Origin of the sequence: Anoxybacteroides voinovskiense (assembly GCF_014196205.1) — a bacterium.
Classification (GTDB): Bacteria; Bacillota; Bacilli; order Bacillales; family Anoxybacillaceae; genus Anoxybacteroides; species Anoxybacteroides voinovskiense.
Genome location: NZ_JACIDE010000011.1, coordinates 1 through 57,671, shown reverse-complemented (window position 1 = coordinate 57,671; position 57,671 = coordinate 1). Strand labels below are relative to the sequence as shown.

Sequence of the window (57,671 nt, the reverse complement as noted above, 5' to 3'; positions counted from 1 at the left end):
GTGTTCGTCGCGGCCTGTTAAACGCAAATAGTCAAGCGCCTCTGCATCTACCGGGAAGAAGCCGCACGTTGCCCCGTACTCTGGCGCCATGTTTGCGACCGTCGCACGATCTGCGAGCGGAAGTGTAGCAACACCTGGTCCGAAAAATTCAACGAATTTGCCGACAACGCCTTTTTTCCGAAGCACTTGCGTTACTTTTAGCGCAAGGTCTGTCGCAGTTGTGCCGTTTGGCAATTTGCCTGTTAAGCGAACGCCGACAACTTCTGGCACTGGGAAGTAAGAAGGTTGTCCAAGCATTCCCGCTTCTGCTTCAATTCCACCAACGCCCCAACCAAGTACGCCGATACCGTTAATCATCGTTGTATGGGAGTCTGTACCGACGAGCGTGTCTGGGAACGCTTCATATTCGCCGTTCTCTCCTTCTACCGCATGCACAACGTTTGCTAAATATTCTAAGTTCACTTGGTGAACGATTCCTGTTGCTGGCGGAACTGCGCGGTAGTTGTTAAACGCTTTTTGCGCCCATTTCAAAAACTTGTAGCGCTCTGCGTTGCGCTCAAATTCTAAGTTCATGTTGTACTCAAGCGCATCGTCTGTTCCTGCTTTATCGACTTGCACCGAGTGGTCAATGACAAGGTCAACCGGAATTTCTGGATTGATTTCGTACGGATCTCCGCCGATATCCGCCATTGCTTTACGCATCGAAGCTAAGTCAACGACTGCAGGCACACCTGTAAAGTCTTGTAAAATGACACGGGACGGCTTAAATGGAACATCGATGTCTTTTACTTCCGGTGTTCCCCATTTTGCCAAGTTTTCGACATGCTCTTTCGTAATGACGCGGCCGTCTACTTGGCGAAGAACGGACTCCAACAACACTTTAATCGAATAAGGCAGACGAGAAACGTTGCCGACTCCCGCTTCTTCAAGCGCTTGCAAACGGTAGTAGTTGTATTTTTTCCCGTTTACGTCAAATGAAGCGCGGGCGTTAAATACATCTTGCTTTGCCATATGTATACCCCCTCAGTTCATACTATACTACTTTTCCGCCCATTCGTCGAAAAAATAGTACGAATTCTCCCAAAACCCGTAAAATTGGTACGCTTTTATCTTATTATAAGCCACTATGAATTGTAAATAATTATTCCCTCGTTTCTTACGCAAAAGAATAAATTTTCCTTGCTGCCGCAAACTACTAGCGGGGGTGAAACAAATGGGAAAACGAAAAGCAAACCACGTCATTCCAGGGATGAACGCAGCAAGCGCTCAAGGAATGGGGGCCGGCTATAACGAAGAGTTTGCAAACGAACCGTTAACAGAGGCGCAGCGGCAAAATAACAAAAAAAGAAAAAAGAATCAATAATGCTCCTCCAAATTGTCTTAACCGACCGTGTGAAAAGGGAATGTCAAGTGACATTCCCTTTTCATTGCAGCCCATTCACTTCATTGACAATCCCTTGCAAATCTTGGCGGAATTGCTCAAGCCGTATACGTTGCGTTTCGGAGGCGACTTCCATCGCGTTGTTAATTTGTTCAAACGCTTCGTTTACTTCTTGTTTTAAATGCTTTAGCTGGCTTCCATAATCCGCTTGATCGCGCACTAAATGATCGTACCATTCCTTCGCTTCCATCGTCCCTTTTTCCGCTGCTTGGAACGCTTCTTGTTTATCTTTATGATACGGCATATTCTTTCCCTCCTTCTGCTTTCGTATTTCTTATCGTGTCAAATCGCTAGAAATTTATACGATGAATAAAGAAAAAGCGATGTTGCCATTCTAATAACAGAAGGAGGCGGAGACGATGACAAACAAAAACACAAGCAAAGATATGCGAAAAAACGCACCGAAAGAAAGTGGTCAACCAGAGCCGCTAGACGGATCGAAAAAAGTGAAAAACCATAACCACACCCGGCAAAAGCACAATTCAAGCCATGATATGTAAAAAAGAGGATGACTCCATCCTCTTTTTTATCTAGCAAACACATGGTGACCAATTCGGATTGTCACAGGTCTTGACAACATCCATTTGTCTTTCGTCACCGCTGGATTGTAAAAATATAACGAGTGACGTTGATCCGTCGGAAAGAGCGCTAACGCCCGATCGACCGCTGCATAGTCTTGTTTTGTTGGTTGAATGCTTGCTAATTTCCCTGTTCGCACAGGAACAAAGGCATAGCCAGCGTTTGTTTTTTGATAGATAACACCTTTAATTGTATTTGGAAAGGCAGGGTTTTTGACACGATTCAAAATTACAAGCGCAACTTCTACTTTTCCTGCGAACGGTTCGCTAAACCCCGTTTCCGCCTGAACAATTTGCGCTAAAAGCTTCCGTTCTTCGGCAGTAATGCTTACTTTCGAATTTGTTTTTCCTACTGTTGTTTTCGCCGTTACAGGTACTTTTAACGTTTCGCCGACAACAAGTCGGTCGTTCGCTCGTTTGTTTAACGTTTTTAAAGCGGTGATTGTCGTTTTATATTTTTGGGCAATTTTATAAAAAGAGTCTCCTTGCTGCACCTTGTAATATGTATACGAGGTTGCTGCACTGCCCTCATGTGTAGTAAACGTTACGACCATACAGCAAACTACTGCGAGTGTTGCAAAAAATTTTTTTACCATTGGTTCCTCCTCATAGTTGCTTTTTGGCTCCCGTTCGCATTTACTAGATTAGCATGTTTCGAGAAGTGAATCACTGGTTTTCATTCCCTTTCAGAGAAAATAACTTTTCGCCATCCATTGATATATAAGGCTTCTGCGCTTTTCTTTACAGTTATATTACAGTTTCGTAACAGACGGAAAAAAACCGTGATTCTTGCCAAAACTCGCGATTTTCGCGATAATGAGTCATAGAATGGACTCATAGAGGTGGGAAGATGTTAACAGGTTGGTTTCTTTGGTTTATTTTGTTTTGGGTTGTCTTTTTGTTCGTCACGATGTCGATTGGCGGCTTTTTTATGTTCCGAAAGTTTTTAAAGCGGCTACCGAAAGCGGATGGAAAATCAGAGCTTGATTGGCAAGAATATTACATTACACAAACGCGGCATTTATGGGGAGCGGAGGAAAAGGCGCTACTTGAAGAGTTAGTCAAGCCGGTGCCAGAATTATTTCGCGATGTCGCCCGGCAAAAAATCGCCGGAAAAATTGGCGAACTTGCGCTGAACGAGCAAGCGACAGCGATTACGAAAGATTTGGTCATCCGCGGCTATATTATCGCAACCCCAAAACGCGACCATAAATTTTTAGTCAAAGCATTGAACGAACAACAAATTGATCTTACGCCATATAAACATTTATTAAGCTAAAACAAAAAGATGGGAAACCCCATCTTTTTGTTATGTTAGCCGAATGGTCGGGTCATATTTCAATTGTCTTTCTAAACGCTTATACGAAACGTACATCGCAGCACGCCACGGAACGATCATCGCAAACGCCAATAAATAAAACATTCCGCTGAGCTGATGATAATCAATCGTTCTCCCTAAATATGATTTTAATGCTAAGCGAATGATAATAAGCCCTACTAAAATCCAAACGAATGCTTTCGAGCGCTTTAAATAGATATGGTTATCACGAATTTCAAATTTCGATGTTTTAATGAGAAAAATCGAGAAAAAAGCGCCGAGCACAATCGCTTCTAGAAGCTCTGCCCGCGTCACACGAAAGAGCGGGTCTAAAAACATGAGTGAGCCAGTGCTCATAAAAAGCGGTGGCAAAATAATTTTTTTCGCATTCGTCGGCTTTTTTGCTGCTTTCATACGTACAAATAAAATAAGAAAAGCCATTATTACTGCTATAACCGAACTTACAATTGCCAACGGTAATCATCCTTTGCTGCTAAATTTTGTAGTCTTATTATATAGGAACCGTCTTCTCTATTTCTACATTAATGCTCGAGAAAGCGCTTCGATTACGCGGCTTTCTTCAAACGGTTTGACAATAAAATCAGCGGCGCCTGCTTCGATCGCTTCGACAACCATTTTTTGCTGTCCCATTGCAGAACACATAATAATTTTCGCGTGCGGATCGAGCTTTTTAATCGCCTTCACCGCTTCGATGCCGTTCATCACTGGCATTGTAATATCTAATGTCACGACGTCCGGTTGCAACGACCGGTACAGTTCCACCGCCTCTTTCCCATTCTCCCCTTCTCCAACAATTTCATGATTGGCTTTTTTTAAAATGTTCGATAACGTCATTCGCATAAATTTAGCATCATCAACAATCAACACTTTTGCCATACTCATCCCCCTATTACATCCAATCCGCATAACGGGTTAACAGTCCTAAGCAACAATGTAGCGAATCTAATAGAATTTTTCAACTTAAATATAGTGACAATAAATGATCCATTTTGACAATTAAAATCCGCTGAATCCACCAAAAATGCTTGTTGCATAGACAATAATTTTCGTCATCCAATCAAAGAAAAGAACAACCCCCATCACAATCATCACATATCCGCCAATTTTGGTGATTTTCACATGATGGCGGCGAATCCATTGCATTTTTCCTAAGAAAAAAGACAAAATGAAAAATGGAACAGCAAATCCGAGCGAATATGCTGCCATATATAGCATTCCGGACCCTGGATTTGTCGCAGCTAGCGCAATGACCGATACTAAAATCGGCCCAGTACACGGAGTCCACCCTGCCGCAAACGCCATCCCAATCAAAATAGAACCAATATACCCTGACGGACGGCTACGAAACGACACGCGGTGATCTTTCATTAAAAAGCTAGGTTTAAATACCCCGACAATGACAAAACCGAAAAAAATGATAAGAATTGCACCGATTTGTCGAATAAAATTTTGATATTGTTTAAACCATTCGCCGATGAGCGATGTACCGAAACCAATCGAAATAAAAATAAGCGAAAAGCCAAGCAAAAAAAAGAGCGTATGTAATAAGCTGCGCTTTTGCAGCATCGCCTGCTCTGACTGTAACTCGCCGACCGATACCCCGGTAATGTACGATAAAAACGCGGGGTAAAGCGGCAAACAGCACGGGGAAATAAACGATAAAAAGCCGGCGCCAAACGCTAAAAACAGATTGATGTCTGCCATCCATTCCAACTCCTAATTCCGTTTTTTTTTATTTTATCAAAAAAGGAGTTTTCTTGTTAGTTTTTGCGTTGTAAATGAGAAAAAATTAATTTTTCCCTTTTGAATTTATTACCAAAATCGTATATAATACGTGCATAACGTATATTACTGTCAACCGATACCGACTTCTATAGAGAAAGGATTTGTTTTCCGTGTCAAAACAAGAAATGCTCCAGCTCATCGAAAAAAAGCGAAGTGAATTAATGGAAGTCGTCGCAAAAAGCGGGCTGAACGCCGCGATTACGATTCAATTAAGCCAAGAGCTCGATTTGCTGTTAAATCAATATAACGAATATATGAAAAAGGCGAAACGCCTCTCCTCACACCAGTAGAAGCGAGGCGCTCCTTTAGACGCAATTTTCGACATCGAGTTGCCCGTTTTGCAACATGTACATGCTATAATACAGCCCTCTTTGTGCTAATAGTTGTTGATGGGTTCCTCTTTCGACAATTTCCCCGCGATGAAGTACGAGTATTTGATTGGCATCTTGAATGGTAGACAAGCGGTGGGCGATAGCAATTGTTGTCCTCCCTTTCCGCATGTTGTTCAACGCCTGTTGAATCGCCTCTTCTGTTTCTGTATCAATATGCGCAGTCGCTTCATCTAACACTAATATTTTCGGATTGCACGCTAACGTGCGGGCAAAGGCAATCAGTTGGCGCTGACCGCTCGAAAATGCGGCGCCACGTTCGACGACGAGATGGTCATATTGTTTCGGCAATTTCTCGATCATTTCATGCGCCTGCACGAGGCGTGCAGCTTCTACGATTTGTTCGTCCGTCAACTGCTTATACATGCGAATATTGTCGCGAATCGTTCCGTAAAACAAAAACGGGTCTTGTAACACTAAACCGATGTTTTTCCGCAGTTCTGCGTTGGAATAGTCGCGAATCGAAATTCCATCGATGAGAATGTCGCCGCGGTCAAATTCATAAAACCGCATAAGCAAATTGACAATGGAACTTTTCCCGCTTCCTGTATGCCCAACGAGCGCCACTGTTTCTCCTGGCTGAACGGTAAACGAAATGTTTTTGAGCACGTCTTGTTTTCCATCGTACGAGAAACTCACGTTACGAAACTCAATTTTTCCTTTGGCAATCGCTGCGGAAGACGCTTCTGCTTTCGGCGCCAATTCGGTCAGATCAAGAAACGCAAACAGACGTGATCCAGAGATAATCGCTTGCTGGTAAAACGAAAGGCGCATCATCATTTGATTAATCGGCTCAAAAAGGCGCTCTAAATAATTGACGAAGGCATAAAGCACCCCGACTTTCACCGGGCTTTCTAGCGCGGACAATCCAAAAAAGCTAAGGACAACCATAATGGCCACCACATACACAACATCGATCGCTGGGCGCAGCAACAGTCCATCCAACTTCATGTTTTTCACCCCTGCCCGGTAGTGAAGGTCATTAATTTTGGCAAATTCTTTCCGCAGCCGTTCTTCTTGCCGAAAAACTTGAATAATTGCCATCCCTTGTAGCGATTCGTTCAGTTTGGCGTTTAGCTCGCTTAGTCGTTCACGCATATCTTTATAAAATATCGAGCTATAATGACGATACGTTTGAATGAGCCACCAAATGACCGGCAACAGAAAAAGGCAATAAAAGGCAAGCTTCACATCTAAGAAAAACATCGCCACAAAAATGCCGCACACAAATACCCCATTTTGCACAAAGCTTGCAAGCACTTCCACAAACATCTCTTTAATCGCTTCCGTGTCATTTGTGACGCGCGACACGATGCTTCCGCCTGGCGTTTTGTCAAAGTAACGCATACTAAGCGCATGCATTTTCGTAAATACATCGATGCGTAGTTGTTGAATGACGCGTAACGCAATTTCTTGAAACTTGACAAGCTGAAAATACGTGACAACCGCTTTTATCATAATTGTTCCGATGTAAATTGTAGCGATGACAATCAGTGGGCGAATGGCAAGGTGGCGCGGGATTAAATAGTCATCAATAAACACTTTGACGAGATACGGTCCGACAAGTTCAAGAGCCGTCGCCGTGATTAACAAGAAAAAAGCAAGTGTGACCGTACGCTTCTCGTTTTTCATATAGGAAAGCAACCGCCGTAATATTTGGCGCTGTTCTTTCGCTGTTAATGGCTGTTCCATTTTCCCCCTCCTTGCTCGACTAGCGATTCTAGCTGCTGGCGTTCGTACATGTCGCGATACCAGCCCTTTTCCTTCATTAACGTTTCATGCGTTCCTGTTTGGATGATTTTCCCGTTATCTAATACGATAATCAAATCGGCATGCTGGATGGCGCTTAACCGATGGGACGTAATGATTGTCGTTTTTCCTTTTCGTTTTTCTTTTAATGATGTTAAAATTTGTTCTTCCGTCTTCGCATCGACAGCCGAAAGCGAATCATCTAATAGTAATACTTCCGGATCTAGCAAAAGCGCGCGGGCAATGGAAATGCGCTGCTTTTGTCCGCCCGAAAGCGAAACGCCACGTTCGCCAACGATCGTATCATACTCGTCTGCAAACTGAGCGATATCGTCATGAATGTGGGCGAGTTTTGCAGCATTCATCACTTCATCGTCCGATGCATTTGGCATCGAAAAGGCAATGTTTTCTTTGACGGTAGCGGAAAATAAAAAATGATCTTGCGGTACGTAGCCGATGGCCGCACGTAGCGCGGAAAGCGCATAATCGCTAATTTCATGCTCCCCAAATCGAATGCTGCCGTTGTATTCGCTATACTCCCGCACGAATAGCTTTAATAACGTCGTCTTTCCAGCCCCCGTCTTTCCGACAATACCTAGCGTTTCTCCACGTTTTAACGTAAACTGAATATGTTGCAGGGCGAAAGCAGCATCATTCGGATACGTAAATCGCTCTACCGCGTACGTAATATCGCCGCTTGGTGTGGTCTCGATTGCTTGCTCGGATTCTTTCACTCTTTGTTCTTCTAGCAATTGACGCACACGATCGTACGAAGCGCGCCCTCGTTCGACGATGTTAAACAGCCAGCCAAACGCAAGCATCGGCCAAATGAGCAACCCTAAATACGTCGTAAACGAGACGAGTTCGCCAATCGTCAGTTCTCCAGTTAACACCATTTTCGCACCAAAGGTGATCGCTAAGAAAAACGACACACCAACAACGAGAGAAATCGTCGGATCAAAGAGGGCATCTACTTTCGCCACCGCGATATTTTCTTTTACTACTTCCGCCGATTTTTTTCGAAATGATTCCATATCTTCTTTCTCATAGCCAAACGCCTTGATTACTTTAATGCCGCTCACGCTTTCTTGCACTTTATCATTTAACGAAGAAAACGCTTCTTGTGCTTTTAAAAACCGTTGGTGCACCATCGTTCCGTAACGGCTTGTCGCAAACGCCATCACCGGCATTGGAAGCAAGCTAATCAAGGTCAATTTCCAGCTAATCGTCGTCGCCATCGTCGCTAAGACGAAGCCGCCGAGTGAGAGGGAGTCGACAAGCGTTAGCACTCCTGTGCCTGCCGTTTGTTGAATCGCCTGCAAATCATTCGTGGCATGTGCCATTAAATCACCGATTCGTTTTCGTTGGTAAAACGATGGGGGCATTTTCGTAAAATGGGTATACAATTCATTGCGAAGTTGCCTAGAAAGCTTTGCTGCCGCACCAAAAATGCAAACGCGCCAAAAATAGCGAAGCACATACAATAATATGGCAACAACAAGTAGCACCACCAACCATGTTCCAAGAACACCAATCGTAACATTTCCATTTTTTATACGATCGACCATAAGACCAATGACTTTCGGCGGGACTAACTCTAATAAAGCAACAATCATTAATAAACAGATGCCTGTGATATATGCTTTTTTCTCTTGGCGGAAAAACCAAAACAAATCGAGAAAAACCTTCATTCTCTCTCCCCTTCTGTCCAAACTCCAATATAGGTAACACGTTACATAATTATAGCAAAAATATACATTTTTTTAAAAAAAAAACAAAAAGACACTCCGCAGAGTGCCTGTCCATCGTTTATTTGAGCTGATTGTTCATCGCTTTCATCATTTGATTGATTTTCTTTTGGGATGGCGTCATTCCCATTTGCATCATCATCATGCGAATCATTTGTTCGTTAATTGGCGGGTTTTTCTTTAAATAGTTCATCATCGTTTTACGGGCAATGAAAAATCCTAGCGCTACTCCAGCGGCAAGCGCTAGAATGCCAACGAGAATCGTTGTCCACATACTACTTTTCCTCCTTCATGTTGTCTATCTAACAGTGTACTAAACAATGCGCTATTATACAATATTTCCCCGTAAAAATCTTTTATTTACGCAAATTTTCTTTCGTCCGCCACTGGTAGAAGCCATTGATAATGATGAAAATAAAGATCTACCGCGAAAAAGAATGGTGAGATATGGGAAAACGTTTGGAAAATTCGTTCGGTTAACGATGGATAGTCACAAACAAGTAACAGCCGGCGCTTTTGTACGATAATAAGCGCTTCTTCGTTCTTTTCGCGCAGCACAAACATATTTCGCTCTAGATTTTTTTCAACTGTTCCGACAAAATGCTCTTTCAGCCCGAGCTCTAGCCGTGAAAACGAAAGTCTCTCTGTAATAAACTCAATTTGCTTGCGACAAATGCTTTTTAACATTGGCTGATATTGATATTCCCGCAACAATTGTACAATTTTCTCCGCTTGATCGTAATAGCTATACGCTACGTCGTCATGAAATAAATAAATCCAATAACGCGCCACCATTCGTCCCCCATTCCCCTTTTTCTCTATTATAGAAAAAGAGAAAAGAAAAAGATGTCTATTGATGAAGAAAAAAACCTCTAGTTTTGTCGAAAAAAGAAAAGCGGAGAACGATCCTTGGCGAAGCCAAGGAAACATCCGACGGAAGCGCATGCTTTCGACGAGACGTGCCTCGCACGTCGACGGAGAAAGCAAACGCGGAGGAGGATGTTAGTTCGCAGCTAGACAAAGAAAAGCGGAGGCGACTGCCCAGCTGCGACGGGGCGAATGTTCTTCCCCCGGAGAGGTGCTCGCCACCTCGAGGGGGAAGGTTATTTGACCCCCGAGCAGCTAGGAGCCGCAGCTAGACATGAAAAGCGGAGAACGATCCTTGGCGAAGCCAAGGAAGCATCCGACAGGCGCGCACGCTTTCGACGAAACGTGCCACGCACGTCGACGGAGAAAGCACACGCGACCGAGGATGCTAGTTCGCAGCTAGACACGAAAAGCGGAAGCGACTGTCCAGCTCTCGAAGCCAAGCGATAAGAAAAACTGGGCATAGCCCGATCCTTTTTTGTTTAGTGAATATCCGATAACTTGTACTCTATGCCATGTACCCCTTTATAATACTCAGGGTACATTTCTCCTCCACAATGTTCACAGGAAAACATAGGGGAAGTGGTTGGGTCACCGTTATCCATTAAATCGAAGTCCCTAACTACACATAAAGGAATTTCTTCTTTTTCATGACACACTAAACAAACATAGCTGACGCCCTGTTTCTTGGACTGGTTTCGATTGACTTTTTTCTTCTTTTTCTTTCCTTTTTTGCGGTGTTTTGATACCGGTGAGATCGTTCATCACCCTCTCTAAATAAGCCTTTGTTGTTCGACATATCCTAACGCTTGGCGATTATCCAATACCTCTCCCTCGCTTCCGTTGATTTGACAACAGCATAACAAACCTTCGCTTATTCATAGTCATTCTTTCCTGTTCGAAATTTAAAAAAGATAACAAAAAATGCGCAAATACACACCTCTCGCTGCCCTGTAGACAAATACGATGTTTACTGATGATTGTTAAGAAAAGAAAACAAGCCTACAAACAAAAAAATTCCCCCTAGCGTTTTATAAGTGCTTATATATTCTTTTAACATTTGCAAATATTCTTGAGAATCCACAGATCCCCCCATGGATCGAACCCACGATGAAGCAAAACGACTCCCTAATTCAGGACTATTTAACATTAACCACAATCCGATGAGAGAAAGAACGAGTGAAACAAACTTCATTTTGTTTGGGCTTTTTAAAATATTCATTTTGCATCCCCCTTTTTAACTATCCGTTATGCTTAAACGAAACACAAAAACAGAAGCAAGTTCCATCAGGAAACTTGCTTCAATATTTCTATAAATAACAGAACACAGAACATTACTCATAGTAATAAAAACATACCCCTACAGGCTTAGCAGCATATCCATACCCTACTTTAGAATCCCATCCAATAAGTGGGTCGTACCAAACTTCAAAGTTATAAACTTTGTAATACGGTCTAGCTATTATGGTATAGGTTTTTCCTGCTGGAACTTGAATTTGATAAGTGTCTGTAACTTCATAAGATTTTGTTACGTTAAATCCCAACGCTGCCGAAACTGTTTCAGCGCTTATATTTGTGTTCGATGACCATGTGGCAGAAACCCCTTGTTTTATAGACATGGTAGCTGTTGATGGTCCTTTAAAAGTAGATTGTCTTATTACTTCTGTTCCGCATGCTTCACTAGTAGTAATGTTTTTTAGATAATAACCCGTTCCTAATTGCGGAGTCACCACAGAACGATCCCCTGGAAGGGATGATTCTTGTGCTTGAGTGTATGCGATTGAAACCCCAACTAGTTTTTTCCCTTTTGGTCCAGGAACAGAAGTTTCTAATCTTTTAAGAAATTCTAGGTCTGTTATTTCAACCACCTTGTTCCCGCTTTGAGATACGACCACACTCGATTCTTTCGCTCTATCTAAAAACCCATTTAATGTCACATTCGTCTTGCTACTGAGTGAACATCCTGCATTTGAAGTCCCTTCTTCGGCAGAAGCGATGATACTGCCACCCAGCAACAGACCAAAAACTAACGAAAAAGAAAGGATTGATTTGAGAAGATCTTTTATCATTATAACCTCTCTCCAATTACAAAAATTATGTCCTCCAAAAGCAGCCAAGCAACGCGATCTGCCCACTATCTCTAAGCGCGAAACATTTTGACGGCAACTATTCGCCCCCTTTTTTTAACCTTTATTTTACAATTAGATTATATTTCGCCTTTACTAAAATTGTCAATAAAAATTTGAATTGTTTGTTTTTTTGTGTCACATAAGGTAAGATTTTTAAGCTTTATCGAGTTGTTTTTTTTAGATCCTTTGCCTAATCACCGTCGAATAGTTCTTTTGTTTGTTTTGCTTGAATATCAAGTGTATTGGTGTGCTTAATGCAAAATAAAAGTAGCGCATTGTGCAAGATAAAAGTTTAATAGTTTGCAAAATAAAAAATCATTGTCAGCACTCCTCTCCCACCACTAACCTTCTAATTGGACAAAAAGTACAGTTAGAAGGGGAAGAAAGGATACTTACAATGATTCAACAACATCATATCAAAGTAAGAGTCAAATTCTCCCCACCTAGTTTTGCCCCTATATCCATGCCATAATTTCTTTAGAAATCTTAATTAAAGGAGTTTTGGTATGGATAAAAACGAATTGTGACAGGAGTGGGAACAGCGCATTGCCTCCTACCGAGCAAGTGGGCTTACACAAGCCACATGGTGTGAAAGGAATGGGGGAAAGATCCATCAGCTGAAGTACTGGACCAAACGAATCGAAGGTTCCAACGCTACACCCCCCTCTACAAAATGGGCTTCCGTTGTCATGGTAGATCCGTCGAGCAACAACAATGATGGCTCTATTCAAGTGAAGATCGATGAATGTTCGATCGAGGTAAAGCAAGGGTTTCATCCTTTGCTTCTTGCCGATGTAGTGAAGGTGTTGAAAACGTTAGGTCATACGTTTATTAGCACAGATGTTAAAACAAGAAGAAGATCTGAGTACTGCGACAGAAGCTTTAACGCAAACGCTACAAAATGGGTGCCATGATCCTGACAGCATTCTTACGACTTGGTATCGTCTAACGGGACAAATCCCGTAACCAGTTGAGATTGGGTCAGCCCCAATCTCAACAGTCTGAAAGCCGCCCATTTTAGGGCAGCTTTTCGCTTATTTATTCAATAGCGCTTTGACGCGTTGGACGACGTTGTCAACGGTAAAGCCGTATTCTTCCATAATTTTTTCGCCTGGTGCAGAGGCACCGAAGCGGTCGATGGCTAAAATGTCGCCTTCATCGCCTGTATAGCGCTCCCAGCCGAGCGATGCAGCCATTTCGATCGCTAAACGTTTTTTCACATGCGGCGGCAACACTTGCTCTTTGTAATCTTGCGGCTGCTGTTCGAACCGATCCCACGATGGCATGCTGACGACAGAAACGTGAATGCCTTCGTTTGCTAACGCTTTTTGCGCTTCAACCGCAAGGCTTACTTCTGAACCGGATGCCAAAAGCAATGCTTCTGGGGTTCCTTCTGCTTCCGATACAACATACGCCCCTTTTTTCACTCCTTCATAAGCGCGCTCCGCTGTTGTCGCAAGCGTTGGCAAGTTTTGTCTTGTCAACACAAGCGCCGTCGGACGGTCAGTCGATTCGACCGCTAAGCGCCATGCTGCCGCTGTTTCGTTACCATCTGCCGGACGAATCACTGATAAGTTCGGCATTGCACGCAACGATGGCAATTGCTCAATCGGCTCATGCGTTGGTCCGTCTTCGCCAACTGCGATGCTGTCATGCGTCAGTACATACGTTACTGGCAAGCCCATTAACGCCGCTAACCGAATGGCTGGACGCAAATAGTCGGAAAAGACAAAGAACGTACCACCAAATACTTTCACACCACCATGAAGCGCCATACCGTTCATTGCCGCGCCCATCGCAAACTCGCGCACACCAAACCAAATGTTGCGGCCTTCGTAGCTTTCTGGCATAAAATTGCCTGCTCCTTTAATGAGCGTTTTGTTAGAGCCGGCAAGGTCAGCAGAACCGCCGATGAAATACGGTACGGCTTTCGCAATGGCGTTGAGCACTTCACCTGAAGAAGCACGCGTCGCTAAACTTTTTCCTTCTGGATACACTGGGATATTTGCTTCCCATCCTTCTGGGAGCTTTCCTTCGATTGCAAGCTCTAGCTGGTGAGCAAGCTCCGGATAGGCTTGTTTATAAGCGGCAAACAACTCGTTCCATTCCGCTTCTTTTTTCGCGCCAGCTTCTTGCACGACTTGACGGAAATGGGCATATACTTCTTCCGGTACGTAAAAATCTTCCTCAAACGTCCATTTGTACGCTTCTTTTGTTCGCTTTAGCTCGTCTGCCCCAAGCGGCGCCCCGTGAACGTCAGAAGTCCCTGCTTTGCTCGGTGAACCGTAGCCAATCGTCGTTTTTACTTCGATTAATGTTGGGCGCTCTAAGTCTTTTTGTGCTTCCGCAATCGCTGCGGCAATTTCCTCGATATTATTTCCGTCTTCCACACGCAAATATTGCCAGCCGTACGCTTGGAAACGTTGACCGACGTTTTCCGAAAACGAAAGATGTAATTCCCCATCAAGGGAAATGTCATTTGAATCATATAACACAATTAAGCGACCAAGCTTTAAATGCCCTGCTAACGACGCTGCTTCCGAAGCGACTCCTTCCATTAAATCGCCATCGCCGCAAATGGCATATGTGTAGTGGTTCACGATTTCAAAGTTCTCTTTGTTATATGTAGCAGCTAAATGACGCTCTGCCATCGCCATTCCGACTGCCATCGCGATTCCTTGACCAAGCGGACCTGTCGTCGCTTCTACTCCTGGTGTATGACCGTATTCAGGGTGACCAGGTGTTTTGCTTCCCCATTGACGGAACTGCTTAATGTCTTCCATGGACACCTCATACCCGCTTAAATGGAGCAAGCTGTATAAAAGCATCGAACCGTGTCCTGCCGACAAAACAAAACGGTCGCGGTTAAACCATGCTGGATTGTTCGGGTTATGGTTCATAAATTTTGTCCAAAGCGTATACGCCATCGGTGCTGCCCCCATCGGCATGCCAGGATGGCCGGAATTCGCTTTTTCAATGGCATCAATCGACAACGTTCGAATCGTCGTAATTGCCAATTGGTCAATCGTCTGTGACATATGTATCCATCCTTTCGTTTCATTCTATCATCTCTATCATATAGAAAGTGAGGAAAAAAGTACAACTTTTCTTTCAAAAAAAGAAAGCATCCGCTTATTAGAATGCTTTCTTTTTGTCACAATTATTAATGTAGCCGATTTTTTTTGCTTTCTTTTAGTTTTTTAGGCGTCACATCGTTTCCGTTTGCGTCGATCACCGTTACGGAATGAAGCGTATCGACCATCGCTTGGCGAAAGGCACGGACGTATTCCGTGCGGAGCTTTGTCTGTTCGGCTCGTTCAGCTTCCGTTAACCCTATCGTTTTTGCTTTTTTCGCCAATTCGTTGATGCGAGCAATTTTTTCTGCTGGTAACATCTTTCCACCTAATTTCTTCTCAAGTTTTACGCCTTTATGTTACTAGAGAAGCAGGAAATTAGCAACCTACTCGCCTTGACGGACGTATTCTTGGTAGCGGCGATGGACGGTCGCTTTCGATACATCGTAACCAAACCCACGGAGCGTAGCAGCGATTTCCGCAAATGTCAGTCCGTTATGGCGAAGGCGAACGATTTCTTCGACCGGAAGTTCTATTCGCTCCCGTCCGGCATGCTCGCCGACGTTTTTTAAATTTCGTTCCGGCCGATAGCCGCGTTCGACTGCTTTTTGCATGCCGCGCTTAATTTTTAAGTTATGTATTTTCCGCTGGTATTCTTCGACGATGCTTAAAATGTTTAATACCATCGAATCGGCTTCCGACAGCTGCATTTCGCCGTTATGGGTGACGGTATATACCTTTGCCCCTTCTTTTTGAATGCAATGCAATAAAGCAATTCGTGCGTTTCCTCGCCCGAGCCGCGTTTCATCTTGAATTAAAACGGCATCGATTTTTTCTTCTTTTAACGCATCCAACAACTCGAGCACCCCTTCGCGCTCGATGTCGTAGCCGCTTGCCTGCTCCATAATCGTCTTCACGACACAAAACCCGTATTGTTGAGCGAGGTGTTCAAGCTCTTCTCGCTGCCGCTCTAGCGACGTTTCCTGTTCTTCTTTTGTCGTGCTCACGCGGCAATAAATAATTGCGTTCATCCCACCATCTCCATCGCTATTTATTCATAGCAAGCATATCGTCCGCCTCTGATTTTAACACAGGGATGACGAGCTTTTCACCTGCGACGATTTTTTCGTTTGGCAAATGGTTGACGTCCATGACCCAATCAATAAATTCGTTTGTAGAAAGATGGTGCGAAGTATCGTATTTATTCGCCAAGTCCCAAAGCGTATCGCCAGGCGCTACTGTAATTTCGACATATTTTTCTTTTTCGACTGGGTCGCTTGCATATACAAACCCTGCCAGTAGTAAAAACGATAAACAAGAAAATACAAGGTAATGAACAAGTTTCATCCAACATCCCCCTCGATCAGAATGTTTGTTCGCTTTTTGTTTTTTATTATAGACAGAACATTTGTTTGTGTCAACCCGTTTTTCGAACTTATGTTTGTATTTCGTTGTTTCCCATGCTATAATGAGGAAAACGATGCGTAAGAGGTGTGTACTATGTCCAAACTTTCCAAACGCCAACAGCAAATTTTAGAGTTCATCAAAGCGGAAGTGAAGTCAAAAGGATATCCTCCATCCGTCCGCGAAATTGGCGAAGCAGTCGGACTTGCCTCTAGCTCCACGGTGCACGGACATTTAGCGCGACTAGAAAGCAAAGGATACATTCGTCGCGACCCGACGAAACCGCGTGCGATTGAAATTTTAGATCCGGAGTTCGTTTCTTTCGCTCAACCGAGCCACGTCGTTAACGTTCCAATCATCGGGAAAGTGACCGCTGGACAGCCGATTACAGCGGTAGAAAACGTCGAAGACTATTTCCCGCTTCCAGAACGATTTGCCCCGTCTGGGGAACAAGTGTTTATGCTTGAAGTGATGGGCGATAGCATGATTGAAGCGGGCATATTGGACGGGGACTATGTTATTGTGCGCCAACAGCCATTTGCTAATAACGGAGATATTGTCGTCGCAATGACGGAAGAAAATGAGGCAACCGTGAAGCGTTTTTTTAAAGAGCAAGGGCATTTCCGCTTGCAGCCGGAAAATCCACATATGGAGCCAATTATTGTACAAGATGTTACGATTCTTGGAAAGGTCATCGGCGTTTATCGTATGATCCATTAAGAAAAGCGCAAAGCGCCCGCCTATCGGCGAAGATCGCACAAGCCCCACCGAGGAGGCTCAGCCAAAGCAAAGCTTTGGCTTGCGTGGGATATTTCAAGGAAGCGAACTCAATATGTCGCCGCCGAAAGAAGAGGCGGAGCGCATCACACCGATGGCGCTTGGAGCTAGACAACGCTCCGCCTAATCGTAAAATTTTATACTTTCTTACCTTATAAAAAAGCTATCTCGCTAGCGAGATAGCTTTTTTGTTTTAATATAACGACATGTATTGATCGCGTTCCCATTGATGAACAGCGGTGCGGAACATATCCCATTCGATTTCTTTCGCTTCGATGAAATGTTCAAATAAGTGTTTGCCTAATGCGTTCACGATGACTTCGTCTGATTTTAAGTTTTCAAGCGCTTCTGCCAATGTCGATGGCAAATCAACGATGCCTTCTTCTAGGCGCTCTTCTTTTGTCATCACGTAAATGTTACGGTCGACTGGCGCTGGCGGCGTCATTTTATTTTTAATGCCGTCCAATCCTGCCGCAAGCAAGACAGCCATTGCTAAATATGGGTTCGCTGCTGGGTCGACGCTGCGCACTTCGATTCGCGTACTCATGCCGCGCGATGCTGGAATGCGGATGAGTGGACTGCGGTTTCGCGCTGACCAAGCGACATAACAAGGCGCTTCGTATCCTGGAACAAGGCGCTTATATGAGTTGACTGTCGGGTTTGTTACTGCCGTAAAGTTTGGCGCATGTTTTAACACGCCGGCAATAAATTGGCGAGCAACGTCGCTTAATTGCAAATCACCGTTTGGATCAAAGAAGGCATTTTCGTTGTTTCTAAAGAGCGACAAGTTGCAGTGCATTCCGGAACCGTTGACACCGAATAGCGGTTTTGGCATAAAGGTCGCATGCAAGCCGTGTTTGCGCGCAACGGTTTTGACGACAAGTTTAAACGTTTGAATGTCGTCACACGCTTTTACCGCGTTTGCATATTTAAAGTCGATTTCATGCTGGCCTGGTGCGACTTCATGGTGGGATGCTTCGATTTCAAACCCCATTTCTTCTAGCTCTAGAACGATGTCGCGGCGGCAGTTTTCCCCTAAATCGGTCGGCGCTAAGTCGAAATAACCGCCGTTGTCATTTAACTCAAGCGTCGGATTGCCTTTTTCATCTAGCTTAAATAAGAAAAATTCTGGCTCTGGCCCAAGGTTAAACGCCGTAAAGCCAAGCGTTTCCATTTCTTTAAGCATCCGCTTTAAGTTGTAGCGCGGGCAGCCTTCAAATGGCGTACCGTCCGGATTGTAAATGTCACAAATAAAGCGGGCTACTTTCCCTTTTTCTGCTGTCCACGGGAAAATAACGAACGTGTCTAAGTCTGGATATAAATACATATCCGACTCTTCGATGCGGACAAACCCTTCGATGGAAGAGCCGTCAAACATAATTTTGTTGTCTAGCGCTTTTTCCAGTTGGCTAATTGGAATTTCAACGTTTTTAATCGTGCCAAGAATATCCGTAAATTGCAGGCGGATGTACTTGACGTTCTCTTCCTTGACAATGCGGACAATATCCTCTCTCGTATACTTCGCCATTAAAAACCCTCCCAATTTGTTAAAAAGTTTTATATGAAAAACATAGCGAACTTAGTGGAAAAACCGGGCGATGTCGCCTTGGCGAAGCGAAGCGCGATTGAAGCGACCTGCTTGTATCAACTCCGCTCGCAACAATTTTCGCAACTCTTCGTCCGATAGTTGTTGTTTGACAACTTTTTCGACTTTCTCTGTCGGTTCTTGTTGGAATGCTTGACGAGAGGCGAAAATTTGTTTGATGCCGGCCAAGTTAACCCCTTGATCAATTAAATCTTTAATTTCTAGAAGGCGATCGACGTCGTTAAACGAAAAGAGGCGGCGATTGCCTTCTGTTCGTGCAGGAGATACAAGGCCGTGTTCTTCATAGTAGCGGATTTGACGAGCAGACAACTCAGTGAGCTGCATGACAATGCCAATCGGAAACAACGGCATTGAACGGCGGATGTTGCTACTCATGTCAAATTCCTCCTTATTATTCGAGTACTTTTATTTTATTATTTGTTAGATAATATGTCAATAAAACGTTATAATTCCTCACAAAGAAATCAGTTGCTTTTCAATGAGCTTGTCAATGGCGGTGCAAATCGCAATTTTGACGTGGGAATACGTCAATCCTCCTTGCACGTACGCGACATACGGTGGACGAATCGGTCCATCCGCCGATAGCTCGATGCTCGCCCCTTGCACAAACGTCCCTGCTGCCATAATGACGTCATCTTCATAGCCTGGCATGTAGTTCGGGTATGGGGTAAAGTGCGCATTGACCGGTGAAGCAAATTGAATTGCTTGGCAAAACGCAATCATTTGTTCCGCATCGTCAAACTGCACCGATTGAATTAAATCCGTGCGCACTGCATCCCACGACGGAAAGGTGTTCATGCCGAGCCGTTCGAGCATTGCCGCGGTAAATACCGCCCCTTTTAACGCTTGTCCGACGATATGTGGGGCAAGGAAAAAGCCTTGGTACATTTCTTGTAAACTGTATAAAGAGGCACCTGCTTCTGCCCCAATTCCCGGCGATGTCATCCGGTACGCACACATTTCGATATATTCGCGTTTGCCAACGAGATATCCTCCTGTTTTCGCTAATCCGCCACCTGGATTTTTAATAAGCGAACCAGCAATTAAATCAGCGCCAACATGGCACGGCTCTTGCTCTTCGACAAATTCCCCGTAACAGTTATCGACAAACACGACGATGTCTTGTTTGATCGCTTTGACAAAATCAATCATTTCTTTGATTTCCGCAATCGTAAACGACGGGCGCGGGTCGTACCCTTTCGAGCGTTGAATGCCGATCATTTTCGTCCGTTCGTTAATCGCTTGTTTGACCGCGGCAAAATCGACTTTTCCTTCTGGGGTGAGCGGTACGCTCTGATAGCCGATATGAAACTCTTTTAACGAGCCAACTCCTTTGCCGCGAATGCCGACAATTTCCTCGAGCGTATCGTACGGCTTGCCAGTAATATATAATAGCTCATCTCCTGGACGTAAAATGCCGAATAAGGCAATGGTAATCGCGTGCGTGCCAGAAATAATTTGCGGGCGAACGAGCGCTGCTTCACCGCCGAATACGTCCGCATACACTTTTTCGAGCGTATCACGTCCGATGTCATCGTAGCCATATCCTGTCGATGGAATAAAATGCGCATCGCTCACTTGATGGCGACGAAAACTTTGTAATACGCGATATTGATTGTAATCCATGCGCTCGTCAATCGCGCGGTGAATCGGAGCAATTTGTGCTTCGGTTTCTTTGACGAGCATCGCAATTTTCTCTCCATGTGTTAAATGCTGAAACATAACAAAACCCTTTCTATTTGTTGTATGTTCTTAGTTGTAACAAAAGTGGATGCTCTGGCAATAGGTAGCCGCCACATTCATACGTGCCGCTTTGTTCATTGAAATACATTTCCCGTACAATCGTTTCCGCTTTTAGCTGCGCGAGCAATTTTCCTGCAGACGCTGGAATCGCCACATCGTAACGTTCCATCGCTTCTGTCATTTTTTCTTCAATAAAGTTGCGCAAGTTTTGGACGTCTTGTTCATGAAACGCACTCACTAACATATAATCGGTCTTCGGGCTTGGCACAAAGGTTGGAAGGGCGATGTCACGCTTGTTATAAACGGTCGCAATCGGAATGGACGTCGCCTCCAACTCCTCAAGCAAGCGGTAAACGGTTTGTTCATGTTGAATATAGTCCGGATTTGACGAATCGACAATATGTAAAATAAAATCGGCTTCTTTCACTTCTTCTAACGTCGAACGAAACGCGGCGACTAGCGTTGTCGGCAAGTCTTGAATAAAGCCGACCGTATCCGTCAAAAGCGCGGTATAGCCGCTTGGCAGCACAAGCTTTCTTGTGAGCGGGTCTAAGGTGGCAAACAATAAATTTTCTTCAAACGCATCCGCGTTCGTGAGCCGGTTAAAAAGCGTTGATTTGCCAGCGTTTGTGTAGCCAACTAGCGCGATTTGAAACGCCGCATTTTTCTTTCGCCGCTCGCGATACCGTTCGCGATGTTCGACGACCGCTTTGAGCTGCGCTTTAATTTCGTCAATGCGGCGGCGAATATGACGGCGGTCTGTTTCTAGCTTCGTTTCCCCCGGTCCTCTCGTTCCAATTCCACCGCCTAATCGCGAAAGTTCTGCGCCTTGTCCACTTAAGCGCGGCAAGATGTATTGTAACTGGGCAAGCTCGACTTGCAATTTTCCTTCTTTTGAGCGGGCGCGGCTTGCAAAAATGTCTAAAATAAGCTGCGTCCGGTCAATGACGCGCACGTTTAATAACTTTGTCAAGTTGCGGTTTTGGCTTGGCGACAGTTCGTCATTAAAAATGACGACGTCTGGTTCAAACTGTTCAACAAGCCGAACAAGCTCTTCCACTTTCCCTTTGCCGATATATGTCGCCGGATGAATCGTGTCCCGTTTTTGCGTAAGACTTATGACTACCTCCCCATTTGCCGTATGAACGAGCGAAGCAAGCTCTTCTAGCGAATACGAAAACCGCTCATCGTCGACATGTGGCAATTGGCAGCCGACCGTGATAACTTTTTCTTTCAAATGTTCACCTTCTTTCGTTGTCGCGACATACGTCTTTCTTCATCATACCAAATCTTTCTTCCAATCGCTATCTTTCCAAAATAATTGATTTTCCCGCCCATTCCTCCTAAAATGGTTACGATACAGACGAAAGAAAGGGTTTTGCGGATGACATGGGAAGTATTAAGCGTTATCGGTACGATTGCGTTTGCGATTAGCGGCGCGATTGTAGCAATGGAAGAAGAATACGATATTCTTGGCGTTTATATTTTAGGGATTGTTACGGCGTTTGGCGGGGGAGCGGTGCGCAATTTATTGATTGGTGTCCCTGTTTCGGCGCTATGGGGACAAGGAATGTTATTTCACGTGGCACTATTAGCAATGACGATCGTTTATTTGTTTCCGCAAAAAATGCTGCGACATTGGCAGCGATGGGGGAATTTTTTTGATGCGCTTGGGCTTTCCGCCTTCGCCATTCAAGGGGCGTTATATGCCGTCCATATGAACCATCCGCTCAGTGCGGCGATTGTAGCAGCCGTTTTGACCGGAAGCGGTGGCGGCATTATTCGCGACGTGTTAGCAGGAAGAAAACCGCTCGTGTTGCGCGAGGAAATTTACGCCGCTTGGGCGATTTTAGCCGGCATCGCCGTCGGAGCTGGCATCGCCGACTCCCCGGTTGGATTGTACGGATTGTTTGTCATCGTTGCGGCATTGCGCATTTTATCATATACGTACAACTGGAAATTGCCGAATAAATCATTGAAGGCGGGAAACTGAAACAGAGGGTGTCTCCAAAATAACGGGACACCCTTTCTTATTATCGTATATACGCACGAAACACCTTCACAAAACTATATCATCCCTCACGATCCTTCCCACCGCTCGACAATAGTCGCAGTTGACATGCCGTGTCCGATGCAAATCGTTAATAAGCCGTAGCGCCCCTTTCGTCGTTCGAGTTCGTGAACGAGCGATGTCATCAGTTTCACACCCGTTGCCCCAAGCGGATGACCTAAGGCAATGGCGCCGCCGTTGACGTTCACTTTCGAAAGCGGTGCACCGATTTCTTTTTGCCAGGCGAGAACGACAGGCGCGAACGCTTCGTTAATTTCCACAAGGTCGATATCGTCAATCGTGAGGTTCGCTTGTTGCAATACTTTTTTCGTCGCCGGAATAACGCCGTCCAACATGTATGTCGGGTCGGAGCCGACGACCGTTTGGGCGACGATTTTTGCTTTCGGCTTCAAGCCGAGGCGAAGCGCTGTTTCGCGCTCCATCAGTAGCGCCGCCGCTGCGCCATCGCTCATTTGGCTCGCATTGCCGGCAGTAATTTTTCCGTTTTGTTTAAAGACCGGCTTCAACGCTGCCAACGCTTCAAGCGATGTATCTTGGCGCGGTCCTTCGTCGGCTGTTATGATGATATCGTTGCCGTCTTTATCAAGCCCGTTGACGGGTATGATTTCTTCGGTGAAACGACCTTCCGCTTGCGCCCGAAGCGCCCGTTGATGGCTTTCATACGCATATTCGTCTAACTGTTCTCTTGTCAATCCGTATTTTTCGGCAATCAGTTCCGCAGAAACGCCTTGGTGAACGAATTCGTACTTTTCATGGAGCGACGGTGGAATCGTTCGCTCGTTTCCGTCGCTTAAAATCGGCACTTTCGTCATGCTTTCGACACCAGCCGCAATCGTAATATTCATATCGCCTGATTTAATTTCTTGGGCAGCGAAATGAATTGCTTGTTGGCCCGAACCGCACATCCGGTTGATTTGCACCGCCGGTACTTCCACCGGGAAGCCTGCCTCTAATGCCGCTAACCGGCCAATATTATAGCCTTGTTCGCCAATCGGTGTCACGCATCCCATGACAATATCTTCGACTAGCTGTTTTTCAATCCCCGCTCGTCTCACGACTTCATCGAGCGCCACAGCTGCTAAGTGAACAGGATGTTTATCGCGAAACACCCCGTTTCGCTTGCCAACAGGAGTGCGTACCGCTTCGACAATCACCACTTCTCGCATTTCTTCCCCTTCTTTCATTGATATGTGTAAAATCCTTTGCCTGTTTTTCGGCCGAGATGCCCTGCTTCAACAAGTTTACGAAGTGTTTGTGGCGGGCGGAACCGGTCGCCATATGCTTCTGTCATATTTTCACTGACAAATAGCATCGTATCTAACCCGACTAAATCGGCAAGCTCAAGCGGTCCCATCGGGTAATTCAGCCCGAGGCGAATCGCTTTGTCAATATGTTCAGCGGAGGCAACTCCTTCTTCATACATGCGAATGCATTCAATCATATGTGCCGCGATCGCTCTTGTTGTCACAAATCCTTGCATATCTTTTACGATGACCGTTTCTTTGCCGATAGATTCCGACAGTTGTTGAATTGCTTCAATCGTTTGTTCCGATGTTTCTACTCCTTTTACGATTTCAATGAGCTTCATGACTGGCGCCGGATTAAACCAATGCATGCCGACGACTTGGCTCGGACGTTTGGTCGCTGCGGCAATTGCGGTGACGCTTAATTCCGACGTATTTGTCGCTAAAATTGCTTCTTGTTTCGCATAACGGTCAAGCTGTTCAAACACTTGTTTTTTGAGCGGCAAATGTTCTGGCACTGCTTCGATGACAACGTCCGCTTCTTTTACTGCTTCTTGCAAGTTCGTTTCGGTTTGAATGCGAGCAAGAATAGCCGTTGCCTCTTGTTCTTGTAATTTGCCAGCCTTTACAAAACGAGCAAGGCTTTTTTGAATCGACTGCATTCCTTTTTCAAGCGCCGCTTCGGAAATATCGTATAAATAAACCGTTTTTCCGCCCATCGCTAGCGATTGGGCAATGCCGCTTCCCATCAATCCAGCACCGATGACTGCAATGATTTGCATCGTTACTCCTCCTATTGAACATTCGTAAAATAATCGCGCAATTGTTCACGTAATTTCATTTTTAAAAATTTTCCTACACTTGTTTTCGGAATTTCGTTCATAAAGACGATCTCATCCGGCAACCACCATTTCGCAAATTGCGGACGTAAAAAGTCGTATAGTTCCTCTTTTGTCACATGTTTTCCTTCCTTCACTACAACGCAAGCGATCGGTCGCTCTTGCCACTCTGGGTGTGGCACAGCAACAACCGCTGCTTCAAACACCGCTTCATGCGCCATCAGCGCATTTTCTAAATCGACAGACGAAATCCATTCGCCGCCGCTTTTAATGACGTCTTTTGTCCGGTCGACAATTTTAATAAATCCTTCCTCATCGACGGTGACGACATCGCCTGTATATAGCCACCCATCGCGAAACGCGTCTTTGCTTCGTTCATCGTTGTAGTATTCGTCGGCAATCCACGGACCGCGCAAGCATAGTTCGCCCATTTCTGCTCCATTCCATGCTACTTCGCCGTCTTTGCCAATCACTTTCATTTCTACCCCAGGGACAAGAAATCCTTGCTTCGCACGGATGTCCAATTTTTCTTCGTTCGATACGTGCTGCTGGTAGCTTTTTAGACGCGACAAGACGACAAGCGGACTCGTTTCCGTCATGCCGTATGCGTGCACGAACGGGATGCCGTATTTTTCTTCAAAGGCGCGAATCATTCCTTTCGGCGCTGCTGAACCGCCACATAAAATGCGCGTTACGCTGCGCAAATCATATGAACCTTTCTCCAGCTCGTTCAATAAGCCAAGCCAAACGGTCGGCACACCAGCGGCAAGCGTCACTTTCTCTTGCTCCATCAGTTCGGCTAATATTTTCGGTGTAAATGCCGCTCCCGGCATGACAAGCGTCGTCCCAAACCAAACGGCGGCAAACGGCAAGCCCCACGCATTCGCATGAAACATCGGCACGACTGGCAGTGCCACATCCGATTCCGATAGTGCCGCACTATCAGCAAGCCCTAGCGCCATGCTATGGAGAACGATGCCGCGATGGGAGTATAATACGCCCTTCGGATTCCCAGTTGTCGCGGACGTATAGCACATGCCAGCAGGATGATGTTCGTCGATATCTTTGACAAATGAAATCGGTTCGGCTTGTTGTAACAATTCCTCATAATGATAAACGGGCGCAAGCGTCGTCTCCGGAAGCGTCGGTTCATCGGTCATAATGATAAACGCCTCGACGTTTATTTCGTCTTTTACCCGTTCAATGAGCGGCAATAAGTCGTCGTCAATCAATAACACGCGGTCGTTGGCGTGGTTAATAATATACGCGATATGTTGCGGCGACAGGCGAATGTTAATCGTATGCAACACTGCCCCGATGCCTGGAATGGCAAAATACGCTTCTAGATGGCGATGATGGTTCCACGCAAATGTACCGACGCGGTCTCCTGTATTGACGCCAAGCGTTCGTAATGCGCTAGCAAGCTTTCTCGTCCGTTCGCCAATTTCTTTATACGTATGGCGGACAAGCCCTTTCTTCATCCGCGAAACGACTTGTTTTTTCGGAAAAAACATTTCTGCCCGTTCAAGCATTGTCGCAATATTTAATGGAACGTTCATCATTTGCACTCACTCCCCCATGTTCATTTAGCTTTGGTGCTCGTGTACGTTTTGTAAAAAAATGTTCGTCATAGCGGGTCGCTACTTCGATTCGGTCATTTTCGATATGAATCATGTTTCGGTACGTATCGCTTGCAAACCACGTTTTCGCTTCATCCGTTTCTAATACCGGCGTTAAGCAACAATCGACTTGTTGCGAAAAAGCGATCCATTGTTGGAACGTTTTCGCGCGAAACAACTGCTTTATTTCTAGAAAGAGAGGATTGTCATCACAAGCTGCCGATAGATGTCCTTCGTACCATTCGGATTTGCCAACTGCGTCGCAAAAATTGCGCCAAAAATGCCCTTCCAGCGCGGCAAGCGCCATATACCGCCCGTCTTTCGTTTCATACAAATGATACGACACCACCGTGCCAGCTAATATTGGAATGCCATTTTTTTGTCCGGTATCGTGCTCTAATACAAAATGGTTCGTCATCATCGAAAGCAAGCTATCAACAAGCGCAACGTCTATATAACGTCCTTTCCCCGTCCGTTCGCGCGCATACAAGGCAGCGGTAATTTGTTCGACGACATGCATGCTGCCGATGAGATCGGCGAACGTCATCGTCGGATGAATCGGACGGCCGTCCGCTTTCAGCTGGGCTAAAACACCGGAAAGCGCCATATAATTTAAGTCATGGCTTCCGAACGACGCATATCGGCTATGTTGACCGTAGCCACTAATCGAGCAATACACAATCGATGGGTTGAGAGCCACTGCTTCTTCATAGCCAAGTCCAAGCTTTTTCATGACACCGGGGCGGAAACTTTCAATGATGACATCGGCTTGGCGGATGAGGTGTTGCGCCGTTTGAACATCTCGGGTATTTTTCAAATCTAGCGCGATGCTTTTTTTGTTTTTATTGTTCGCATCAAAAAGGGAGTCAGTAGCTAGCCCCCGCATCCGGTCACCTGTTTTCGGCTCGATTTTAATCACTTCCGCCCCTAAATCTGCTAAACGAAGGCTCGCAAACGGCCCGGGGAGATAATGGGAAAAATCAATCACTTTGATTCCATCCAGCAACAAAATCCCCCCTACAATCCAAGATGTTTGGCAATGATCATTTTCATCACTTCATTCGTGCCTGCGTAAATAGCGCTGACAGGAATGTCGCGGTAACGTCTAGCAATTTCGTACTCTTCCATATAGCCATACCCACCGTGAAGCTGCATTCCTTCCGCAGCGACACGCTTTGCCATTTCCGTCATCCACCATTTCGCCATTGATACGTTTGCCACGACGTCTTTGCCTGCGATATGTTGTTCGATGACATCATCAAGAAACGCACGCCCGATCGCAATTTCCGTCGCCATTTCTGCGAGCCGGAATTGGACGGTTTGAAATTGGCTAATCGTTTTCCCAAACGCCGTACGCTCTTTCACATACCGTTTCGTTAAGTCAAACATCACTTCTGCCGCTGTTTGCGCAGCAATCGCAACGATGAGCCGCTCTTGCTGCAATTTTTCCATTAAATAGTAAAAACCTTTTCCTTCTTCTCCAAGCAAGTTTTCCGCTGGAACTTTTGCATCGCTAAAAAATAGCTCGGCTGTATCTTGGGCATGCAATCCCACCTTTTCTAGCTTCCGGCCGCGTGTAAATCCTGGCGTTCCTCTTTCGACGACAAGGAGGCTCATGCCTTTATGCGGTGGATTCGCACTCGGGTTCGTTTTGCAAACGACGATGACTAAATCCGCATGAATGCCGTTTGTAATAAACGTTTTTTGCCCGTTGACAATATAATGGTCGCCTTGTTTCACCGCCGTTGTTTGGATACTTGCTAAATCAGAACCTGCTCCTGGTTCGGTCATCGCAATGGCGGTGACGATTTCACCAGACACACATTTTGGCAACCATTTTTTCTTCTGCTCTTCTGTTCCATATGAGGAGATATATGGAACGACGATATCGTTATGCAAGCCGATGCCGACAAGGCTTGATCCTACTTTTTCTAATTCTTCGTTGATGACGACTGAGTAGCCAAAATCGGCACCAAATCCACCGTATGTTTCGTCTACCCACGGACAAAGAAACCCGTTCTCTCCCATTTTCCGCCAAAATTCCCGTGGAATGATTCCTTGTTTTTCCCACTCGTCATAAAGCGGATATGCTTCTTTTTGCAAAAACTTTCGGAACGCCTCACGAAAGATATGATGCTCTTTCTGCAAATACGTCGCTGCCATTTTCCCACCGTCCTATGATTGTGCCATTTTTTTCATTTGTTCGCGCAATAAAAACTTTTGAATTTTTCCGCTCGCATTGCGTGGCAGTGCCTCGACAAAATAGTACGCACGCGGTCGTTTGTACGGGGCGAGTTTGTCGCTTTGTTTGCAAAACGCCTCTAATTGTTCTGCGGTAAGCTGTTGGTCTTTTTTGACGATGAAAGCAACGACTTTTTCTCCCCATAGCGCATCCGGCTCGCCAAGCACCGCAACATCAAGTACTCCTTCATGTTCATAAAGCACGTCTTCTACTTCGCGCGGATAGACGTTTTCGCCGCCGCTAATAATCATGTCATCGACACGGTCGGCAACGTATAAATAACCGTCTTCATCCATGTAGCCTAAATCGCCAGAATGATACCAGCCTTTATACATCGCTTTTTCCGTCGCATCTTCACGGTTGTAGTAGCCAACCATCATGCATGGACCTTTGACGATAATTTCGCCAACTTGTCCCGGCGGCAAGATGTCGTCTGGATCGGATGGGCCGTCTTCGCGCGGTTTGACGATGCGAATTTCGTGGTTTAAGCATGCGCGTCCGGCAGATCCCGCTTTCGTTAACTGCTCATCTTCGTATAAGAACGTTACCGCTGGACCCATTTCTGTCATACCGTACGCTTGGATTAAATCAATGCCTAACCGCTCTTTGCATTCTTTTACAAGCACTGGCGCCATCGGAGCGGCTCCATACAAACCGATGCGAAGCGACGATAAATCATAATCGGACAATTTTTCTTGCAACAGCATATTCCACATGGTTGGTGCAGCAAATAACACGGTAATTCGTTCTTGTTCGATGACGCTTAATACTTGGTTCGGGTCGAAATGATGAACGATGACGTTCGTTGCGCCAGCATGGACGCGTGGAAGGAAGCAACAATGCAATTCCGCGCAATGAAACATCGGTGCGGTGACAAGCCCCCGCTCTGTTTCGCGAATGCGCATCACCGAATTGCAAATTAAACTTTGTTCAATCATGTCGCGGTGTCGATGCATCACTCCTTTTGGCCGTCCTGTCGTGCCGCTTGTATACATAATCGCATACAAATCATTTTCGGAAACGTCGATAGCTGGAAGTTCGTCGCTTGCACGCTGGATTTGTTCGTGATAAGAAACAGCGTACGTTGGCGATTGTCCGTCAATCATCCAAAAAGAAATGTGTGGAAATTCATGATGAATGGCTGTGATTTGTGGTTCGACTGCTTGTTCAAATAACACGATTTTTGGGGTAGCATCCGTTAAAATGTAAGCGATTTCTTTTGGCCGCAAACGAAAATTAATCGGATTGAAGACAGCGCCGATTTTCGCGCACGCAAAAAAAGCGGTCGCAAGCTCTGCCGTATTAAATAACACGGTCGATACACGATCTCCTTTTCGCACCCCTGCTGTTAAGAAAGCGTTTGCAAGTTTGTCCACTTCTTTTGCCCATTGTTCGTACGTATAGCGAAGTCCTGTACGAACATCAACGAGCGCTTCTTTTTTCGGGAACTTTCTTACTGTCTGTGCGAACACTTCACCAATCGTTAAATACAAAACAAACCCCTCCTTTAATATTTTATCTCAATAATTCTAAAAATAATGTATATTCTGACCTTTCTCTTTACATTCTTCATGAGTTTGCAAAAATCCTTCTTTTATCAAGAAAAAAAGAAAGGGAGTATTCCCTTCCTTTACGAACCAATGACTAAATCGCGGTCGCGAATGAGCGTTAATTCTTTTTTATCATAACGTCCTTCATGTAAAAGGCGAACGGCTTGTTTGCGAATCGCCTGTTCAATGACGTTGCGAATATAGCGGCCGTTGCTAAATTTTTTTTCTCGTTTTTCGAGCAATTCTTCGAGATGATAATACAGCTTTCGCTCCGCCTCTTTCGTCAGTTCGTATTCCCGCTCGCGCACCATTTGTTTGGCGATATTCACTAATTCATCGACGGTATAATCGGGAAATTCAATCATGAGTGGAAAGCGTGACGGCAGCCCTGGATTTAACGACAAAAAGTAGTCCATTTCTGCTGGATACCCTGCTAAAATGACGACTAAATCGTCGCAATAGTCTTCCATCCCTTTCACTAACGTGTCGATTGCTTCTTTGCCAAAATCTTTTTCTCCCCCGCGCGCTAAAGAGTATGCTTCGTCAATAAATAAAATCCCGCCGCGCGCCTTTTTAATTAAGTCGCGCGTTTTATTCGCCGTATGGCCGATGTATTCGCCGACTAAGTCCGCCCGTTCTGCTTCAATAAAATGACCTTTCGATAAGACATTCATTTGAACAAATAATTTCCCTAATAAGCGAGCAACCGTTGTTTTTCCCGTTCCAGGATTGCCTTTAAAAATCATATGAAGCGCTTGTTTGTTCGATTTCAAGCCATTTTCTTTTCGCATTTTGTCAATGTAGAGCCACGCATAAATTTCTTTGACAATTTTTTTTACGTTTTCTAGCCCGATTAATTGGTCGAGCTCTTTTTGAATGTCGCGCAAAATGCTATGCTGTTCAAAATTAATGCCGTCGCTTCGTTCTTCTTTGATTACATGATTCATCGTTTTGGCGTTTAACACGATGTTAATTTGTCCTTTTGCTTTGTTCATCGTTACTTCCGACAACGATTGTCACCTCACTTTCGGTCGCCTCGCCTTTTCAGTATACGTTTCGCTAGGCAAAATTGTGACAAATGCCTATACCTATATGTATTCACGCTACTCCGTTACGATGAAGCAACAAAAACATCACCCGCTCTAAAAGAGCGGGTGAACGTTTATTGCATCTCTAACTGAACGTTTTTTTCCGGCGCAAACGTGGAAATCGCGTGCTTATAAATGAGTTGTTGCTTTCCTTGCACTTCTAAAAGCACGGTGAAATTGTCAAACCCTTTGATTAAGCCACGAAGCTGAAAGCCGTTGAGCAAAAATACCGTTACTTGTGTGCCGTCTTTGCGCAATTGATTTAAAAATTGGTCTTGAATGTTGATTGATGTTTTCATGAACAGGCCTCCTCTTTTTCTCTCTACCTATGTTTATATATTCGTCTTTCGGTACAGCTTTCCTTCTATGTATTGTAAAATTTCATCTCGCGTCTCCATAAACTTTGTTGGATCGGTCATATCAAACCAACAAACAGGCAATTTGTTGCGAAACCACGTCAATTGCCGCTTAGCGTAGCGGCGCGAGTTTTGTTTCAGCTGCTCGATCGCTTCTTCAAGCGATATCGTTCCAGCGAAATACGCATATAACTCTTTATAGCCGATCGCTTGAATCGACTGGCAGTCGCTTAACCCCCGGTCATAGAGCGCTTTCACTTCATCAAGCAGCCCATTGGCTATCATCTGTTCGACCCGCTCATTAATGCGGCGATATAGCTGCTCTCGCTCCATTGTCAAGCCGATAATGGCGACATCATATAGAAGTTCCGGCGTTTGCGTCTTCTGCCATTCGCTCATCGTCTTTCCTGTGCAATGATAAATTTCAAGCGCGCGGATAACACGACGAACATTGCGTGGATGAATGCGTGCGGCACTTTCTTCATCCACTGCTTTCAACATGTTAAACAACGCCATCTCCCCGTGTTCTTCTACGAGCTTGCGCAACTTTTGGCGGTATCCTTCATCGGAAGGAGCGTCAGTAAACTGATAGTCGTAAAGAACGGACTGAATATAAAGCCCCGTTCCTCCGACGATCATCGGCAGCTTCCCACGCCTTGTAATCTCACGAATCAACGGGCGGACGAGCTGTTGAAATTCAGCGACCGAAAAAGAATCTTCTGGGTCTTTAATATCAATTAAATGGTGCGGAATTCCTTGCATCTCGGCAGGCATAATTTTCGCTGTCCCAATGTCCATCCCTCGATAAATTTGCATGGAATCGCCGCTAATAATTTCCGCATCAAGGCGCTTCGCTAGTTCGATGCTCATCTTCGTTTTCCCGACCGCCGTCGGTCCGATGAGCACGACAAGCTTCTCCTTCATCCCTACCACTTCTTTCTCTATCGTGTCACACTGATTTAGTATACCCAAGTAAAGGCGATTTTATCATAATTTTTCCGAAGAAAAAAGTCTTTAAACACGTATCTGCCGTTCATTCGGCAGATACGGTCTTTGTACGCACCTGAAAAGTGTGTGCGAGCTGTTGCAGCTCTTCTGCCATTGTTGCTAATGCGACCGAACATACGACTCACTAACAGACGATGTTTCCAAAATAAAAAAGGACGTTATAAATGCGACGATACTTCCTGCTAACCCGAATAAAAACAAATGATGAATGCCTGTCATCACATCAGATGCTTTCGTTAAAAATGCTCCCATAATCGTGACACCGACCGCAGTGCCCACATTGCGGCAAAACATAAAAAACGACGTGGCAATTCCTTTTTCATGTGCAGCTGCTAATTGTTGCGAGCCGATTACACCAACGGTCGATGTTAATCCAAATGACAATCCTTGAATGAGCATGGCGATAAATGTGTAAAAAAAGCTACTTTCTTGCTCCAAAAGAGCAAGCAGCACGCCGCATAAAACGAGCAATATGTTCCCAGCAATCATCAATCGGCGATAGCCGTACTTTAAAATCCATTTTCCTGCCGGAACAGCGACAACCATCCAGCCGATCGACATGCCGAGAAGGACGACCCCGCTGACAAGCACCGATTTATGGGAAACTTGCTGTAAAAAAAGCGGAATGTAGCTTGCGGTGCCAAATAGCGCCATACAGCTAATAAAGCCGTTAATATTCATCCATTTTAACGTCTGATGGTGCACTAACGATAGCGGAACGAGCGGAGACGGTTGTTTTTTTTCATACATGTAAAATACAACGAGAAGCAAAGCACCGATGACCGCGTATATCCCTTGATAGCTTTCCACCACTGTCACAAGCAAAAGCAAGCTAATCGCCGCCGCAAACAATAACGCCCCGAGATAATCAACTGCGGCACGTTTCGGCTCATACACTTCTTTGTACGGCAAAAGCGTCCATAACGCCAATAAACAAAGCGGGATATTGACATAAAAAATCCAGCGCCATGATAAATAATCAACAAACAGCGATCCTAGTAGCGGGGCAAGTACTGCGGCAATGCCCCACATCGCGGTAAAAAACGCTTGAATTTTCCCGCGTTTTTCAATCGGAAATAAGTCGCCAGCAATAATCGCCGGAAACGGCATCATAAAGCCTGCCCCAACCCCTTGCACTGCACGAAATAACACGAGCTGCACCATTTGTTGCGACATGCCACACAACAGTGAGCCGACCATAAACAGCAAAATTCCAACACTAAACACTTTCTTTCGTCCAAATAAATCGGACAATCGTCCGGCAATTGGCGATAAAACGGTCGTTGTAATCATGTACGAAGCGAACGACCATGCATAAAGCGAAAAACCTCCTAATTCTTTCGCAATAATCGGCATCGTCGTATTCATAATCGTCGTGTCCATCGACGCGACAAGCATCGCCACGACGATGCTCACCATAACCGACAGTTTGTTCCCCACGCTTCCAACCCCCTCGATAATCATTGAATACTTTATTTTACACGATGATGTTGTTTTTCTCCAAAAGAAAAGCCCTTCATCGAAAGGGCTGTCATCTACATTACCCGCTTAAACATTTTTTCTAATTCATACGTCGAAAAATGAATAATAATTGGACGTCCGTGCGGGCAAGTGAACGGGTCAGTTGCTTTGCGAAGCGTTTCTAGTAACGCAAACATATCTTCTTGGCGCAAATGGTGGTTTGCTTTAATCGATTGTTTGCAGCTCATAACGATCGCGGCTTTTTCCCGCAATTGTGAGATATCAATTTTTTTCATCGTTAGCACTTGTTCGATCATTTCTTCAATAATCGCCGCTTCTTCCCCTTTCGGAAACCACGCAGGATGTTCGCGCACAATAAACGTATGCTGACCAAACGGTTCTAAAAACACTCCGCATTTCGCTAATTGTTCCCTATGTGCCTCAATAAGTAAATATTCGTTTTTTGGATACTGAAACGTCAGTGGAACAAGCAGCTGCTGCACGTCGTTCGTGACGTCGGCAACTTTTTCGCGGAAATATTCATATTTAATCCGTTCTTGGGCCGCGTGTTGATCGATAATATATAGTCCGTTTTCGTTTTGGGCTAAAATGTACGTGCCGTGTAACTGCCCGATCGGATAAAGCGGCGGGATTCGCTCTTTTTTCGGTTCGCTTTCTTCCACCACCTGCTCCTCATTTACAGCCACTACTTCGTCCATTAGTGGCGTGCATAATTTTTTTTCATTTGTTTCGCATAATTTTTTCGCATTCGTTCCTTCGTTCGTTGGCGGCTCTTTCTGTAGTTCTCGCTCGTTGTCCCCGCTGATGGGCGTCGGCGGTGCTTGTCGTATCACAACTGGTTCTTTTACGACATGTTCAAACGAAAACGCGCGCTGCTCCGCTTTCGGGGCTTCCGACCGCTTCGCTGTCACTTCCGGAATTAACGTTTTCGCCTGCAACGCTTGGCGGATTGCCGATTCCACCAATTGATTCAATTCTGCTTCTTTGCTAAAACGTACTTCTAATTTTGCGGGATGAACGTTTACATCGACTAACACCGGATCCATCTCGATTGCAAGGAGAACAATCGGGTAGCGTCCAATTGGCAACAACGTATGATACCCAGCCTCCACTGCTTTCAGTAGCGGCATGTTGCGCACGTAACGACCGTTGACAATTGTCGAAATGTAGCTGCGCGAGGCGCGCGTCACCTCTGGCAACGAAATGTACCCTTTAATTGTAAAATCAAGCGATTGCGCTTCGATTGGAACCATTTTTTTCGCGACTTCGATCCCGTAAATCGCGGCTACTACTTGGCGCACGTCGCCGTTTCCGTTTGTCGCAAGCAACGTTTTGCCGTGATGACGCAAACGGAACGAAATAGAAGGATGGGCTAACGCTAACCGATTGACCACATCGGTGACGTGACCAAGTTCCGTATGAACGGTTTTCATATATTTTAATCTTGCCGGTGTATTGAAAAAAAGATGAGCGACCGTTATTTCTGTTCCTTTTCGACTGCTTGTCCGCTCGTGTTTGACGAGTTGGCCACCTTTTAACAAAACAAGCGTCCCTGGGCCGTTGCCTGTGCTCGTTTTCATTTCCACTTCGGCAACAGAAGCGATACTCGGCAGCGCCTCGCCGCGAAAACCGAGCGTACGAATGCGAAATAAATCGTGTTCGTCTTTAATTTTGCTCGTCGCATGCCGCTCAAACGCGAGCAGGCAATCTTCTTCTTCCATCCCATCGCCATTATCAATGATGCGAATTTTTGCTAATCCTGCTTCTTCCAATTCGATTTCAATGACTGTACTATTGGCGTCAATCGCGTTTTCGACAAGCTCTTTGACGACCGAGGCGGGACGCTCGACGACTTCCCCCGCGGCGATTTTATTCGATAGATGGTCATCGAGTTTACGAATTTTCCCCACCATCCAGCCTCCCTTACTTCAGCAATTTTTGAATTTCATATAATTGATTTAATGCTTGCAATGGTGTCATTTCTAATAAATTTAGTGACTTTAACGCGTGGAGCGCCTGTTTTTCTTTTTTCGAAAGCGGTAGTTCTTTCGGCTTTTCCTCTTCGACAAACATGCTTAGTTGTTCAAACGTCGCTTTCTGAAGAGAAGCTTCGCTATATACCGGCTGTTCAAGTTCAGCTAAAATTTCTTTCGCCCGCGCGATTAATTCAGGCGGCAACTCCGCCAGTTGGGCGACGTGAATGCCATAGCTTTCATCCGCTGGACCGTCTTCAATTTTGTGCAGAAAGACGACTTTCCCATTTTCTTCAACTGCGCTCACATGCACGTTTTTCAATTTCGGAAGCGACTGTTCCAGCACTGTTAGTTCGTGGTAATGCGTGCTAAAAAGCGTTTTTGCGCCAATTTTATGATGAACGTATTCAATCATCGCTTGCGCTAGTGCCATCCCGTCGTACGTCGATGTGCCACGCCCGATTTCATCAAATAAAATGAGGCTGCGAGGGGTGGCGTGAACGATGGCGTTCCGCGCTTCTAACATTTCGACCATAAACGTGCTTTGCCCGGATACTAAATCGTCGGCAGCGCCGATACGGGTAAACACTTGGTCAAAAATCGGCAATACCGCTTCATCGGCTGGAACGAAACAACCGATTTGCGCTAAAATGGCAGTTAAGGCAATTTGACGCATGTACGTGCTTTTTCCTGACATATTTGGTCCTGTAATAAGCAATATCTCCCGTTCGGCATTCATCAAGCAGTCGTTTGGGACATATACTTGTGCCCCGAGCACTTTTTCGACGACCGGATGGCGTCCGTTTTTCACGACTAACTCCCGATGATCGGAAAAACGTGGTTTTGTATAGCGGTTTTCTTCGCTTACGGTCGCAAAACATTGCAATACGTCTAGTTCACTAATAATTTTCGCTAATTGTTGCAAGCGCGGAATGAATTGTTTTACTTGTTCGCGAATGGACACAAACAGCTCATATTCCAATTCCATGCTTTTTTCTTCCGCTTCTAAAATAAGCGCTTCCTTTTCTTTTAACTCTTGCGTGACAAACCGCTCGGCGTTCGCGAGCGTCTGCTTGCGTTCGTATCGTCCTTCCGGCAATAAATGCAAATTCGCTTTCGTCACTTCGATGTAGTAACCGAACACGCGGTTATACCCGATTTTTAATGACTTAATGCCCGTTAGCTCCCGTTCTTTCTGTTCGAGTTGAGCAATCCATGTTTTGCCGTTTCGGCTCGCATCGCGGAATCGATCGAGCATGTCGTCGTATCCGTCTTTAATAATGCCTCCTTCTTTCACTGAAAGTGGCGGATTGTCGTCAATCGCGCTTTCTAACAGCTCGACAAGCTCGTTGCACGGGTCGATTGCTTGGGCAAGCTGTTTCGCATCGTCTAGTTTTCCTACCACTTCCCGAATCAACGGCACTTGTTGAAGCGATTTTTTCAGCTGAATTAAGTCGCGGGCGTTAACGTTGCCGAATGCAACACGACCAGCTAACCGCTCTAAATCATAGACGTGGCGAAGCAAATCGCGCAATTCTTGCCGCTCAAAGTAATGCATAAGTAACGTCTCGACTAGTTGTAACCGTCGCTCGATTTTCTCACGTTGCAATAGCGGTCGGTCAATCCATTGTTTGAGCAATCGCCCGCCCATCGCAGTCATCGTTTCATCGAGCAGCCATAAAAGCGACCCTTTCCGGCCTTTTGACCGAATCGTTTCTGTTAGTTCTAGGTTTCGCTTCGAATAGACGTCTAGTTTCATATATTGATGTATTTCGTACATTTGTACCGGCTGCAAATGATCAAGGCTTCGTTTTTGCGTTTTTACTAAATAGTGAAATAAGCGAGCAAACGTTACTTTCGCTTTTTCGTCTACTAACGAACGAGCGATGTCTGGCGGGAAATTCGTTGTCGTATCGTCTTCATGAGAAATCGTAAAATCAGACCGTTCCTTCACTTTTTGACGTAGCTCTTCCGCAAAATGAGAAGCAACGACAACTTCACGCGCCCCTGTTGCATATAATTCATTCCATACTTCTTCCATCGATGGAAGGAGCGTCAGACGGCTTTCCCCGGTAGACAAATCGGCATAAGCAAAGCCATACGTGCCGTCCGTAAACGGGGTGATGGTAGCTAAATAGTTGTTTTCTTTATCGGAAAGTTGCTTCCCTTCCATTACCGTTCCCGGGGTAATGAGTTGAACGACTTCGCGTCGCACGACCCCTTTGGCGGTTTTCGGGTCCTCCACTTGCTCGCAAATGGCGACTTTATATCCTTTTTGAATGAGTTGTTCAATATATCCTTGCGCAGAATGGTACGGAACGCCGCACATCGGAATGCGTTCGTCCGTGCCTCCATCGCGGCTTGTTAGCGTAATCTCTAATTCATGTGCAGCTTTAATGGCATCATCAAAAAACATTTCATAAAAATCGCCGAGGCGAAAAAATAAAAAGGCATCTTGATATTGTGCCTTAATGTCTAAATATTGTTGAATCATTGGCGTATACGTAGCCATATTTCCCTCCAACCATTGCTTTTTTATGCCTTTTTATTATAGCAAGGGATAAAAGAAAAAACTAGGAAAGAAACTTCCTAGTTATCGTCATCGCCAAGTAATTCTGAAGTTAAGTTTTCTAATTCTTCGTCGACATCGTAGTCAAAATCGTCTTCGTCATGCCCGTCCGGATGGATCGATACCCATACTTTCGTTTCGCCGATGACTTCAGCAGCAAATTCTTTTTCCACTTCCACATTAATTTTATTGCCGTTTGACGCAATCGTACATTCGAGGCAATTCGGCTGTTGGATGACACGAACGATAATGTCATGGTCATCACTGACGACGTTCTCATCGTCGCGATATTTTAACCGCACAACCGCCGTGTACGAAACGGTTTCACTCACGACTTCTGTTTTCGTATTGTTATGATACGAATACCAGACGTTCACGTCGTAATGTCCGTGAATTTCAATCGTACGGCCTCTTTTTTTCGCATCATAGCGATGGTTAATAATCCAGCAACCTAAAATGCTAGACGGACGATTCGGCGCGGTAATGGTATGGGTAGACTGCACAAACTTGCGCCCTTTCGCCACCACAGCTTTTGTAATAATCTCTCTGTATCCAGACATACGAGCAAACCCTCCTCCATGAAATCTTCATTTCATCCTATGCATCACTGCGCCTAATGTGCACATAAGTGTAGAAATAAATCCGTATAGTTCATTGTATGCCGGTCTGCCCAAATATGTACTTATTTTTTTACGAAAAGCGGAGGCGACTGCACAGCTCTCGAAGCCAAGCGTTCTTCCGACGAGAAGCGCTTTTTGCTTCGGCGGAGGAAGGTTGCTTGGCACAAGAGAGCTAGGAGCCGAAGCTAGACCATACGAAAAGCGGAGAACGGTCCTTGGCGAGAGCCAAGGAAACATCCGACGGAAGCGAAAGCTTTCGACGAGACGTGCCTCGCACGTCGGACGGAGAAAGCAAACGCGGAGGAGGATGTTAGTTCGCAGCTAGACCATACGAAAAGCGGAGGCGACTAGGGAGCTAAGAAAAAAGACGCCCGAAAAGGCGTCTTTTAGTGGCAGCCGCAACCGTCCCCGCAGCCATGGCTACTTTTTATTTGTGCGCCCGTTTCGCCGCGCAACAAATCGCCACCTGTTGATGTAATGATTTCATCGGTCACTGTTTTTGAAATGGTGGAAGCGACTAATTGCAATAAATCGTTCACTTCCGTTTGCGACTGTTGAAACTCATCGACAATCGGAATTTGCGACAACTGTTCGTAAATCGCATCAATTTCCGCCTCAACTTTTTTCAACGCTTCCTGTTTGCCGTAATGCTGCAAATTGACCGCTTGTTTTTGCAATGACTTAATTTGTTGAATCATTGCGCGCACTTTTTCGTTTTGGTTAATTTTTTCTTCCGCGCGTTTGAAAAAATCCACTTCTTCCGTTTCAGCAATCATTTTCGCCAATTCTTTCGCCTGTGCTAAAATTTCATCCCTTGTGTACTTTGCCACTTTAGTTCACCTCGACCGCTTCTTCTACCATTTCTCCGTTCAATGTCCATGTTTTCGCTTCTGTAATACGCACCTTCACTAGTTTGCCGATCGCGGATTTCGGACCGATAAAGTTGACGAGCTTGTTTTTGCGCGTATAGCCAGCAAGGACATCCGGATTGTTTTTGCTTTCGCCTTCTACTAATACTTCGACAATTTGCCCTTCATATTCCTTCAGTTTTTTCGCAGAAATTTCATTAACTAATGCATTGAGCCGCTGCAAACGTTCTTTTTTCACTTCCATCGGCACGTTGTCTTCCATTTTCGCTGCCGGTGTGCCTTCGCGAGGGGAGTAAATGAACGTAAACGCTGAATCGAACTCGACTTCGCGATAAAGTGACAACGTTTCTTCAAATTGCTCATCCGTTTCGTTCGGGAAGCCGACGATAATGTCTGTTGTGAGCGCCACTCCTGGAATGGCCGCTTTAATTTTGCGGACAAGCTCTAAATATTGCTCCCGCGTATATTTGCGCGCCATCATTTTCAACACTTCGCTGCTTCCAGACTGAACTGGCAAATGAATGTGTTCCACTAAGTTGCCACCTTTGGCAAGCACTTCGATTAAGCGGTCATCGAAATCGCGCGGATGGCTTGTCGTAAAGCGAATACGTGGAATGTCAATTTTGCGAAGTTCGTCCATTAAATCGCCAAGTCCATAGGTCATGTCGGTAAAATCTTTTCCGTATGCGTTTACGTTTTGTCCGAGAAGCGTAATTTCTTGGTAGCCTTGTGCTGCTAAATGACGCACTTCTTGAATGATGTCTTCCGGACGACGGCTCCGCTCTTTTCCGCGCGTATACGGCACGATACAGTACGTACAAAACTTGTCGCAGCCGTACATAATATTGACCCATGCTTTAATGTTGCCTTTGCGCACTTTCGGTAAGTTTTCGATGACGTCGCCTTCTTTTGACCACACCTCAACAACCATTTCTTTCGACATATACGCCTCTTTTAAAATGTACGGCAAGCGGTGAATGTTGTGTGTGCCAAAAATCATATCGACGTATTGGTATTGCTTCAAAATTTTATTGACGACCGATTCTTCTTGCGACATACAGCCGCATACGCCAAGCAACAAGTCTGGGTTGTTTTGTTTCAATGGCTTTAAATGCCCGATTTCGCCGAATACTTTATTTTCCGCATTTTCGCGAATAGCACATGTGTTCAATAAAATGACGTTCGCCTGTTCCGGACGATCCGTCGGTTCGTATCCAAGCGCCATAAAAATACCTGCCATCACTTCCGTGTCATGTTCGTTCATTTGGCAACCGTATGTGCGAATATAAAATTTTCGTCCATTTCCCATGCCACGAAACTCTTCTGGAATGGCAAAATCTTTATGGTATTTGACTTCTTCTTTGCCGCGTTTTTTCGCGTCTTTTAAGCTTGGGGGAATAAATACCGTCGAAAAATACTTCTCATAATCTTTACTTGTTTTTTTCGTATCCAAAGCGGATTTTTTGTCCGTTGGATAGTCTGTTTGGATTTGTCCTGTTTGCTCTAGTCGTTGTTTTTCGTTCATAATGATCTCCTTTCTTTCAAACAATTGCACACTATCATAGTATATAATTTGTCTGTCTATGAAACAATAGTGTTCACGAAATTGTTCAAGTGAGCACTTGAACAATTCATCATAACAAAAAACTCCTAACCGAGCAATGCTCAGCTAGGAGTGAACTTTTTCCAATTACATAAATTCAGCCACAAGTTGATCGAATTTTTCTTTGCTTAACTGCAAATCTGCATCGACAAGCGGTGTTTCGCTGTACCCATGAGCGAGATCTTGGTACGATTTTTGTTCTTTGTTTTGATAAATAAGCCCCGTAACGAGCCCTTTATGTTTCATCAATGTTTGCATTGCCATATCGCGATTCGATGGATCGTACCCTTCAATCGCATTCAAGCTCACTAAGTTTTCTTTGAACCAGTCGTACGTATTTACTTTGTTGTACGTGACGCATGGGCTGAATACGTTGATTAGCGAAAAGCCTTTATGTTTAATCCCTTCTTCGATGAGCTGTGTTAATTCTTTTAAGTCGCTCGAGAAGCTTTGCGCCACAAATGTTGCGCCTGCACTAAGCGCCATTTCCATAATGGAAAGCGCTGGTTCTACTGAACCTTGTGGCGTACTTTTTGTTTTAAATCCAACTTCGCTTCGCGGCGATGTTTGTCCTTTTGTTAAGCCGTAAATGTGGTTGTCCATGACGATGTACGTAATGTCGATGTTGCGGCGAATCGCATGAATCGTATGTCCCGTCCCGATCGCAAATCCGTCGCCGTCACCACCAGCTGCTATGACCGTTAAATCGCGGTTCGCCATTTTTACTCCTTGCGCAATCGGCAATGCTCGGCCATGAATGCCGTGGAATCCGTAGGAATGAATGTATCCAGAAATCCGCCCCGAGCAACCGATACCAGAAACGATCGCTAACTGATGCGGCTCTAAGCCAACGTTAGCCGCTGCCCGCTGAATCGCCGCTTGAACAGAGAAGTCACCGCACCCTGGACACCAGTTCGGTTTCACGTCATTACGAAAATCCTTAAACGTCGCCATGATTATAACAACTCCTTGCATTTTGTATAAACTTCATTTGGCAAGAACGGGTTGCCGTCGTATTTTAAGATGCTTCTCACTTTGTCTGCATGTCCGACATTCATTTTTAACAAGCTTGCCAATTGACCTGTTGCGTTTTGTTCGACAACGATGATTTTTTTCGCCGTTTGGACAAGCGGCAACATTTCCTCTGTCGGGAACGGGTGAACGAGGCGAATGTGCGCGTGATTCACTTTTAATCCATCTAATTCAAGGCGCTCCATCGCTTCTTCAATCGCCCCGCGCGTCGAGTTAAAACCGACGAGCAATACGTCTGCCTCTTCATGCTTGACTTGTTTATGAACCGGTGTATTAAATTTCAAATGTTTCAATTTCCGTAAACGTTTATCCATTTGCGCGATGCGGTTTGCGGCAGATTCAGATGGCCGTCCTGTTTCCGCGTGCTCCACCCCTGTGACGTGGTGAATGCCGTTTGGCGTTCCTGGGAGCACACGCGGCGAAATTCCATCTTCTGTCACTTCGTAACGTTTAAAGTTCTCTTTGTCTGGAAGTGCTGGAAGTTCGCCTGTTACTAATTTGCCGCGACGAATTTCAATTTTATCGTATTCCAACGGTTCGACCGTTTGTTTTCCAAGCGAAAGCTGTAAGTCAGACAAGACGATGACAGGGCATTGATATTCTTCTGCTAAGTTAAACGCTTCAACTGTATCATAAAACGCTTCTTGCACTGTGCTTGGCGCAATCACAATTTTCGGGATTTCGCCGTGCGTGCCGTAAATCATCGCCATCAAGTCAGATTGTTCTTGCTTTGTTGGCAATCCTGTACTTGGACCACCGCGTTGTGTATTAACGATGACTACTGGCGTTTCTGTCATCCCCGCAAGGCCGATTGCTTCCATCATGAGAGAAAGCCCTGGTCCAGCGGACGCTGTTAACGTGCGCACCCCTGCATAGTTTGCGCCGATTGCCATCGTACAAGCAGCAATTTCGTCTTCTGTTTGAATGACAGCACCGCCTAATGACGGAAGTTTTTTAATTAAATATTCCATAATTTCCGATGCTGGCGTAATCGGATAAGCAGCCATGAAACGTGCGCCACCTGCAAGCGCACCAAGCGCGATTGCATCGTTTCCGATCATGAACATCCGCTTTTTCCCGTCGGCTTTTTCCAGCTTCATCGTTTGGATGCTATCGCCAAGCTGTTCTTTCATAAACTGAGCGCCTGCTCGAAGCGCTTCCATGTTTTTCTCAACAACCTGTTGCCCTTTGCGACCGAAAATTTCCTCCACCACTTCTTGATAAACATCGATATCAAGGTCAAGCACGGCGCTAGAAGCACCAACAGCCACCATGTTTTTCATAAGCGACGTTCCTAAATTTGTTGCAATATCCGTAAATGGAACCGCATACAAAGTAACATTTGAACCTTCCGGAATCGTCGGGTTAAACTTCGCATCTGCAAGCACGATTCCGCCATCGCGAAGTTCGTGAAAGTTGAAGTCGATCGTTTCTTGGTCGAATGCTACTAATATATCAAGATCATCCGCTACCGAACGAACTTGCGTTGTGCTGACACGAATTTTGTTGTTCGTATGTCCACCTTTAATCCGGGAAGAAAAATGGCGGTATCCATACAAATAATACCCTAAGCGGTTCAAAGCAATGGAGAATATTTCCCCGGTACTTTCGATACCTTCCCCTTGTTGTCCTCCAACTTTCCATGAAAGTTGACTAATCATTTCTTACACCCCTTTAAATTCCATCGATTATCGCGTATCGTTTACGATTATAAGTGTAACATTTTTCCGACAAAATCACTACAATTTCACCTTGTGATTTGTGCAAAAATTTTAGCATATGGGAATATACTAAACGATTCCATTCTAGACCTATCGGAAAAAAAATGCAACCCTTTCTGTCAAAAATCGTTCATATTTATTGCGGCAAATGGTCATAAAAATTGCGAAAGAGAAAACGGTCGACCGTTCTCGCGGCGTACCGTTTTTGTAGCTCGTTGACAAGCGTTTCATAGCCGCGAGTGTTTTCTAGCCCGAGCGTCGTTTCATCGATGCCATCAAAATCAGAACCAAATCCAACGTGCTGTTCTCCGCCGAGCGAACAAACGTGGTCTAAATGGCGAAGCACATCGGCAATAGATGCTTGTTTTGTCGTTAAAAAATATGGGACGAATGTAATCCCGATCATGCCGTTTTTTTCGATTAACGCGCGAATTTGTTCGTCGCGCAAGTTGCGCGGATGCGGGCATAGCGCGTAGGCATTAGAATGCGAAGCAATTGGGAATTCAGCGATTTCGACCGCTTCCCAAAACGCTTTTTCCGATAAATGAGAAACGTCTGTCCATCGCTTCGCCTCGTTTAATTGCGCAATCACTTGTTTTCCGAAACGGGTTAATCCTGCCCCACGCTCTTCCCATGCTCCGTCCGCGACAGCGTTCGCCCAATTCCATGTCAATCCGACCGACATGACTCCAAGCCGAAGCAATGTTTTTAATTTGACCATGTTCGTTCCAATTGCTTCGCATCCTTCTAACGTGAGCATCGCCCCGATTTCATCGTCTGCTAATGCGTCAATGTCCGACTTCGTTTGGACAAATTTAATCGCAGGGAAGCGCCCAATAATATGTTCGAAAAATAAGTCAACCATTTCAAGCGCCACCGTAAACCGCGCTTCTTCTGGGATATATTCTGGGATATAAATGGCGAAACATTGCACTTTGCTTTTTGTTTTTGCTAGCGACTGGAACGTCACATGAAGCTCTTGGCTATCTGCAAACGAAAGGGAACGATTTTTCCATAGTTTCATTAATGCGTCACAATGTGCGTCAAAAATCATGCTGAACACCTCTATATTTAAAATAAAATAACCTGTTTGAAAAGACAAACAGGTTATGCTATCGCGAGTGTTGATTATCCATTATTTTACTAAAAAACACAGGATTATATGGCTGAACACAAGCTTTTCTGCCTCTCCCCTCGAACAAGAACGCCGGCGGGCAAATGTTATTTGCCCGCGAAGCGTTCATTGTTCGAGGAGGGCATGCGTACAGCATGCCCAGTCGGCAAGCGAACCGCTTGCCGACTACGGCAGAAAAGCTAGGAATAGAGCGATGCCAACTGGTTTTTAATGGTTAATCAACACGCCTGTTATGCTATCAGTGAATGAATTAGCGAGGCTCGACAATCAATTTAATGGCTGTCCGCTCTTCGCCATCGATAATGATATCTGTAAATGCAGGAATACAAATAAGGTCTACTCCGCTCGGTGCCACAAATCCTCGTGCGATCGCTACGGCCTTAACGGCTTGGTTTAATGCACCTGCGCCAATCGCTTGGATTTCGGCAGCTCCGCGTTCGCGCAATACCCCAGCAAGTGCACCAGCTACAGAGTTCGGGTTCGACTTTGCTGAAACTTTTAATATTTCCATTCCTGGTTCCTCCTTAATTTCTGCAATGATGAGTTCAATGTTACTATATTCACTGTTTTGTCAAGTATTCCTGCTAAGCGAGAAAATATTTTTCAAAAATTCTTAAAAAGTGAACTATTCAAAATAAGGATGGTCATCGTTAATAAGAATTCGCTCAATCTTTTTTGCTTTCCCTGTTTTTGCATCTATTTCAAGCAAAACGGCGCTTAGTTGGCTTCTTCCTTCTGTCACCTCAAAACGAACAGGAAGCGATGTTAAAAATTTCCGCAGTACCGCTTCGCGATCGACGCCTAAAATGCCGTCATACGGGCCGGTCATGCCGACATCTGTCATGTATGCTGTGCCTTTCGGTAAAATGCGGGCATCGGCTGTTTGGACGTGCGTATGCGTGCCGATGACAGCGGAAACACGTCCGTCTAAATGCCATCCCATCGCCTGTTTTTCGCTTGTCGCTTCGGCGTGAAAATCAACAAAAATCATCGGCGTTCGCTGCATTGCTTCTGCAACCAATTCGTCCGCTTTACGAAATGGACAATCAATGGCCGGCAAAAACGTCCGTCCTTGCAAATTAATGACCGCTACTTCCCCATGCTCTGTCGCGATATAAACAATTCCTTTTCCGGGCGTTCCAATCGGCAAATTCGCCGGCCGAACTAATGCTTTTGCTTCATCGATAAACTCAAAAATGTCGCGATTGTCCCACGCGTGATTTCCTAATGTGACCGCATGCGCTCCTTGTTCTAAAAATTCGCGATAAATTTTCCCTGTAATCCCTTTTCCGCCAGCCGCGTTTTCTCCGTTAATAATAATGAGGTGTGGCTTATGTTTTGTTTTTAGTTTTGGGAGATATTGTTCGACCATTTTTCGTCCTGGTGCTCCGACGACATCTCCAATAAACAACAATCTCATCGTCTAACCCTTTCTACACGTAAAGTTTTGCTAGTTCAAGTTTGGCACAAAATCGAAAAAAAATAAAGTGGCAATGCTGCCACTTTATTTCGCGTACTCTACCGCTCGCGTTTCGCGAATGACGGTAATTTTAATATGCCCTGGGTAATCGAGCTCTTCCTCAATTCGTTTGCGAATGTCGCGCGCTAATCGATGTGCTTCGAGGTCGTCAATTGCATCTGGTTTTACAATGATGCGCACTTCCCGACCTGCTTGAATCGCATACGATTTTTCAACGCCTTCGTACGATTCAGCAATTTCTTCAAGCTTTTCAAGGCGGCGAATGTAGTTTTCCAACGTTTCGCTTCTTGCCCCAGGTCTTGCCGCCGACAACGCATCCGCCGCTGCAACAAGCACGGCAATAATCGATGTTGGCGCCGTATCGCCATGGTGAGAAGCGATGCTATTGATGACAACCGGATGTTCTTTATATTTCGTTGCCAACTCGACACCGATTTCAACGTGGCTTCCTTCCACTTCATGGTCAATCGCTTTACCGATGTCATGAAGAAGACCAGCCCGCCTTGCAAGCATTTCGTCTTCTCCAAGCTCTGCCGCCATCAATCCTGCAAGAAATGCCACTTCCATTGAGTGTTTTAGCACGTTTTGCCCGTAGCTTGTCCGGAATTTCAAACGTCCTAAAATTTTAATTAAATCCGGATGCAAGCCGTGCACGCCTACTTCAAACGTCGTCTGTTCTCCGACTTCGCGAATATGTTCATCCACTTCGCGTCTTGCTTTTTCAACCATCTCTTCGATTCGTGCCGGATGAATGCGTCCGTCTTGGACAAGCTTATCTAAAGCAAGTCTAGCCGTTTCGCGACGAATTGGGTCAAAGCCGGATAAAATCACCGCTTCCGGTGTATCATCGATAATTAAATCGATTCCCGTTAGCGTTTCTAGCGTACGAATGTTGCGGCCTTCGCGACCAATGATCCGACCTTTCATTTCGTCGTTTGGCAAGTTGACGACCGATACAGTCGTTTCTGCTACGTGGTCTGCCGCACAGCGCTGAATCGCCAGCGATAAAATTTCTTTCGCTTTTTTATCCGCTTCTTCTTTTGCACGTGTTTCTGCCTCTTTAATCATCATCGCGATTTCGTGCGAAAGCTCTTTTTCCACGCGCTCTAAAATAATTTGGCGCGCTGCTTCACGCGATAAGCTAGAGATTCGCTCTAGTTCCGCTTGTTCTTTTTGAACGAGCTCTTCCACTTTGCTTTCCATCTCTTCAATATGCTGTTGTCTTTTGTTAAGTGTTTCTTCTTTTTTCTCTAAAAGCGCCTCGCGTTTGTTTAACGCGTCGTCTTTTCGGTCGAGATTCTCTTCTTTTTGCAATAACCGGTTTTCTTGTTTTTGCAGTTCGCTACGGCGGTCGCGGATATCGCGTTCCGCTTCTGTGCGAAGTTTATGAATCTCATCTTTCGCCTCAAGAAGCGCTTCTTTTTTTAGTGCGTCTGCTTCACGTTTTGCTTCTTCAAGAATTTGGTTAGCTGCCACTTGGGCACCACCAATTTTCGCTTCTGCAATCGATTTACGAACAAAAAAGCCAACAACTGCACCGACGACTAGACTAAGCAAAGCGGAGATGATTATGTTAACACCCATCCTTTTCACCTCCTCTTGCTATAAACTTGTTTGTTGCTTCATGAATGTCGGCAATCGTTACCATTTCCACATACAGCGCAAAGGCTTTTATTTTTGCTGATGGCGTTACAACGTTCAGCAAAACAACAAGCGCTCCCGCTCCGTACGCCCGATTCAAACCGTTTCACCTTTTGGCAAGGATGAAACCCGGACCTTCACTTTTTTCTAAAATATACATGTTCATTTTAAAGGTGGTAACATTTATTGTCAAGATAATAAGCATTACAATATGACAGAATGTTGAAAAAATAAGAACAGACCACGTTTTTTTGCGGCCTGTTCTCATTTTCTTTATTCTTCGAAAAAGTCGAGCTCGTCTTGCTCGTCGGTTGCTGCGCTTGCTACACGCGCTGCGTCTACACCATAATGGTCACGAATTTCTTTTGCAATTTCCTCTGCAATATGCGGGTTTTCTTTTAAAAACTGTTTCGCATTTTCGCGGCCTTGGCCAAGACGCTCGTCTTTATACGAATACCATGAACCGCTCTTTTGAATGATGTCGAGTTCAGAGCCCATGTCAATAATTTCGCCTTCGCGCGAAATTCCTTCGCCATACATAATATCAACATCCGCAGTTTTAAACGGAGGGGCAACTTTATTTTTTACGACTTTAATTTTCGTTTTATTTCCGACCATGTCATTGCCTTGTTTGATTTGTTCCGCACGGCGCACTTCTAAACGAACAGAAGCGTAAAACTTGAGCGCTCTTCCCCCAGGAGTTGTTTCCGGATTTCCGAACATCACTCCTACTTTTTCGCGAATTTGGTTAATAAAGATAGCGATTGTTTTCGATTTGTTGATCGCACCAGATAACTTCCGCAACGCTTGTGACATTAAACGCGCCTGCAACCCAACATGGGAGTCGCCCATATCCCCTTCGATTTCCGCTTTCGGAACAAGCGCTGCCACTGAGTCAATGACGATAATATCTACCGCACCACTTCTTACAAGTGCTTCGGCAATCTCGAGCGCTTGCTCTCCTGTGTCCGGTTGGGAAAGAAGCAATTCGTCGATATTGACGCCTAGGTTTTTCGCATATATTGGATCAAGCGCATGCTCCGCGTCGATAAACGCTGCTTGGCCGCCTTGTTTTTGTACTTCTGCAATCGCATGAAGGGCAACGGTCGTTTTCCCTGAAGATTCTGGTCCATAAATTTCGACGATTCGTCCTCGTGGATATCCGCCTACACCTAACGCGATATCGAGCGCAAGCGAGCCGCTTGAGATGGTCGAAATTTGCCGTTCAGCTTGCTCCCCTAGTTTCATAATCGAGCCTTTGCCAAACTGCTTTTCAATTTGCTTCAGCGCCTGTTCCAAGGCCGCTTGGCGGTCTTGATTCATTTTCCATTCCTCCTTAATCGGTTACTACCTACTACTATATCGCGTTTTCTCTCCTTTGCCAAGAAAAAAATCGAACGTTTATTCGTTTTTTTGTTGAAAAAAAAGCTGCCTATAAGGCAGCTAATCGCTTCAGCACGGCAAAACAACCATATTTAATCGCACGCGTGCGAATCGTTTCTCGGTCGCCAGCAAGCGATAAAGAATGTACCTCCGTTTTCCGTCCATCAGCGATACCAATGTACACCGTTCCCGCCGGTTTTCCTTCGAGCAAATCTGGTCCTGCCACGCCAGTAAAACTAATGCCGATGTCTGCTTGACAAATGTTGCGCACATGCTCTGCGAGAAGCTTAGCGCATTGCTCGCTGACAGCCCCCGCTGTTTCCAATACTTCAGAAGGGATGAATAACACTCGCTCTTTCACTTCGTTCGTATAACAAACAACCCCGCCTTTCACCGCTTTCGAGGCGCCAGGAATGGCCGTCAGCTCAGCAGTAAACCGACCGCCCGTTAAACTTTCTGCCGCTGCAATCGTCTTTTTGTGCGCGTTTAACTGTTCCATCAATTTCGTAAACAGCGTATCTTCGTTATAGCCATATAAATATTGGCCGACGCGCTTAACAATCGCCTGTTCTGTTTCATCCAGTAGCTTTTTCGCCTCGGTAGCGGACGCATGCTTCGCTGTTAGCCGCAGCGTCACTTCCCCATCACCGGCTAGCGGCGCGATCGTCGGGTTTGATTGCCGCTCAAGCAAATCTTCAATTTCCGTTTCGAGCTGTGACTCCCCGATACCAAAAAAGCGCAGCACGCGCGACTCGATGCGTTCATGTTGCTTTAGTTTTCCAAGCAAAAACGGACGAGCATATTGAATAAACATCGGGTTCATTTCTTTTGGCGGGCCTGGAAGCAATATATACGTTATATCGTCTACGGTTAACGCCATCCCTGGCGCCATTCCGTTGTCGTTTTTCAATACGACCGAACCACTTAACACGAGCGCCTGCTTTTTATTGTTTTCCGTCATCGTCCGCTTTGTGCGCGCGTAATATGCTTCAATGGAACGGAGCGCTTCTTCCTCTAGGACAAGTTCTCGGTTTAATATATGTGCGATTGTCTCCTTCGTCAAGTCATCTTTCGTCGGACCGAGCCCGCCGGTAAAAATAATTATATCTGCCCGAGTTTGCGCGATATTCACCGCTTGTTGTAATCGCTCTGCATTATCGCCGACAACCGTATGAAAATAAACGTTAATTCCTAATTCCGCTAGTTGCTGCGACAAAAATTGTGCGTTCGTGTTCGCGATTTGTCCAAGCAACAATTCTGAGCCGACCGCAATCAATTCTGCGTTCATAAACGCCATCCCCTTTTATTTCGAATGCAAAAACGCGTGTTTGTTTTTCGCAAAATAATCCCATCCTGACCAAATGGTAAAAATGACCGCCACCCATAGCGCTAAATCGGCAAACGGAAACGAAAAGTAAGCAAACGGCCAATTGTGGAGCAATAGCGCGGAAATCGCAACAATTTGCGTCCACGTCTTAATTTTCCCAAGCATGTTCGCTGCCACTACTTCCCCTTCTCCCGCCAATACAAGGCGAAGGCCGGTCACCGCAAACTCGCGGCTAATAATGACAATGACCATCCATGCTGGCGCATAATGCAGCTCAACAAGCACAATGAGCGCTGCCGACACAAGCAACTTATCCGCCAATGGATCTAAAAATTTTCCTAAATTGGTCACAAGCTGATATTTCCGTGCATAATACCCGTCAATCCAATCGGTCGCAGAAGCAATAATAAAGATCGCCGCACCGACAAGATGCGTGACAGGAATCGATTCTGATCCCATAAGCACCGCTCCCAAATCAAATGGGACGACCATCACAAGTAAAAAAAGTGGAATAAGCAAAATACGTGCTATTGTAATTTTATTTGGCAAATTCACTATGAATACCTCCGCTGTCAAACGTGTAAAAGTCATCTAAACGAATAGATGACTTACGACTTTTTCACGATAAACTTCAGTTTTTGGTATACTACTTTGCTCGGGTCTATCGGATATGTAAACGGCTGCCCGTTCACTTTTATTTCCACATCCAATGCCCGCCCGATTTTCACAACTACTTCCGTTTCCGATGTTAAATCAAACGATTGTGTTTGTCCATTTTGCAACGTTCCTTTATAAAACGAATGACCTTTCCCATTAAATACTTCCACCCACGAAGCACCTTTTGACGTAAGTTCTAGCTGGAATTGGCTAGCAGTCACTTCTATCGTCGCCGTATTTCCTTTCGTTTCGGTTACCGTGAAGGTCGTCGCAGGCGATTCGGTTGGCTTCGTTTCTTCTTTTGCTTTTTCCTTTTCTTTCTTTTGTTTTTGTTTCTCGGCCGCTTTTTCAAGTGGAGAATTTTTCGACTGCTCTACTTCTGTTGCATTATTCGTCGTCTGTAGCTTCGGCTCTTCGGTAGCGCTTCGGCTTTGCAAAAATACCCAAACCATCACTGCTACACCAACTAGAGCGACAGCAACTAACACTTTTGGCAACAAAGCAAGCCATTTATCATATTTCGTCGTCAGTTGTTGTCGGCTTTTGACGCGGGAAAGCTGTTCTGGCAATTCATCGTGCTGCGTTGGCGGAATCTCGTGCGCATATTCATGGAAGAGTTCCTCGACATCTAATCCGACTGCTTCTGCGTATTGTTTAATAAATGCACGCACGTAAAAGTTACCCGGCATGATTGCATAATTCCCTTCTTCAATGCCGATTAAATAGCGCTTTTGAATTTTTGTCATTTGTTGCAGTTCATCTAAACTGATTTTTTTCGCTTCTCTCGCCTCTTTTAACCGTTTCCCTAGCTCTGTCAACGATAACACCTTCCATTTTGTTAAAAGTCAAACCCCGAAAATCCGTCAGGCGAAAACAACGACTGTTGTTCAACGACATCGTATGTAATTTCTTCGGATGGATCGTTGCGTAATTCAATAATATAGTCAAAATCATCAAGCGTATACTCTGTATGGCGCACAAAAATATCCGGATGCTCGACGACTTTTGTTGCTTCTAAGCGCATCAGCTCACGAATGAGCTGCCAGTGCCGTTCATTCGCACGGCGCGTCGAAACGATTCCGTCAATGATAAAAATATTATTTTCGCTATATTCGTCTTCAATGAGCTGGCTACGAACCGTCTGCTTAATGAGCGTTGATGAAACAAAAAGCCATCGCTTATTCGCACAAACGCTCGCAGCAACAATCGATTCCGTCTTTCCGACGCGCGGCATGCCGCGAATCCCAATGAGCTTATGCCCCTCTTGTTTGAAAATCTCTGCCATAAAATCGACTAAAAGTCCAAGTTCATCCCGAACAAACCGAAACGTCTTTTTATCGTCCGCATCGCGCTGAATGTAGCGACCGTGCCGCACCGCTAGACGGTCGAGCAACTTTGGTTGTCTTAGCTTTGTAATGGTTATGTTATCCATTGTTCGTAAAATCGATGCAAGCCGTTCAATTTGTTCATTATTGTCGCAACGCAACAACATGCCGCGGCGGGAGTCGTGAACGCCGTTAATCGTGACAATATTAATGGACAGCATTCCTAGCAGCGATGAAATATCCCCTAACAACCCCGGACGATTAATATGAATTTCGTACTCTAAATACCACTCTTGCTTCCCCATCCTATTCCCTCCCTTACCGAAGGAGACACGTATCATATGATAAATTCATACTACTATAATATCAATAGGGAACGCAACAGAAAAGGGAACGTTTCTTGTCCATAAAAAAAAAGAGAGGAATGCCCTCTCTTACTTTTGTTGCACTAATTTTACCATCATGTTCGCAATCGCATGTTGTTCGCGCTCGTCCGCTACGCTCCATAAGTCGGAAAGCAACCGTTCTTCCGGTGTTTTCGGGTCAACTTGTTTCGCTAAGTAGTCCCCGATTTGATACGCGACATCGGAAATCACTTCTTGGTTTAATCCTTGGTGCTTCGCCTGTTCCAAGCGATCGCCTAAAAAATCTTTCCATTGTTCAAAGTTGTCTAATACAGACATGTTCTCCCTCCTCTATTCAGTTTCACGTATAGTTTGCCGCCTTCGGACAAAAATATACTTCCTTTTTTGCTTACCTAACAATACCATCCTCCATTGACGCTAATGATTTGCCCCGTAATGTAAGAAGCAGCATCCGAAAGTAAAAATGACACGGTTTGCGCCACTTCGTTCGGTTCACCAATGCGACCGAGCGGGATGTCTTCTGCCATCTGTTGCAGTTCTGTTTCGTTAAATGATTGCAACATCTCCGTCCGAATCGCCCCAGGGGCAACGGCGTTTACGCGAATGCCGCTTGGCGCCAACTCTTTCGCTAATGCTTTCACAAACGTATTTTGTCCGCCTTTCACCATCGAATACACGACTTCACACGACGCTCCTGTCAGTCCCCAAATCGAAGAGATGACGATAATATTGCCGCTTTTTTTTCGAATCATTGGCGAAAGCAATTTTTTCGTAATAAGCACGGGAGAGGTGAGGTGAAGTTGGACGATGCGTTGCACTTCTTCATCGGTCATATCGGTGATGAGCCCATAATAACTATTGCCGCTCACATGAACAATTGCATCAAGCGAACGGTCAATTTGCGCGACAAGTTGTTCTGCCCCGTCACGTGTGGCTAAATCCGCTTGAATCGCAGCACTCCACACGCCTAGCTCTTCACGTAGCGATTCGACACGCAATTTGTTTCGATAATAATGCAAAAAAAGTCCGTATCCATCTAATGCAAGCTGTCGGGCAATGCTCCTCCCGATTCCCCCGCTTGCCCCAGTAATTAGTGCATATTTCATCATATCCCCCCTAAAAAAGCATCCTTATAAAAAGGATGCTCACACTTTTTCTTTCGGAACGACCTGACAGACGGCGAGCTGTGATTCATGAAAACATTCGTCCGCCACTTTTCTCACGTCATCGACAGTTAACGATTGTAACACTTTCGCAACTTCAAATAAACTCGTTTCGTGAAATGCATAGCGCGTAAACTGATTGGCGATATATTCGGGAGAATTTAGTGCACGTAAAAAGGCGCCAATTTTTTTCTTTTTTGCCCTTTCTAACGCTTCCGCTGTCAACATAGATGGTTCAAACGACAAAATCATTTGCTTCAGTTCTTCGGAAAGGCGGTCAGGGTCACTCGTATCCCCGCCGACAATCGCAAATCCAAACGATTCTTCTTCCGTATAGTCATACGCAAACGTTTCATCAATAATCCCCGTTTGGTAGAGACGTTCGTAGTGCGCGGAGCTTTTTCCGAACAAATAATCGAGCAACACGTTCATTGCCAATTCATGTGTTAGCTTTTCTTTTCCTTTTGAAAAAATATGCTTTGCTTTTATGCCGACTAAGCATTTGCTCGTTTGTACGTGCATCGGGATGACGCGACGTGGGGTAGCTACCTCTTTTGGCTCTTCGTATACGTATCGTTGAACCGGCTCTGGTGCCGTAAATGTTTTTTTTGCTTGGTTGCGGCGAATTTGTTCCATCATCGCTTGCTCATCAATTGGTCCAACAATAAATAAAAGCATATTGCTCGGATGATAAAACGTTTCGTAACATTCATATAGCAATTCTTTCGTAATGTCGGCAATCGATTCAACTGTCCCGGCAATATCAATTTTCACTGGATGATTTTGATAAAGGCTTTCAATCACCCCAAAATAAAGGCGCCAATCTGGATTGTCATCGTACATGCGAATTTCTTGCCCGATAATCCCTTTTTCTTTTTCGACCGTTTGTTCCGAAAAATAAGGGGATTGGACGAAATCGATTAACGTTTCGACATTTTTTTCGACATCAGACGTACTGGAAAATAAATATGCCGTTCGCGTAAATGAAGTAAACGCATTAGCCGATGCCCCTTGTTTGCTAAACTGATGAAACACGTCTCCGTCTTCTTTTTCAAATAGTTTGTGCTCAAGGAAATGAGCGATGCCGTCCGGTACTCGCTTCATCTCCATCTTCCCCCGCGGAACAAATTGGTTATCGACCGAACCGTATTTTGTCGTAAACACAGCATACGTTTTGTTAAACGCTTTTTTTGGCAACAAATAGACGTCGAGTCCATTCGGCATTTTTTCATAATATAATTGCTCTTGCAATTGGTCGTAAACGATTTTCTCCATTACTTTTCTCCCTCCATTCCGGTGAGGAAATAAATCGTATCAAGTTCTACTTTTTCGGCGACGCGAATGACGTCTTCGCGTGATACATCTTCGATTTTCGCAAGCCATTCCTCGACTGGGCGCTTTCGAGCGGATATGACGTTATGGTATAGTACTTCGACCAACCCTCTTGGAGTATCAAGCGTTTCAAGTAGTTGATTACGAATGACCGCTTTCGTCTGCGCCATTTCCTCGTCGGTAAAATCGCCTTGCTTCATCGCCTTCATTTGTTCATGAATAATATGAAGCGCTTTTTCATAGTTCGCTGGCTCGATGCCGGTCATCACCATTAATAGTCCTTTATGGCTTTCGAGTCGAGAAGCGGCATAATATGCAAGGCTTGCTTTTTCGCGTACGTTAATAAATAGCTTGGAGTGGGAGAATCCTCCGAAAATGCCGTTGAATTGTTGGAGCGCATAATAATCGTCATCCTCGTACGTAATATGCGTACGGTAGCCAATGTTTAGCTTTCCTTGTTTCACGTCTTGCTTTTCAACCACTTGGCGAACGTCGTTGACTGTTTTTCGTTGTGTAGTGACAGATGCGACCGTTTGTGCCGAACGGCTTGGAAACGAAAAATGGGAACGAATCATTTCTAACGTGCGCATTTCTTCGATATCGCCAATGACGTATAAATCGATTTCGTCTTCTTGCAGTACGTTTTTATAATAAGCAAATAAGTTTTCAGGCGTAATCGCCTCTACGTCTTCGAGCCGACCGTGAACGTGCAGCGCATACGGCTCATTTTGACACATTTCTTCGACGAGGCGCAAGTTCGCATAGCGCATTTTATCATCATATACGGATTGAATTCGTTGCTTTAACGCCCGTTTTTCTTGTTCGACGATTTGCGAAACGAACCGTCCGTTTTCTAACGCAGGGCGAAGAACGATATCGCTTAACAATGAAATCGCGTGATGAAGGAGCGACGTCTGTTCGGATAAAAATTTTTCGTTCGCCACATCTAGGCGAATCGTCATCACATGGTATTCTCCTTTTTTCATTAAATCAACGTTTAACGTTGCGCCATATAAATCGTCTAAATACGTACGAAGCGCCTTCATGGTCGGGTAGGTTGCCGTTCCGCTTTGCCATACGTACGGCAAAAGTGCACGCATCGTCACCGTTTCTTTTGCAAGCGGCGCTTTTAGTTTTAAAACGAGCGTCGTCGTTTTATATTTATCGGTTGGAAGTAAATGCACGCGGAAACCTTGGATGGTTGTTACATGTTCTTGAATCAACGAAATCCCTCCTTTATTTATGTTACACGGGTGTTGATTATCCATTATTTTACTAAAAAACACAGAATCATATGACTGAACACAAGCTTTTCTGCCTCTTCCCTCGAACAAGAACGCCGGCGGGC

59 protein-coding genes and 1 pseudogene (1 of these 60 running past the window's edge) are annotated in these 57,671 nt (G+C 45.1%); 8 read left to right on the top strand and 52 right to left on the bottom strand.

All coding sequences use genetic code 11. From position 1 onward, the window contains the following. Positions 1–1,011, bottom strand: the beginning of a protein-coding gene (acnA, locus tag GGR02_RS09305) for an aconitate hydratase AcnA (protein WP_183184457.1). The gene continues 1,701 nt to the left of window position 1, outside the view; 1,011 of the gene's 2,712 nt are visible here — the first part of the coding sequence; it begins with the start codon at positions 1,009–1,011; the stop codon falls past the left edge of the window. A gap of 202 nt (positions 1,012–1,213) precedes the next feature. On the opposite strand from acnA, the gene sspO reads away from it, so the two are divergent. Beyond that, on the top strand, positions 1,214–1,363 hold the full coding sequence (sspO, locus tag GGR02_RS09300; protein ID WP_183184456.1) for a small acid-soluble spore protein O: 150 nt from the start codon (positions 1,214–1,216) through the stop codon (positions 1,361–1,363). 61 nt (positions 1,364–1,424) lie between these two features. Here sspO and GGR02_RS09295 read toward each other — a convergent pair whose 3' ends face one another. Then, the gene (locus GGR02_RS09295) at positions 1,425–1,685 is read right to left on the bottom strand and encodes a hypothetical protein (protein ID WP_183184455.1); all 261 of its coding nucleotides are present in this window, start codon (positions 1,683–1,685) and stop codon (positions 1,425–1,427) included. Positions 1,686–1,800: 115 nt separating this feature from the next. On the opposite strand from GGR02_RS09295, the gene GGR02_RS09290 reads away from it, so the two are divergent. Then, positions 1,801–1,941 carry a small acid-soluble spore protein P gene (locus tag GGR02_RS09290; protein ID WP_183184454.1) on the top strand — a complete coding sequence of 47 codons (141 nt, stop codon included), beginning with the start codon at positions 1,801–1,803 and terminating at the stop codon, positions 1,939–1,941. A 26-nt stretch (positions 1,942–1,967) separates the two neighbouring features. Here the strand turns inward: GGR02_RS09290 and GGR02_RS09285 are convergent, their stop codons facing one another. After that, entirely contained in the window at positions 1,968–2,615 is a 648-nt protein-coding gene (locus GGR02_RS09285; protein ID WP_183184453.1) for a cell wall hydrolase, read from the bottom strand. 254 nt (positions 2,616–2,869) lie between these two features. Between GGR02_RS09285 and GGR02_RS09280 the strand changes: the two genes are divergently transcribed. After that, entirely contained in the window at positions 2,870–3,298 is a 429-nt protein-coding gene (locus GGR02_RS09280; RefSeq protein WP_183184452.1) for a DUF2621 domain-containing protein, read from the top strand. A gap of 30 nt (positions 3,299–3,328) precedes the next feature. Here GGR02_RS09280 and GGR02_RS09275 read toward each other — a convergent pair whose 3' ends face one another. The 3 genes from GGR02_RS09275 to GGR02_RS09265 form a co-directional block, all read right to left on the bottom strand. After that, positions 3,329–3,811: a CcdC family protein gene (locus tag GGR02_RS09275; protein ID WP_183184451.1), complete on the bottom strand. Its 483-nt coding sequence runs from the start codon at positions 3,809–3,811 to the stop codon at positions 3,329–3,331. A 63-nt stretch (positions 3,812–3,874) separates the two neighbouring features. Beyond that, positions 3,875–4,234 carry a response regulator gene (locus GGR02_RS09270; protein WP_183184450.1) on the bottom strand — a complete coding sequence of 120 codons (360 nt, stop codon included), beginning with the start codon at positions 4,232–4,234 and terminating at the stop codon, positions 3,875–3,877. A gap of 120 nt (positions 4,235–4,354) precedes the next feature. After that, the gene (locus GGR02_RS09265; RefSeq protein ID WP_183184449.1) at positions 4,355–5,062 is read right to left on the bottom strand and encodes a cytochrome c biogenesis CcdA family protein; all 708 of its coding nucleotides are present in this window, start codon (positions 5,060–5,062) and stop codon (positions 4,355–4,357) included. 191 nt (positions 5,063–5,253) lie between these two features. Here GGR02_RS09265 and GGR02_RS09260 point away from each other — a divergent pair, with 191 nt between their 5' ends. Beyond that, positions 5,254–5,433, top strand: a complete 180-nt coding sequence (locus tag GGR02_RS09260) for an aspartyl-phosphate phosphatase Spo0E family protein (RefSeq protein ID WP_183184448.1) — start codon at positions 5,254–5,256, stop codon at positions 5,431–5,433. Between the two features lie 15 nt (positions 5,434–5,448). On the opposite strand, the gene GGR02_RS09255 is transcribed toward GGR02_RS09260, so the two are convergent. The 7 genes and pseudogenes from GGR02_RS09255 to GGR02_RS09230 form a co-directional block, all read right to left on the bottom strand. After that, positions 5,449–7,224, bottom strand: coding sequence for an ABC transporter ATP-binding protein (locus GGR02_RS09255; RefSeq protein ID WP_183184447.1), 1,776 nt, complete (start codon positions 7,222–7,224; stop codon positions 5,449–5,451). Continuing rightward, entirely contained in the window at positions 7,209–8,972 is a 1,764-nt protein-coding gene (locus GGR02_RS09250; RefSeq protein ID WP_183184446.1) for an ABC transporter transmembrane domain-containing protein, read from the bottom strand. Before GGR02_RS09250 ends, GGR02_RS09255 begins: the two co-directional genes overlap by 16 nt. A 118-nt stretch (positions 8,973–9,090) precedes the next feature. Continuing rightward, the gene (locus GGR02_RS09245; RefSeq protein WP_183184445.1) at positions 9,091–9,303 is read right to left on the bottom strand and encodes a YneF family protein; all 213 of its coding nucleotides are present in this window, start codon (positions 9,301–9,303) and stop codon (positions 9,091–9,093) included. 86 nt (positions 9,304–9,389) lie between these two features. Then, complete coding sequence (sirA, locus tag GGR02_RS09240; RefSeq protein ID WP_221210784.1) at positions 9,390–9,824, bottom strand: sporulation inhibitor of replication protein SirA; 435 nt, start codon at positions 9,822–9,824, stop codon at positions 9,390–9,392. A gap of 720 nt (positions 9,825–10,544) precedes the next feature. Continuing rightward, positions 10,545–10,703, bottom strand: a pseudogene (locus tag GGR02_RS17900) (IS91 family transposase); the annotation flags it as partial. Positions 10,704–10,866: 163 nt separating this feature from the next. Continuing rightward, positions 10,867–11,118 (bottom strand): hypothetical protein, encoded by a 252-nt coding sequence (locus GGR02_RS09235; RefSeq protein ID WP_183184443.1) that lies wholly within the window; start codon positions 11,116–11,118, stop codon positions 10,867–10,869. 112 nt (positions 11,119–11,230) lie between these two features. Beyond that, on the bottom strand, positions 11,231–11,965 hold the full coding sequence (locus GGR02_RS09230) for a DUF6426 family protein (RefSeq protein ID WP_183184442.1): 735 nt from the start codon (positions 11,963–11,965) through the stop codon (positions 11,231–11,233). Between the two features lie 605 nt (positions 11,966–12,570). Here GGR02_RS09230 and tnpA point away from each other — a divergent pair. Then, the gene (tnpA, locus tag GGR02_RS17890; protein ID WP_229706041.1) at positions 12,571–12,939 is read left to right on the top strand and encodes an IS66 family insertion sequence element accessory protein TnpA; all 369 of its coding nucleotides are present in this window, start codon (positions 12,571–12,573) and stop codon (positions 12,937–12,939) included. A 120-nt stretch (positions 12,940–13,059) separates the two neighbouring features. On the opposite strand, the gene tkt is transcribed toward tnpA, so the two are convergent. The 4 genes from tkt to yneA all read right to left on the bottom strand — a co-directional run bounded on the left by tkt (position 13,060) and on the right by yneA (position 16,446). Then, positions 13,060–15,063, bottom strand: a complete 2,004-nt coding sequence (tkt, locus tag GGR02_RS09220; RefSeq protein ID WP_183184441.1) for a transketolase — start codon at positions 15,061–15,063, stop codon at positions 13,060–13,062. A 125-nt stretch (positions 15,064–15,188) separates the two neighbouring features. Next, entirely contained in the window at positions 15,189–15,419 is a 231-nt protein-coding gene (locus GGR02_RS09215) for a DUF896 domain-containing protein (protein ID WP_183184440.1), read from the bottom strand. A gap of 66 nt (positions 15,420–15,485) precedes the next feature. Beyond that, positions 15,486–16,130, bottom strand: a complete 645-nt coding sequence (locus tag GGR02_RS09210) for a YneB family resolvase-like protein (protein ID WP_183184439.1) — start codon at positions 16,128–16,130, stop codon at positions 15,486–15,488. Positions 16,131–16,146: 16 nt separating this feature from the next. Continuing rightward, positions 16,147–16,446, bottom strand: a complete 300-nt coding sequence (gene yneA / locus GGR02_RS09205; RefSeq protein ID WP_183184438.1) for a cell division suppressor protein YneA — start codon at positions 16,444–16,446, stop codon at positions 16,147–16,149. A gap of 153 nt (positions 16,447–16,599) precedes the next feature. Here yneA and lexA point away from each other — a divergent pair, with 153 nt between their 5' ends. Beyond that, complete coding sequence (gene lexA / locus GGR02_RS09200) at positions 16,600–17,223, top strand: transcriptional repressor LexA (RefSeq protein WP_183184437.1); 624 nt, start codon at positions 16,600–16,602, stop codon at positions 17,221–17,223. A 250-nt stretch (positions 17,224–17,473) separates the two neighbouring features. Here the strand turns inward: lexA and glnA are convergent, their stop codons facing one another. The 4 genes from glnA to hflX form a co-directional block, all read right to left on the bottom strand. After that, positions 17,474–18,808: a type I glutamate--ammonia ligase gene (gene glnA, locus GGR02_RS09195; RefSeq protein WP_183184436.1), complete on the bottom strand. Its 1,335-nt coding sequence runs from the start codon at positions 18,806–18,808 to the stop codon at positions 17,474–17,476. 51 nt (positions 18,809–18,859) lie between these two features. Next, complete coding sequence (locus GGR02_RS09190; RefSeq protein ID WP_066324064.1) at positions 18,860–19,261, bottom strand: MerR family transcriptional regulator; 402 nt, start codon at positions 19,259–19,261, stop codon at positions 18,860–18,862. A gap of 78 nt (positions 19,262–19,339) precedes the next feature. After that, positions 19,340–20,608: a methionine gamma-lyase family protein gene (locus GGR02_RS09185; RefSeq protein WP_183184435.1), complete on the bottom strand. Its 1,269-nt coding sequence runs from the start codon at positions 20,606–20,608 to the stop codon at positions 19,340–19,342. Positions 20,609–20,621: 13 nt separating this feature from the next. Next, a complete protein-coding gene (gene hflX, locus GGR02_RS09180; protein ID WP_183184434.1) occupies positions 20,622–21,866 on the bottom strand; it encodes a GTPase HflX in 1,245 nt (414 codons plus the stop codon). A gap of 147 nt (positions 21,867–22,013) precedes the next feature. Between hflX and GGR02_RS09175 the strand changes: the two genes are divergently transcribed. After that, positions 22,014–22,622, top strand: a complete 609-nt coding sequence (locus GGR02_RS09175; protein WP_183184433.1) for a trimeric intracellular cation channel family protein — start codon at positions 22,014–22,016, stop codon at positions 22,620–22,622. Between the two features lie 86 nt (positions 22,623–22,708). Here GGR02_RS09175 and GGR02_RS09170 read toward each other — a convergent pair whose 3' ends face one another. From GGR02_RS09170 to GGR02_RS09085, 18 genes are all read right to left on the bottom strand, one after another. Further along, positions 22,709–23,866, bottom strand: coding sequence for a thiolase family protein (locus GGR02_RS09170; RefSeq protein WP_183184432.1), 1,158 nt, complete (start codon positions 23,864–23,866; stop codon positions 22,709–22,711). 14 nt (positions 23,867–23,880) lie between these two features. Then, complete coding sequence (locus tag GGR02_RS09165) at positions 23,881–24,726, bottom strand: 3-hydroxyacyl-CoA dehydrogenase family protein (RefSeq protein WP_183184431.1); 846 nt, start codon at positions 24,724–24,726, stop codon at positions 23,881–23,883. Between the two features lie 11 nt (positions 24,727–24,737). Continuing rightward, positions 24,738–26,345: a long-chain fatty acid--CoA ligase gene (locus tag GGR02_RS09160; protein WP_183184430.1), complete on the bottom strand. Its 1,608-nt coding sequence runs from the start codon at positions 26,343–26,345 to the stop codon at positions 24,738–24,740. Next, positions 26,308–27,408, bottom strand: a complete 1,101-nt coding sequence (locus tag GGR02_RS09155) for a CaiB/BaiF CoA transferase family protein (protein ID WP_183184429.1) — start codon at positions 27,406–27,408, stop codon at positions 26,308–26,310. The genes GGR02_RS09160 and GGR02_RS09155 overlap by 38 nt, the downstream gene beginning before the upstream one ends. An 11-nt stretch (positions 27,409–27,419) precedes the next feature. After that, positions 27,420–28,565, bottom strand: a complete 1,146-nt coding sequence (locus GGR02_RS09150) for an acyl-CoA dehydrogenase family protein (RefSeq protein WP_183184428.1) — start codon at positions 28,563–28,565, stop codon at positions 27,420–27,422. Positions 28,566–28,577: 12 nt separating this feature from the next. Beyond that, the gene (locus tag GGR02_RS09145) at positions 28,578–30,137 is read right to left on the bottom strand and encodes a fatty acid--CoA ligase (RefSeq protein ID WP_183184427.1); all 1,560 of its coding nucleotides are present in this window, start codon (positions 30,135–30,137) and stop codon (positions 28,578–28,580) included. A gap of 137 nt (positions 30,138–30,274) precedes the next feature. Continuing rightward, the gene (spoVK, locus tag GGR02_RS09140; protein WP_183184426.1) at positions 30,275–31,204 is read right to left on the bottom strand and encodes a stage V sporulation protein K; all 930 of its coding nucleotides are present in this window, start codon (positions 31,202–31,204) and stop codon (positions 30,275–30,277) included. 152 nt (positions 31,205–31,356) lie between these two features. Beyond that, entirely contained in the window at positions 31,357–31,581 is a 225-nt protein-coding gene (hfq, locus tag GGR02_RS09135; RefSeq protein WP_066324037.1) for an RNA chaperone Hfq, read from the bottom strand. Positions 31,582–31,614: 33 nt separating this feature from the next. Continuing rightward, positions 31,615–32,562: a tRNA (adenosine(37)-N6)-dimethylallyltransferase MiaA gene (gene miaA / locus GGR02_RS09130; protein WP_183184425.1), complete on the bottom strand. Its 948-nt coding sequence runs from the start codon at positions 32,560–32,562 to the stop codon at positions 31,615–31,617. Between the two features lie 183 nt (positions 32,563–32,745). After that, the gene (locus tag GGR02_RS09125; protein ID WP_373286600.1) at positions 32,746–34,065 is read right to left on the bottom strand and encodes an MDR family MFS transporter; all 1,320 of its coding nucleotides are present in this window, start codon (positions 34,063–34,065) and stop codon (positions 32,746–32,748) included. A gap of 116 nt (positions 34,066–34,181) precedes the next feature. Next, positions 34,182–36,041: a DNA mismatch repair endonuclease MutL gene (gene mutL, locus GGR02_RS09120; RefSeq protein ID WP_221210782.1), complete on the bottom strand. Its 1,860-nt coding sequence runs from the start codon at positions 36,039–36,041 to the stop codon at positions 34,182–34,184. Between the two features lie 10 nt (positions 36,042–36,051). Beyond that, the gene (gene mutS, locus GGR02_RS09115) at positions 36,052–38,613 is read right to left on the bottom strand and encodes a DNA mismatch repair protein MutS (protein ID WP_183184422.1); all 2,562 of its coding nucleotides are present in this window, start codon (positions 38,611–38,613) and stop codon (positions 36,052–36,054) included. 77 nt (positions 38,614–38,690) lie between these two features. Next, positions 38,691–39,230, bottom strand: coding sequence for an outer spore coat protein CotE (gene cotE / locus GGR02_RS09110; RefSeq protein WP_183184421.1), 540 nt, complete (start codon positions 39,228–39,230; stop codon positions 38,691–38,693). Positions 39,231–39,676: 446 nt separating this feature from the next. Continuing rightward, a complete protein-coding gene (locus tag GGR02_RS09105; protein WP_183184420.1) occupies positions 39,677–40,120 on the bottom strand; it encodes a RicAFT regulatory complex protein RicA family protein in 444 nt (147 codons plus the stop codon). Position 40,121: 1 nt separating this feature from the next. After that, positions 40,122–41,684 (bottom strand): tRNA (N6-isopentenyl adenosine(37)-C2)-methylthiotransferase MiaB, encoded by a 1,563-nt coding sequence (miaB, locus tag GGR02_RS09100; RefSeq protein ID WP_183184419.1) that lies wholly within the window; start codon positions 41,682–41,684, stop codon positions 40,122–40,124. A 165-nt stretch (positions 41,685–41,849) separates the two neighbouring features. Beyond that, positions 41,850–42,716, bottom strand: a complete 867-nt coding sequence (locus GGR02_RS09095; RefSeq protein ID WP_183184418.1) for a 2-oxoacid:ferredoxin oxidoreductase subunit beta — start codon at positions 42,714–42,716, stop codon at positions 41,850–41,852. A 2-nt stretch (positions 42,717–42,718) separates the two neighbouring features. Beyond that, positions 42,719–44,455: a 2-oxoacid:acceptor oxidoreductase subunit alpha gene (locus GGR02_RS09090; RefSeq protein ID WP_183184417.1), complete on the bottom strand. Its 1,737-nt coding sequence runs from the start codon at positions 44,453–44,455 to the stop codon at positions 42,719–42,721. A 196-nt stretch (positions 44,456–44,651) separates the two neighbouring features. Beyond that, positions 44,652–45,569, bottom strand: coding sequence for a dipeptidase (locus GGR02_RS09085; RefSeq protein ID WP_183184416.1), 918 nt, complete (start codon positions 45,567–45,569; stop codon positions 44,652–44,654). Positions 45,570–45,733: 164 nt separating this feature from the next. Here GGR02_RS09085 and GGR02_RS17525 point away from each other — a divergent pair, with 164 nt between their 5' ends. Further along, positions 45,734–45,868 carry a hypothetical protein gene (locus GGR02_RS17525; RefSeq protein ID WP_260175040.1) on the top strand — a complete coding sequence of 45 codons (135 nt, stop codon included), beginning with the start codon at positions 45,734–45,736 and terminating at the stop codon, positions 45,866–45,868. A gap of 32 nt (positions 45,869–45,900) precedes the next feature. Here GGR02_RS17525 and spoVS read toward each other — a convergent pair whose 3' ends face one another. The 13 genes from spoVS to yfmF all read right to left on the bottom strand — a co-directional run bounded on the left by spoVS (position 45,901) and on the right by yfmF (position 57,546). Next, entirely contained in the window at positions 45,901–46,161 is a 261-nt protein-coding gene (gene spoVS / locus GGR02_RS09080; RefSeq protein WP_027408762.1) for a stage V sporulation protein SpoVS, read from the bottom strand. Positions 46,162–46,275: 114 nt separating this feature from the next. Beyond that, positions 46,276–47,070 carry a TIGR00282 family metallophosphoesterase gene (locus GGR02_RS09075; RefSeq protein WP_183184415.1) on the bottom strand — a complete coding sequence of 265 codons (795 nt, stop codon included), beginning with the start codon at positions 47,068–47,070 and terminating at the stop codon, positions 46,276–46,278. Positions 47,071–47,154: 84 nt separating this feature from the next. Further along, a complete protein-coding gene (gene rny, locus GGR02_RS09070; RefSeq protein ID WP_183184414.1) occupies positions 47,155–48,714 on the bottom strand; it encodes a ribonuclease Y in 1,560 nt (519 codons plus the stop codon). Then, a complete protein-coding gene (locus GGR02_RS09065; protein WP_183184413.1) occupies positions 48,704–48,871 on the bottom strand; it encodes a hypothetical protein in 168 nt (55 codons plus the stop codon). The genes rny and GGR02_RS09065 overlap by 11 nt, the downstream gene beginning before the upstream one ends. Before the next feature lie 173 nt (positions 48,872–49,044). Then, on the bottom strand, positions 49,045–50,094 hold the full coding sequence (recA, locus tag GGR02_RS09060; protein WP_183184412.1) for a recombinase RecA: 1,050 nt from the start codon (positions 50,092–50,094) through the stop codon (positions 49,045–49,047). A gap of 109 nt (positions 50,095–50,203) precedes the next feature. After that, the gene (locus GGR02_RS09055; protein WP_183184411.1) at positions 50,204–51,442 is read right to left on the bottom strand and encodes a competence/damage-inducible protein A; all 1,239 of its coding nucleotides are present in this window, start codon (positions 51,440–51,442) and stop codon (positions 50,204–50,206) included. Between the two features lie 15 nt (positions 51,443–51,457). Continuing rightward, positions 51,458–52,036 (bottom strand): CDP-diacylglycerol--glycerol-3-phosphate 3-phosphatidyltransferase, encoded by a 579-nt coding sequence (gene pgsA / locus GGR02_RS09050; RefSeq protein ID WP_183184410.1) that lies wholly within the window; start codon positions 52,034–52,036, stop codon positions 51,458–51,460. A 53-nt stretch (positions 52,037–52,089) separates the two neighbouring features. Continuing rightward, a complete protein-coding gene (locus GGR02_RS09045) occupies positions 52,090–52,956 on the bottom strand; it encodes a helix-turn-helix domain-containing protein (protein WP_183184409.1) in 867 nt (288 codons plus the stop codon). Between the two features lie 20 nt (positions 52,957–52,976). After that, on the bottom strand, positions 52,977–53,768 hold the full coding sequence (locus GGR02_RS09040; protein WP_183184408.1) for a DUF3388 domain-containing protein: 792 nt from the start codon (positions 53,766–53,768) through the stop codon (positions 52,977–52,979). Positions 53,769–53,897: 129 nt separating this feature from the next. After that, complete coding sequence (locus GGR02_RS09035; RefSeq protein ID WP_183184407.1) at positions 53,898–54,146, bottom strand: DUF3243 domain-containing protein; 249 nt, start codon at positions 54,144–54,146, stop codon at positions 53,898–53,900. A 74-nt stretch (positions 54,147–54,220) separates the two neighbouring features. Beyond that, on the bottom strand, positions 54,221–54,934 hold the full coding sequence (gene ymfI, locus GGR02_RS09030; protein WP_306415764.1) for an elongation factor P 5-aminopentanone reductase: 714 nt from the start codon (positions 54,932–54,934) through the stop codon (positions 54,221–54,223). A 39-nt stretch (positions 54,935–54,973) separates the two neighbouring features. Next, entirely contained in the window at positions 54,974–56,266 is a 1,293-nt protein-coding gene (gene yfmH / locus GGR02_RS09025; protein WP_183184405.1) for an EF-P 5-aminopentanol modification-associated protein YfmH, read from the bottom strand. Continuing rightward, positions 56,266–57,546, bottom strand: coding sequence for an EF-P 5-aminopentanol modification-associated protein YfmF (gene yfmF / locus GGR02_RS09020; protein ID WP_183184404.1), 1,281 nt, complete (start codon positions 57,544–57,546; stop codon positions 56,266–56,268). Before yfmF ends, yfmH begins: the two co-directional genes overlap by 1 nt. Positions 57,547–57,671: the final 125 nt, after the last annotated feature.

What these genes read in the sequence shown, in the direction of transcription:
- glnA (WP_183184436.1), bottom strand. Translation starts at nt 18,808, where the DNA reads ATGGCGAAGTATACGAGAGAGGATATTGTCCGCATTGTCAAGGAAGAG.
- GGR02_RS09185 (WP_183184435.1), bottom strand. Translation starts at nt 20,608, where the DNA reads ATGTTTCAGCATTTAACACATGGAGAGAAAATTGCGATGCTCGTCAAA.
- GGR02_RS09245 (WP_183184445.1), bottom strand. Translation starts at nt 9,303, where the DNA reads ATGTGGACAACGATTCTCGTTGGCATTCTAGCGCTTGCCGCTGGAGTA.
- GGR02_RS09170 (WP_183184432.1), bottom strand. Translation starts at nt 23,866, where the DNA reads ATGCGAGAAGTGGTGATTGTCGAAGCGGTACGCACTCCTGTTGGCAAG.
- GGR02_RS09250 (WP_183184446.1), bottom strand. Translation starts at nt 8,972, where the DNA reads ATGAAGGTTTTTCTCGATTTGTTTTGGTTTTTCCGCCAAGAGAAAAAA.
- lexA (WP_183184437.1), top strand. Translation starts at nt 16,600, where the DNA reads ATGTCCAAACTTTCCAAACGCCAACAGCAAATTTTAGAGTTCATCAAA.
- GGR02_RS09175 (WP_183184433.1), top strand. Translation starts at nt 22,014, where the DNA reads ATGACATGGGAAGTATTAAGCGTTATCGGTACGATTGCGTTTGCGATT.
- GGR02_RS09090 (WP_183184417.1), bottom strand. Translation starts at nt 44,455, where the DNA reads ATGATTAGTCAACTTTCATGGAAAGTTGGAGGACAACAAGGGGAAGGT.
- recA (WP_183184412.1), bottom strand. Translation starts at nt 50,094, where the DNA reads ATGAATCAAGACCGCCAAGCGGCCTTGGAACAGGCGCTGAAGCAAATT.
- GGR02_RS17525 (WP_260175040.1), top strand. Translation starts at nt 45,734, where the DNA reads ATGTTATTTGCCCGCGAAGCGTTCATTGTTCGAGGAGGGCATGCGTAC.
- GGR02_RS09235 (WP_183184443.1), bottom strand. Translation starts at nt 11,118, where the DNA reads ATGAATATTTTAAAAAGCCCAAACAAAATGAAGTTTGTTTCACTCGTT.
- ymfI (WP_306415764.1), bottom strand. Translation starts at nt 54,934, where the DNA reads ATGAAATATGCACTAATTACTGGGGCAAGCGGGGGAATCGGGAGGAGC.
- sirA (WP_221210784.1), bottom strand. Translation starts at nt 9,824, where the DNA reads ATGGTGGCGCGTTATTGGATTTATTTATTTCATGACGACGTAGCGTAT.
- GGR02_RS09210 (WP_183184439.1), bottom strand. Translation starts at nt 16,130, where the DNA reads ATGAACGCAATTATTTATTGCCGCGTGAGCACGACAAAAGAAGAACAG.
- GGR02_RS09285 (WP_183184453.1), bottom strand. Translation starts at nt 2,615, where the DNA reads ATGGTAAAAAAATTTTTTGCAACACTCGCAGTAGTTTGCTGTATGGTC.
- GGR02_RS09165 (WP_183184431.1), bottom strand. Translation starts at nt 24,726, where the DNA reads ATGCAAATCATTGCAGTCATCGGTGCTGGATTGATGGGAAGCGGCATT.
- GGR02_RS09270 (WP_183184450.1), bottom strand. Translation starts at nt 4,234, where the DNA reads ATGGCAAAAGTGTTGATTGTTGATGATGCTAAATTTATGCGAATGACG.
- GGR02_RS09230 (WP_183184442.1), bottom strand. Translation starts at nt 11,965, where the DNA reads ATGATAAAAGATCTTCTCAAATCAATCCTTTCTTTTTCGTTAGTTTTT.
- tkt (WP_183184441.1), bottom strand. Translation starts at nt 15,063, where the DNA reads ATGTCACAGACGATTGACCAATTGGCAATTACGACGATTCGAACGTTG.
- GGR02_RS09215 (WP_183184440.1), bottom strand. Translation starts at nt 15,419, where the DNA reads ATGTTACCAGCAGAAAAAATTGCTCGCATCAACGAATTGGCGAAAAAA.
- rny (WP_183184414.1), bottom strand. Translation starts at nt 48,714, where the DNA reads ATGGGTGTTAACATAATCATCTCCGCTTTGCTTAGTCTAGTCGTCGGT.
- GGR02_RS09035 (WP_183184407.1), bottom strand. Translation starts at nt 54,146, where the DNA reads ATGTCTGTATTAGACAACTTTGAACAATGGAAAGATTTTTTAGGCGAT.
- GGR02_RS09125 (WP_373286600.1), bottom strand. Translation starts at nt 34,065, where the DNA reads ATGGTGAGCATCGTCGTGGCGATGCTTGTCGCGTCGATGGACACGACG.
- GGR02_RS09280 (WP_183184452.1), top strand. Translation starts at nt 2,870, where the DNA reads ATGTTAACAGGTTGGTTTCTTTGGTTTATTTTGTTTTGGGTTGTCTTT.
- GGR02_RS09075 (WP_183184415.1), bottom strand. Translation starts at nt 47,070, where the DNA reads ATGAGATTGTTGTTTATTGGAGATGTCGTCGGAGCACCAGGACGAAAA.
- GGR02_RS09290 (WP_183184454.1), top strand. Translation starts at nt 1,801, where the DNA reads ATGACAAACAAAAACACAAGCAAAGATATGCGAAAAAACGCACCGAAA.
- GGR02_RS09040 (WP_183184408.1), bottom strand. Translation starts at nt 53,768, where the DNA reads ATGGGGAAGCAAGAGTGGTATTTAGAGTACGAAATTCATATTAATCGT.
- GGR02_RS09190 (WP_066324064.1), bottom strand. Translation starts at nt 19,261, where the DNA reads ATGAGTAGCAACATCCGCCGTTCAATGCCGTTGTTTCCGATTGGCATT.
- cotE (WP_183184421.1), bottom strand. Translation starts at nt 39,230, where the DNA reads ATGTCTGGATACAGAGAGATTATTACAAAAGCTGTGGTGGCGAAAGGG.
- yfmH (WP_183184405.1), bottom strand. Translation starts at nt 56,266, where the DNA reads ATGGAGAAAATCGTTTACGACCAATTGCAAGAGCAATTATATTATGAA.
- GGR02_RS09255 (WP_183184447.1), bottom strand. Translation starts at nt 7,224, where the DNA reads ATGGAACAGCCATTAACAGCGAAAGAACAGCGCCAAATATTACGGCGG.
- mutS (WP_183184422.1), bottom strand. Translation starts at nt 38,613, where the DNA reads ATGGCTACGTATACGCCAATGATTCAACAATATTTAGACATTAAGGCA.
- GGR02_RS09150 (WP_183184428.1), bottom strand. Translation starts at nt 28,565, where the DNA reads ATGGCAGCGACGTATTTGCAGAAAGAGCATCATATCTTTCGTGAGGCG.
- spoVS (WP_027408762.1), bottom strand. Translation starts at nt 46,161, where the DNA reads ATGGAAATATTAAAAGTTTCAGCAAAGTCGAACCCGAACTCTGTAGCT.
- hfq (WP_066324037.1), bottom strand. Translation starts at nt 31,581, where the DNA reads ATGAAAACATCAATCAACATTCAAGACCAATTTTTAAATCAATTGCGC.
- GGR02_RS09055 (WP_183184411.1), bottom strand. Translation starts at nt 51,442, where the DNA reads ATGAACGCAGAATTGATTGCGGTCGGCTCAGAATTGTTGCTTGGACAA.
- mutL (WP_221210782.1), bottom strand. Translation starts at nt 36,041, where the DNA reads ATGGTGGGGAAAATTCGTAAACTCGATGACCATCTATCGAATAAAATC.
- miaA (WP_183184425.1), bottom strand. Translation starts at nt 32,562, where the DNA reads ATGAAGGAGAAGCTTGTCGTGCTCATCGGACCGACGGCGGTCGGGAAA.
- GGR02_RS09295 (WP_183184455.1), bottom strand. Translation starts at nt 1,685, where the DNA reads ATGCCGTATCATAAAGATAAACAAGAAGCGTTCCAAGCAGCGGAAAAA.
- GGR02_RS09085 (WP_183184416.1), bottom strand. Translation starts at nt 45,569, where the DNA reads ATGATTTTTGACGCACATTGTGACGCATTAATGAAACTATGGAAAAAT.
- GGR02_RS09095 (WP_183184418.1), bottom strand. Translation starts at nt 42,716, where the DNA reads ATGGCGACGTTTAAGGATTTTCGTAATGACGTGAAACCGAACTGGTGT.
- sspO (WP_183184456.1), top strand. Translation starts at nt 1,214, where the DNA reads ATGGGAAAACGAAAAGCAAACCACGTCATTCCAGGGATGAACGCAGCA.
- yneA (WP_183184438.1), bottom strand. Translation starts at nt 16,446, where the DNA reads ATGAAACTTGTTCATTACCTTGTATTTTCTTGTTTATCGTTTTTACTA.
- GGR02_RS09160 (WP_183184430.1), bottom strand. Translation starts at nt 26,345, where the DNA reads ATGATGAACGTTCCATTAAATATTGCGACAATGCTTGAACGGGCAGAA.
- GGR02_RS09265 (WP_183184449.1), bottom strand. Translation starts at nt 5,062, where the DNA reads ATGGCAGACATCAATCTGTTTTTAGCGTTTGGCGCCGGCTTTTTATCG.
- miaB (WP_183184419.1), bottom strand. Translation starts at nt 41,684, where the DNA reads ATGAACGAAAAACAACGACTAGAGCAAACAGGACAAATCCAAACAGAC.